This window comes from Spongiactinospora sp. 9N601 (assembly GCF_044326295.1).
Taxonomy (GTDB): domain Bacteria; phylum Actinomycetota; class Actinomycetes; order Streptosporangiales; family Streptosporangiaceae; genus Spongiactinospora; species Spongiactinospora gelatinilytica.
In genome coordinates, this window is the sequence record NZ_JBIRBB010000018.1 from 113795 (window position 1) to 171465 (window position 57671).

Here is a 57671-nt window from a genome sequence, read left to right on the forward strand (position 1 = left end):
GGTCACGTAATGCCTGGTCCCGTTCGCCACGGGAGCTGCTGGCGGTGACGGCCACGGACGGGAGCCCGGCTCGGGTGAAGCGGTCGGCCATGAAGCGGGCGTGGTCGATGCTCACGCAGAAGCCGAGGGCGCGCATCCGCCCGACGTCGCCGATCTTGCGTTGCAGCGTCTCCAGGACGACGGCGGCGCGGCGGTCGTTGCCGGTGTAGACGTTCGAGAGCTGGTCGACGTCATATCCCTGTCCCCGGCGCCAGCCGATCTGGCGCAGGTCGGTGCCGTCGTGCACGCCGAAATACTGGAACGGCGCCAGCAGCCCCCGCTCCAACGCCTCCCACAGACGCAACTCAGCGGCGATCCGGCCGCCGAACCAGTGCTTGATGTCCTGGCCGTCAGTGCGTTCCGGCGTCGCGGTCAGGCCCAGGAGCACCTTGGGCCGCACTCCGCTAAGCAGTTTCCGGTAGGTGGTGGCCTCAGCGTGGTGGAACTCGTCCACGATCACCATGTCATAGCGGTCCGGTTCAGGGAGCGGGTTGGCGTCCAAGGTCTGGATCGAGGCGAACACGTGCCGCCACTGCTCGGGCCGCGCACCGTCCACGTACAGCTCGCCGAACGTCTCGTCCCGCAGCACCTGCCGGAAGGTGAGCAGGCTCTGCCGCAGAATCTCCTTGCGATGGGCGACGAACAGCACCGACTCAACCTGCCCGGCCATCCGCAGCCGCCGGTAGTCGAGCGCGGCGACCACGGTCTTGCCGGTGCCGGTGGCCATGACGACCAGATTGTGCCACCGGCCGTGAATCTCCCGCTCGGCGTCGAGCTCGTCCAGGATCTCGCGCTGGTAGGAGTACGGGCGCACGTCCACGTGCGCGAAGTCGAGCACCACGCCCTTGCCGCCCGACCGCTCGGCGGACAGGGCGCGGTCGAGCCGCTCGGCGTCGTGCGCCGGATCGTAGGGCTCGAACGACGGATCGCCCCAGTAGTCGTCGAACGTGGCGGCAAAGGTGTCGATTAGGTGCGGCTGCTCGGCCTGGGCGAGCCGGACGTTCCACTCCAGGCCGTGGCTGAGCGCGGTGCGCGACAGGTTGGACGAGCCCACGTAGGCGGTGGACAGGCCGTTGCTCCGGTGGAAGAGCCACGCCTTGGCATGCAGCCTGGTCGTACGGGTGTCATAGGAGACGCGGATCTCGGCACCCATCGCCGCCAGCCGGTCCAGCGCCAGGCGGTCGGTGGCGCCGATGTAGGTGGTGGTCACCACCCTCAGCCGGCCGCCATGCTGGAGGAACTCCTCGATCGCCTCGGCCAGAACCCGTACCCCGTTCCACTTCACGAACGCGCACAGCAGATCGACGTGCTCGGCGGAGGCCAACTCCCGCTTCAGCTCATGCCCGATCTCCGGCTGCCCGCGCCCGTTGACCAGCAGCGCACTGCCGGTGAGGGGGATCGCCGGTCGGGGCGGAAAGCGTACCGGACCACCCGCCTCCCGGCCCTTGGCGATAGCCAGCAGTTCTTCTGCGGCCTCCACCATGTCGTCGGCGGAGGTGGCCTCGGGCACCAGGTCGCTGAGGAGATCGGCGACCCGGTTGACGATCGCCACCTGCCGAGCCAGTCGCACCGCGTCGTTCTCGCCCCGTACGGCACGCAGCGCCTGACGGGTGAGCGCGCCAAGGTGCCGGGCCAGGGTCTCATGGGAGTCGGCGAGGTCCAGGGAACGCCGGTCGATCAGGTCACGATCGGGCACCGCACGCAGCAAGCCATCCAGCTCACGAGTGACCAGATGCTGATATACGCCCGGCTGGAGATCGCTCACCCGGCGACTATAGGGCGCGGCCGGCCCGCGCGAAATACGAATACCGTGACCGAAAAGATCGTCCTACACTGGCCGATCGTGGACTGGATCGAGCGGGTCGCCGAGATCCGGCGCTGGAGCAGAGGTGGCGAGCGCGCACCGCACAAGCCGCTCCTTCTCCTCTACGCCCTGGGCAACTTCCAGCGGCACGGCAACGCTCCTATCCCGTTCAGCGCCGCCGAGGCGGGGTTGAAGGCACTGCTCAAGGAGTACGGCCCACCGCGAGTCACCAGCCCCGGCTACCCGTTTCACCACCTGACCAACGACGGCCTGTGGCTGGTCGACACCCGCCACGGCCCTGGCAGCCCGGGCCCGGAGCTGGGCCGCCTGCGCGAGAGCCAGGCCGCCGGCCGGCTGCATCCCGACCTGGCCCGCGCGCTGGCGGAGGAGCCGGGCCTGCTGGGGCGGATGGCCCGATATCTCCTGGACGCCAATTTCGCGCCCTCCCTGCACACCGAGCTGTGCCTGCTGGCCGGCCTGGACCTGGAGACCCTCGAAACCACCGCGACGGCCAAGAGGCCGCCTGCCGCGCGCCGTGACCCGGGTTTCCGCGACCGGGTGCTCATGGCGTACGAGTACTGCTGCGCGTTCTGCTCCTACGACGGCTGGCTGGACGGCGCGGTGGTGGGCCTGGACGCCGCGCACGTGCGCTGGTGGGCCTTCGACGGGCCCGACGACGTGGCGAACGGCCTGTGCCTGTGCGCCATTCACCACAAACTGTTCGACAAGGGCGTCCTCGGGCTGACCGCAGAGCGCGCCATCACCGTCTCGGCCAGGTTCGTCGGCCGCTCGCAGTCCGCCCTGGACATGGTGCTCTGCCTGGCGGGCCGGCCCGCCAGGCCTCCCCAGCCCGGCCTGGACGCGGTCGAACGGGACCACATCGACTGGCACGCCCACCAGGTGTTCCGCACGCCCGCTCGTGGCTGAGGCAACCAGGCTGAGAACCTTGTGCGCACTGCTGGGCTGAGTACCTCCAGATCCACCAGTCAGTAGCTGGCACGGCCGACGACCGAAACAGTCGGAAGGGCGGCGTAGTGTCACCGGCACATGCCGGCCCTGGCAGGCGGCACACGGGATGTGAAGCAAGGCGAACTCCTGCGGGAGGAAAGCGCAACAGCCACGCGCACCTGGTGGATGGGCAAAGTCAACTCCGGCGCTACTTCTTGTCAGCTTGACAAAAATATGGGATCGAGTTCGTGATCAACGACCGATGGGTGATTCACGCTTACACGTGCTGCTCGTCGAGCGCGGCATCGAGCCGTACGAGGGGCGCCGAGGCACTGCCGGGAGGCTTTCTGCAGCACTCACGAGAAGGCCTCCTCGCTGGGGCTCACCGGGAACTGGCGGAGGAGACCGACCTGAACGTCGAAACGCTCCACCTGGAGCAATTGGGTGTGTACGACGACCCTGGGCGTGACCCGCGCGGCCGGGTGGTGAGCGTCGCCTTCCTGGCCAGCGCTCCCCGGCTGCCCGAGCCGACTGCCGGGACCGCTGCCGCCGACGCCGGGTGGCAGCCTCGGGTGCTCTCCGGTGAGCTGGACCTCGCGCTCGTGTACGAGGCGGTGTGGGGGATGCCGCTCGATCCCCGGAACTTCTACCGAAAGATCAAGAAAACCGACGGATTCATCGTCCCTGCCGGTTCGGTGCGCAAGGCTCCGACCGGACGACCGGCCCGGCTGTTCCGGGCCGGCCCTCACAAGGTCCTGTACTCCCCGATGATCCGTCCTGCCGACTCGTCGAATGGAAAGGAGCCGGCGCGGTGAGCGAGCCTGTGCGACGAGCTCACGGAGGTCTACGGCGAGAACCGAGCCGGAGTCGAAAAGATCGCATGGCTCATCCGGTACCGGGCGAGCAAGGCCGCCACGCGCCGCAGGAAAGGCACGCTGTGGAGCTACCGCCGGGAACTCGCCGCTCCCCTCGGGACGAAGGTGCGGGCGATAATCGGACTTCTCACCCTCGCAGGTGCAGGCGGCTGGGCCGCGGTCGGCATCGTGCCGGTCGAGCCGCTGCCCCCGATCGGCGCGATTCTCGTCCTGCTGATCTCCGGGTGGTTCTGCGCCCGTACCTGCCTGTACATCGGCAGCGGTTCAACTACCGCTTCTAAGCGGTCGCGTCCATAAGCATCAAGCAGTCGGACGACGGCGGGCGCGATTTCCAGCTCGCGCCCGTCAACGGCAATGAGATCAGTGTCGAGGTGAACTCGGGGGTGGAAGAACTACAACAGGGAGAACGTCCCGGAGCGGTGTCCGAAGTGTCGCTGGATGCCGCAGGACTGCCGCACACCCTCCATGTCCTGGAAGCGATCGCCGCCGAAGGAAAGAAATGGGTCGATCAGCGGGAGCTACGCACGGGGAACCTTTCGGCGGCTTTGAACGACCCCGAATAGGCGCACTCAGGCACTCGTGCGCGCGGCTTCCGCCGACAGTGACCTGGTACCTATGAGACCTGGAACTTTGCCGGTCTCGCGGCTACCCTGCAACATAGTGTGTGATCAGTTGCGAAGCGTCACTGGAAGAGCCGGAGGTCCAGTGGAACAGCGTGACGCGCAAAGCCTCGCCGACATTCTGTCGGTCGCACCATGGATGGAACTGGAAAAGTACGTCGATCACCTGCGGGATAGGGTGGATGCGGCCGTTCTGGCCTCGCACGGGCGGCGGGAGCAGCTCCGTGCCGAGATATTGGCGGAGAATCCGCATTTAAGCGCCCAAATACGCCGTCCGTCGCTCGAGACGACGCGATGGGCCAAGCATCTCCTACGTACTGGGATCGTCGCCGCCTCCGATGGGACGCTTGCCGCCGTACCCCTTCTGAGCGGTACGAAGATCCAGGTAGGGGTGGTGATCGTCACCAATACCGGCGAATCCGTCGGCCTCGTGACGAGGGTCTTCGAGCACGAGTTGACCACCACCGGCGACACGGCCAGGGAGTTCTTCGACAATCTCCGCAAGGTGCACGGCGCCTCGAACCTGGCCAGCCGCGCGCTCATGCTCTTCGGTGAACGCAAGCTCCTGCTCGCGCAGGAGGCCGACTGGCGGATGATCCACGGAGAGCTGATTCCCTTCGAACTCCGAACGGGCGTGGGGCACCCGCGAGAGAACCTGCCGCCCGTCTTCGATCTCGTCCGCCGATACATCAAGGACCAGCGGTTCATCGCGGTCAGCGAAAGCCCCGAGGATCTGGACGTGCTCAACGCGGGCGTCGTCCTGGAGCCCGGGGAGTTCATCGAGTTGCGTACGCTGGCCGACGACCTCACCGGTTTCCTGGACGGCGATGAGAAGGCGGGGACGACCAGGGCGGGGTTCAACAACCTGGATCGGGCGAGGTTCCGGGGCTTCATCGCGGAGGTGGGGCCGGAGGTCACCATTCTGCTCATCAAGGCCGGGCATCGTCCGTTTCTCCTGGAGTGCCACCGGGAGCGGGTCGAGGAGGCGGCGGCGCTCTTTCTCGCTGACGCGCTCTGGACGCGAGGTCTGCCGGACACCGGCGCGCCCGTGACCGCGCGCGGCTTTCCCTTCCACATCGACCTTGCCGACAACGTGGCCCGCACGATGTTCAAAGGCGGGGAGTTCCGGACGTTCATCGAAACGCGTTTGATGGAACTCGGGGTGGAGCACGGACTCACCGATCTGGACCCGCGGAGGACACGAGGATGAGCTCGGACACCGAGGTCGAAGCCGAGACCGAGGAACCCCTGGAAGCACCTGAAGATCAGCACGACGCGCCTTCCCCCGCAGAACAGGAGATCTCTGCCGAAGATGTCGAGGCCGCCGCAGCGAGCCTCGCCCGATCGCTTGTCACGCTCGGTTTCGTCGCCTTCGACGGGCCGGGGACGGACAACACCAGCAGCGGCGTCATGGTGTCCGAGCAACTGCGCCGGCATTTCCGCCGCGACGCGTATGTGGGCGTCAACGACACCGAACAAGGCATCGTCTTTCTGGGACGCGTTGTCGAAGGCCCCTTCCACAGCCCGCACGAGATCGGCCCCGATTCGGCCATCAGCCGCACCACACTGCTTCATCCGGACCGCACCCAGTTCCGGCCCACCTACTACGCCGCCGGCACGATCGAGATACTCGGTGAGGTCACTCCTTCGGAGAACGTGCTCCCCACCTCGACCCGCCCCCGGCCGTACTCCCAGGTGTTCATCTATCCCAGCGACCGGCTACGCCGGATGCTCGGCATCGAAGGTGATATGCAACTGGGCTCGTTGCTCGGCTACGACGACGTGAGAGTCGAGGCGGACTCGGCGAACAAGGGTTTCCTGCCGCGTAACGCCGGCATCTTCGGCACCGTGGGATCAGGTAAGTCCAACACCACTCAGGTGCTGATGGAAGAGGCCATTCGCGCCGGCTGGGCGGTCGTCGCCATTGACGTCGAGGGCGAGTACGTACGGATGGACAAGGGGAACGACGAGCCGCACCTCGCGCGCCTGCTGGAGGAACGCTTCGACGAACGGCGTCCGCGCGGCATACCGGACTTCCGGGTGTACGTGCCGAACGCCGGCATGACGGACGCACCCGATCCGCTGCCGTTCAAGGTGCCGATCGCTGATGTGCCCGAGGAAATCGTCGCCGACGTGCTCGAATTCAGCGAAGCCCAAGTGCGGATGTGGGGTGCCATCACGGGCCAGGCTCGGCGTAACGCGGAGAAGGCTTCCCGGCCGAGCAGGATGGGCGCCCTCGCCGCTCCCACGCCGCCGTCTCCCGCCCGCCCGTACGACCTCAGCGACCTGATCGACGGCTTGCAGGAGGACCCGACCACGGGCGCCATGCCCCTGCTCTCGCCGAAGATCCCTTCGACGGAGAAGGCCACCGCGTCCACGCTGAGGAACAAGCTGTACAAGCTCGGCAGGTCCGAGATGCTCGACTGGCGGCCCACGAGGAACACGCCGTATTTGGACGTGGACGAGCTACTTGTGGGGCGGCGCCTGAGCGTCTTCGATGTGAGCGAGACCAACGACAGCGCCCGTAACATCGCCATCTCCTTCCTGCTACAGGCCCTGTTCGACCGGGTGATCGCGGTCGCTCGCGGCGAACCCATCGGAAAAGGACGGCCGGCCGCGGCCACCGGTACTGGTGGTGATCGAGGAGGTGCACACGTTCGTCTCGCGGGCCAGTGCGGGCCGGATGCGGGCCGTGCTGGACCAGCTGCAGGTCATCAGCCGTCGTGGCCGCAAGCGCTGGATGGGCTTGGTACTGGTATCGCAGCAGCCTGGGCATGTGCCGGAGGAGCTGTTCGAACTGGCGAACACGCGGTTCATCCATCAGCTCAAGTCTGCTGGCAACCTTGCTCCGGTACGTGCCACCACGGGCGGCGTGCACGAGGCGCTGTGGTCGACGGTTCCCGCGCTGGGGCAGGGGCAATGTCTGCTGACGGGCTCCGTGTTCCGTAATCCGGTCTTCGTGCAGATACGTCCGGCGCGTTCCCGGCGTATGCACACGGCGTGACGAACCCGGCCCTCGACCGCGCCGAGTTTGATGGAGGCCGATTATCTGGCTGGGGTGACATTTGCCCGGCTTCGTGTGATCTCTTAAATGTTCAGTCCTGGTCGTTCTGCAAGAGAGCCGCCATCAGCTGTCATGGTGGGCCAAGATCTCCACACTGGAAATCGGGCATCCCGGCGCGCTGGCCTTGGATCGGAGACTGGTCCGGATCCGGCAGCGTCGCAGGGAAGCCGAGTTCATCGCGTTCCGGCGTGCTGACCCCTGGCCCACCGGAGACCGGGAGGCGGCGGGAGTCACTGACCAGCCAGTCGGGGGATCTTGGTGAAGCGGCCGGTGTGGTAGGTGCCGGCTGCCGCTCCCGAACGTGACCGGCACGGCGAACCCGCCGCGACGGTGCATCGCGGGCACGGGCGACGCTCGATATCAACGGCGTTACGGGTGTGTTCCTCGGCGATAGCAGATAGATGAGCTGATTCGGCGCCGCGCTGGAGTCGCGCAAGCTGGATGAGTTCGCCGATCTGCTCTCAACAGGGCCCTACGCGCAGATCGGACCACAACCGGGCGGGGATGCGCGCTGAGAACGCGGTGGCATTGCGCCGCACCTCCTGCGCCGAGCGCATACCGACCACGATGCCCGCGACCGCGGGGTGGCGCAGCGGGAAGGCCATGGCGGCCTGGGGGACGGTCACGCCGTGCGCCTCGCAGACATCCGCGATGCGGTTGACCCGTTCCAGGAGCTCCGGGGCGGCGGGCGCGTAGTCGAACCGCGCCCCCTCGGCGGGCCGGTCGGTTGCCAGCAGACCGGAGTTGAAGACGGAGGCGGCCAGGACCGAGACTCCGCGTTCGACGCAGGCGGGCAGCAGTTCGTCCAGGGCGGTGTGGTCCAGCAGCGTGTAGCGGCCCGACAGCATGACCACGTCCGCGTCGGTCTCCCGCACCAGGCGGGTCAGCTTGCCGGGGTGGTACATCCCCGCGCCGATGGCGCCGACCACGCCCTGGGAGCGCAGCTCGGCCAGTGCCGGGTAGCCGTCGCGCAGGGCAGTCTCGAAGTGCTCCTCGGCATCGTGCAGATACAGCACGTCGATCCGGTCGACGCCCATGCGGGTCAGCGAGTCCTCGACGCTGCGCAGGATGCCGTCGCGGGAGAAGTCCCAAACCCGGCGGTGCGTGGCCGGTACGGCGAAGCCCTCGTCCATCCGGCCGTTCGGATCCTGCGGGACCAGCAGCCGGCCGACCTTCGTCGACAGCGTGAACTCTGCCCGCGGCTTGCTGCGCAGCAGCTCGCCGATGCGGCGCTCAGAGTGCCCGATGCCGTAGTGCGGCGAGGTATCGAAGTAGCGGATTCCCGAGTCCCAGGCGGCTGCCAGTGCCTGCGCCGCGGTGTCGTCGTCCAGCGGTTCGAACAGGCCGCCCAGTGGCCCGCCCCCGAAGCCCAGTTCGGTGACCTCCACCGTGCTGCGGCCGAGGCGATGAGTGCGCATGTGACTTGTCTCCCTCGTGTTCGGTTCCGGCTTCCGGCCGGACATTGTGATGTTCATGCCGTTGCGCGACGGTCGCCGCAGTCGGCTCCAGATGCGGCGAAGCCGCGGCACGTCCAACCGCCCCTCGCCTTCTCGGAAACACTGCTCCAGCCAGGGCGTGGTGGGTGAGATCGTCACCGTGTCCTGCGCCGCTGAAGCGCCGGCTCTCCAGTGGAGTCCGCGGAGTCCGCCAGGCGACGGCCTTGGTCTCCAAAGCGCCCGTCAGAAGGCGGGGAAGGCCCAGCCCGAGGGGTGGAAGGGCTCGCGCTCGCCGCGGAAGGCGAGCGAGGCGGCGGTGACCGCCCCGGGGCGCAGTTCCTCGACGCGGCCCGCCTGCGCCAGGGCCGCCAGGGTGGTGCCGCCCAGATAGGCCGCACCCAGCTCGGCGGAGGTCAGCCGCAGGCCCGGCCGGGCCTGGGTGCGTTCGCAGGTGACGGAGTCGCCGTCGGCCCACAGGCGGTAGCGCCCCGCGTTCCATGGGCAGAACGTGTCCTGAACCTCCAGGACCAGGTCCAGCGGGGTCGAGTAGCGGCGTGCCGCCAGCGCGCGGTCGACGTCCACCAGGCGGACCCAGAGGTTGTCGATCACGGTGGTGCGGGCCGCGCGCGGGTCGGTCAGCAGGTGCTTCAGCGGTTCGTCGACGGCGCCGTCATAGGTGAGGCCGGCGTGAGCGTCGAGGTCGATGAGGTAACGCCACAGGGCGGCGTACGACTGCCTGGTGGTGGCCGCGACCTCGATGACCTGCACCAGCCGCGGCTTGGAGCGGTAGAAGACGTAGCCGCTGACCTCGCCGCCGGGCTCGGTGTGGACGGCGAAGCGCAGGGCCGTCCCACCGTCGCGCGCGAGTTCGCCGTCGGCCAGCCGGGCCTCCCAGAACTTCTCCGTACGGTCCACCCAGCCGACCCCGGTACGGCGGGCCGTGTCGTAGACCTTCTCTAACAGCGGCCGGGCCCGCCGGCGGTCGAGCAGGCGGATCGTCCCGTCGCCGAGGTCGGTGCCGGGCCTCAGGGCCAGGAGCTTCTTGTCCGCCTGGATCTCGGCCACGTGGCTGGCGACGCCGTACCCGAAGCGGCCATAGATCGTGGCCTCGGCGGCGTTGAGCGCGGCGATCGGCTCGCCGCCTGATTCGTGCAGGTCGGTGAGCTGCTTGCGCATCATCGCGGTGAGGATGCCGCGGCGCCGGTGGGTGGGCAGGACCGCGACGAGCGTGATGCCGGCGACGGGCGTCACCGCGCCGGGGACCGTCATGACGCGGCCGTAGATCGACGCACCGCCGACGATCTCCTCGCCGTCGTAGGCGGCGATCGTGCGTCCGGGCTCCAAGGAGACGGCGGCGTTCCGCAGGCCGCCCTCGTACCAGTCCTGGCCGTAGGTCGTGGTGATCATGTGAGCCCACGCGTCCAGCTCGTCGGCGCGGATCGTCCGCAGGGGGTAGGTCGCTTTCATGCTTCGAGCATGGCGGGGTAAACAGGCGCCGCACATCGGGTGATCTGTGTATTTATATGCTGGCGTCGTGGTGGCGGAGCGCGTGGTCAGCCCGGTGTTCGTCGGCCGGGGCGAGGAGTTGTCGGCGCTGGTGGCGGCCCTGGACACGGCTGTCGGGCAGGGGCCGGCGGTGGTGCTGGTGGCCGGGGAGGCCGGGATCGGCAAGTCGCGGCTGCTCGCCGAGTTCGCGCGACCGCTGGGCCGGGGCGTGCGGGTGGTCGAGGGCGCCTGCGCGGAGCTGGGCAGCGACGGCCTGCCGTACGCGCCGTTCGTGACGGTGCTGCGTCGGCTGATCCGGGTCGAAGGGGTGCTGCCGGGACCCTACCGCCGGCTGGCCCGCTGGTTCCCCGAGCTCGGCGAGGCGGGCGACGCGGAAGGCGGCAAGCATCTGCTGTACGAGGAGGTCCTGACGCTGGTCGAGCGGGTGGCCGCGAACCAGCCGCTCGTCGTCTCGATCGAGGACCTGCACTGGGCCGACGCCGCCACCCGCGAGCTGCTCGGCTTCCTGGCCAGGAACCTGACCCAGCCCGGCGTGCTCCTGGTGATCACCTACCGGCCGCCGGAAACCGGCGACGGACTGCTCGGGCCGCTGCTGTCCGAGCTGGCCCGCCGCCCGCGCACCACCACGCTGCGGCTGCATCGCCTGGACCGGCAGGGCGTGGGCCGGCAGCTGGCCGCGATCCTCGGCACCGAGCCGGACGCGGCCACCGTACGCCGCGTACACGAACGCAGCGACGGCACCCCGCTGTTCGTCGAGGCGCTCGCCCGCGCCGGTGAACGGACCCCGGACAGCCTGCGCGACCTGCTGCTGCACGGCCCGCGGTCGCTTCCAGGCCCGGCGCGCGAGCTGCTGCGCATCGCTTCGGCAGCGGGCGGCCGGGTCGGCCACCGGCTGCTGGCGCAGGTGGCCGGGCAGGACGGGACCGGGCTGGATGTCCTGCTGCGCGAACTCGTCGACCGCAGCCTGCTCGTCACCGCAGGGGACGGCTACGACTTCCGCCATGCCCTGATCCGGCAGGCGGTGTACGAGGACCTGCTGCCCGGCGAGCGGGCACGCCTGCACGCGCAATACGCCGAGGCCCTGCGCGATTCCGGCGCCCACGCGGAACTGGCCGCGCACGCCCACGCCGCCGGTGATCGCGGGCTGGCCCTGTCCGCCGCTTACCTGGCCGCGGGCCAGGCGCGCAGGTCCTACGCCTACGAGGAGCAGGTCCGCATGCTCGACCAGGTCCTCGAACTCTGGGACCCGCAGGCGCGGCTGGGCGCCGACAGGATCGACGTACTTACCAGCGCGGCCGAGGCGTGCATGCTCAGCGGCGACTACGCTCGCGGGGTCGAGTACGCCAGCGCCGGGCTGGCCGCCGTGGACGAGCGGCGCGAGCCCGAGCGGGCCGCCCGGCTGCTGGAACATCGAGGCAGGCTGCGGCACCGGCTGGAGGCGACCGGCGTCTCCGACTGGGAACGAGCCCTGGAACTGGTGCCCGCCACCCCCGGCGGCGTGCATCGAGGGCGGCTGCTCGGCGTGCTGGCCATGGGCCTGCTGCCGGAGGTGGACCGGGCTCGCGAGCCGTTCGAGGAGGCGCTCGCCATCGGTCGGCGTACCGGCGATGCCACGGTCACGGTCCGTGGGCTGCTGGGCGTCGGGTCCATGACGGGCGACCTCGGGATGCTGGCGCAGGCCCGCACGCTGGCCGAGCGGCTCGACGGCTACGACCTGCTCATGACCGTCCCGATGTACGAGGCGACGCTGCACACCAAGGCCGGTGACCACGACCGCGGCATCGAGGCGGCCCGCGACGGCATCCGCCAGGCCCGCCGGTACGGGCTGGGCCGCAGCCGGGGCGCCGAGCTCGCGCGCTTCGCCGGACACAGCCTGATCCTGGCCGGGCGGTGGGACGAGGCCGCCGCCGTGCTGGAGGAGAGCCTCCAGGAGGACCCGCCACCGCTGCCGCGGCAGGCCCTGTGCGTGCTCGCCGGCTACTTGTCGCTCCTGCGCGGACACTTGGCCAGGGCGGCCGGCGCCGCGGCGGCCGTGGAGCACACCGGCAACGGGGGCCTGTTCTCCCGCTATCAGTTGCTCTGCCTGCTCGCCGTCGCCCAGGGCGACCACGAGAGCGCAGACCTGCTCCTGGACCGGGCGCTGGCCGACCCGGCGCTCACCCGGATCTACAGCAGCGACGCCCGGCCGGTCCTGGTCGCCGGCGCATTGGCGCAGCGGGCCCGGCTCGCGCACGGCGACGGCAGGGAGGTACGGCAGCGGGTCGCGAAACGACAGGCCGAGCTCTCCGCGGCCGATGCGGCGCTCGGCGTGGACGGGCCGCTCGACCGAGCTTGGCAGATCATGCTGCGCGCGCTGATCGAGGACGACGGCTGGGACCACGCCGCGGGTGCCTGGCGGGAGCTGCGGCAGCCGTACGAGCTGGCGCTGAGTCTGTTCCACGGCGCGCGAGCCGCGCTGGCGGCGGGCGACCGGCCCGGATCAACGGCGCGCCTCAGGGAAGCCGCGCGGCTGGCCGAAGACCTGGGCGCCGCGCCGCTCACCCGTGAGATCGCCCTGCTCGGGCGGCCCCGACCGGCCCAGGACGGGCTCACGGAGCGCGAGCGGGACGTGCTCAGGTTGATCGCCGAGGGCCTGAGCAACCGGCAGATCGCCGCCCGGCTGCACATCTCACCAAGTACGGCGGGGGTGCATGTTTCCCACATCCTGACGAAACTGGGCGCGGCGACCCGCACCGAGGCGGCGGCCATCGCGTTCCGTGAGGGGCTGGCGGGGAGAGAGCCCCGTACGAGCGCCATGTCCCCTCACCTGTGGTAGAGCCGTGTGCGGGTGAACGCCGACGCATTGTCCGCGATCTGGCGCGCGAGGGGGCGGAGGGTGGCCCGGTAGGCGCGTGCAGGCGCGACGGGGTGCGGGCACGGGTGGCGCGGCTGGCCAAGGCCGCTAGGGTCCGCTCGCTGATCAGATCGCGTTCCATCTCTTGTCCGCCATGGTCTGACCGCCGGGCCGGTGGGTCCCGGCGCAGATGCCGGACAGGATCTACAGCCGCTGCTCTCGAACGACATCGACCAGTCCGTCCAGACCGCCAAGACTCCCGCAGCCCGAGTCATGGTCGCGCTCGCCGGAGTCGACGCCGCCCGCGCGGCCGAGATGCTCGCATTACGCCTGGACGATGATGCTCGCCTTACGCCTGGACGATGTCGACCTCGGCAACCGCCGCATCATCATCGCCGGACATGCCCGCCCGCTCGACGACCTCAGCCATCGGCTGCTCCTCCACGTCACGGGAGGTCGGCGCCGGGCCTTGAGTGCCCCCAACCCGGACTCGTGGTGAGGCATGCCCTTACGTTCTCAAGATCGACTTATGGCCGGTATTACTCGTATCTCGGCTGGACCCGATCAAGGACGTCGTCAAGGACCGGATCGGCTACCGTGCCGGATATGGCCTGCGACATCTGCGGTTCCTTGTCGGGTGCGGGCGCTGATCTTGGGGTGGTCTGCGCCGGGCGCGGGCCACCCCCGGTGTTCACGGGCCGTTCTGGGCCGAACGCCGCTTCCGCCCGAACGGCACCGGGAAGCCCGAGGGGAAGAAATTCGGATGACACGCCGGGCCGAGACCTGATTGCTGCCACCAAGTGCCAAGTAGCTCTCTGTCCATCCGCTGAAATGTCGAGGTCGAGCCGATGAACCAAGGCACCCATCCCGAAGAGCTGCCGGCCGAGGTCCTGGACGACGTGGCCGGCGTGGTCGGGGCAGAGGTCACTCTTCTCAGTCGCCTCCCCGGAGGCGTCAATGGGGGTGCCATGCGCGTCCAGTTGGCCGGAAGGGCACATGCAGTGCTCAAAGCAGTGCCCCGGGCCCACCCTGACCACCTGGATGAGACGTTGCGGGCCCAGAGAGTGGTCGAGCACATGCGTAGGCGCGGCTATCCCACCCCGGCCTGGCTCGGAGTGGGGGCCACAGCCACTCATGTATGGCATCTGATGGACTTCGTTGACGCGGCTCCCGCGCCAGAGCTGACCCCGTCCCTCGTTGAGCAGCTAATGGAGATCATCGAACTCCAGGCCGGCCAAGCCTCCGAGCCCTACGACCACTGGTCGTACGCCTGGCGGGTCGCCACCGGTCAGGATTCGGCTGTCTCCGGGCTGGATTTCAACGAGACGCCGGAGCAGTCGCGTCTCCGCCAGTCCGTGGCCAGGCTCTCGGGGTATTCCTCCGTGGTGTCGGCCTTGGTCGAGCGCCTGCGGCTCGTGTGTGCCGACGTCCCACCACCACGAGAGGCACCTGACATGGTCCATGCCGACCTCTCAACCCCCAGCAATATTCTGGTCCATGACGGAGCGGTGGTGGCGGTCGTGGATATCGGGAACGCAGGCAGCGGCACGCGGGCGACTGATCTCACCACCCTCGTGTGGTACACCTTCCGGGATCCGCTGCTGGACGGTGTCCGAAGGCGACTGTGGACGAGAATCCTCGACCTGGTCGGCTGGGAGGGGGCGGCGGTGCTCGCAGCGGCACAGACCCTCCTCATCCTCGAGGTCCCCATCCGTCACGGGCGCCACGATGTCGTTCCAGGGGTGGTCAAGCGCGGCCATCGCGCCCTCGAAGAACTGAACGCGCTTCGCTGACCCTACGAAGGCGTTCGCGGAAACTGGCCCCACCGTTCCGGCCTTCGCCCTGGTTCGTGTCGTCCGGTGCTGCCCGTGTGAGAACCTCGGCCCTCGTGCTCGGCGTGGCTCGCCCGACATTGCTGCAAGGCTTCGGGCCCTGGGCAAGGTACGGCGTCCACACAGTACGCCGAGGTTGTTCTCGCAGATCAACCGTGACGGCTGCACGCGGGATGGAGAGGCTTGGCGCACGTTCCCGTGCTGCGCGCGCCATGATCATCGCCCCGGCTTCGATCTGCGCGTCGTGGGAGCCGCTGGAGAGGTGTCATGCAGTGCTGGACGATGACGGGCGCAGGCCGTCGAGGGTGACGGCGAGGTTGCGTCGCCATTGGTCGGGCCTGGCGGTCAGGCCGATGGTGCGGTCAGCGGGTATGGCGGTGGCCAGCAGGAACGGGATGTCGCGCCAGTCGAGATCGTCGCGGATCGCGCCGGCTGCCTGCACGTCTTCGATCAGGTGCCGGACCTCCTCGCGGAGTCGGTCGATATGGAGTGTGAGGTCGAGGGGATCGGCGTCCGTTCCGGACAGCGCGGCGTGCAGACCGCAACTGGACGCGCGGAGCTGCACGTAGGCCTCGGCGAAGCCGGCGAAGGCCGTCCACGGGTCGGGCTCCTGACGAGCGCGGGTGGCCAGTTCGGTCATCTCCGTCAGGGTGTCGATGAGGATGGCGGCCAGCAAGGCGTTGAGCGACGGGACGCGGCGGTATAGGGTGCCGAGCCCGACTCCGGCGCGGTTGGCGACGTCGCGGGCGGTGATGTCGAGTCCCTTCTCGTCGAGCGCCGCCCGAGCGGCAGCTACCAGGCGTTCGGCGTTGCGGCGCGCGTCGGCGCGCAGCCGGGTGCCGCCGTCAGCGAGCAGGGCCTCTACCGCGGTCATGCCACCAGACTAACGTAACCGGATCAAGATGTTCCAGTTATAGTAGGCAAGCGGAACAGGTTGATCCGGTTGTGAGGTGGCAGATGAATCAGCAGATCGGGGTCGGGATCCTAGGGGCCAATCCAGACCGAGGATGGGCGGCGCGAGCGCACGTCCCAGCCATCAATGCCTCGCCGCACTTCGCCCTCGCGGCGGTGGCGACGACCCGGGCCGAGAGCGCGCACGCCGCACGCGAACGCTTCGGCGCCGCGCATGCCTTCACCGATCCCGTGGCCCTGTCCCGGCATCCCGACGTGGACCTCGTCGTGGTGACCGTCAAGGTGCCGGCGCACGTCGAGCTGGTCACGGCCGCTCTGGAGGCGGGCAAGCACGTGTACTGCGAATGGCCGCTCACCCGCACCAGCGCCGAGGCCGCGGCGCTGGCCGAGGCGGCGGAGCGGGCCGGTGTCCTCGCCGTCGTCGGTCTGCAGGCGCGCTTCGCGCCGTCCGTGGCGCGGGCGCGCGAGATGATCGCCGACGGAGCGATCGGCACCGTCCTGTCGGCGAACGTCTTCAGTTCCCGCGCCAAAGGCGGCGCGCTCGACGTCCCGGCGTGGACGGCCTACACCTACGACGCGACCACCGGCGCCGGGCTCGTCGAGGTCCTCGGCGGGCACGCGCTCGACCTGGTGCAGCACGTGCTCGGTCCCATCGGTGACCTCAGCGCGCGCACCGCCGTACGGGTCCAGGAGCACCGCATCGCCGAAACCGGTGAGGCGATCGCGGTCACCGCGCCTGACCAGCTCTTGGCCATCGCCGAATTCGACGGCGGTGCCGTGGCGGCCGTGCACGTACTCGACGGCGAGACCGCCCGCCCGCATACCCGGCTGGAGATCTCCGGCACGGCCGGCAAGCTCATGTTGCTGTCGGCACCCGAGACCGAGCCGCAGATGGCGCAGCTGCAGATCAGCCCGCTCGACCTATGGCAATGGCAGCCGGGCGCGACCACGCCCGACCCCATCCTGCCGGACGCCGACGAAGCCTCCACGCTGCCGATCGAGGCGGCCAACGTCGCACGCCTGTACCGACGCCTGGCCGCCGACCTGCACGACCACACCCGGCACGCGCCGAGCTTCCGCGACGCCCAACGGCTGCACGCCTTGATCGAGCGCATGCGGGCGAACCCGAACGCGCCCAGTCCTCGTGATGAACATATGGCAGCAACGGCCTGAACGACCTGCTGCTGCTGCATTCATGACTGCCTCCTCGTAGCGAGGCTCTAACTACTACCGCAGGTGGCGCGAGGACGCACCGACAAAACCATCCACGACCTTTGTCCCTACGGGAGCGGTATGCGCGGTGCGGCGCACTGGTGGCCTTGCGCATGTGGTGGGTGTCGGGTACGACGAGTCCTGCATGCTGATCGGCAAACGGTGCCCGCGCGCCGTACGCGAGGTCATGGTGATGTCGTCCAGTGCCGGCTCCCTCCAGGTCTGCACGATCACGTCGGCGGTACGGCTGCTCGCTGGTCGCGACCCCAGTACGGTGCTGGCCGCTTCTATGCTCATGGTCGGTGCGGGCTATGCGGGATCGGTCCTGGTCTGGACCCTCGTCGAGATCGGCATCGCCGTCATGTTCGGTGCCACCTTCGCCGACCTCGCCCCGGCAGACCTGCGCGGCAGGTATATGGGCGTCGCCTCCGCCACATGGAGTGTCGGTGCCGTGTTCGGCCCGCTGCTCGGCAGCGTACTGCTCGACCACGCCGGACGAGAGACCCTGGGAGCGGCGTGCGCGATCACCGGGATCGCTCTCTTCGCCGGCCGGCAAGCGCTCGGCCCGGCGCTCCGCCAGCGGGCCGTAGCGCAAGCAGACGGTCAGTCATGACAACTGCCCGTCTCGCTCCCAACAATAGATCACCGATGTCCACGTTCCAACGCGACGCATTCACTGAGCGGCCCATCAGCAAGACGCCAAATACCGCCGGGTAACTCACGCCATCAACCTGGCAGGACACCGTCCGAGTGAACGGGGCTCGGCCTTCTCGGGGGTCGGAAAGTGTGGCGGAACGAAAACGTACGCTTCGGGGGCCTGGTCAGCGGTCGGACAGGATGTGGTCGAGTTGTTTGCCGATAAGGCGGAGGTGCCCACTCGCGTCGTCGGCGGTGGGGACGTAGATGGCCTTGAAGGCGAGTCCGTCGATCAGCGCGCACAGCCGCTCGACATGATCGTCGCGATCCCGTACCTGCGCGGCGTCCAGGATGCGCCGGACGAGTTGCCTCGGGCCGCGGAGCAGTTGCTCGGCCAGCGGCCGCAACTGCGGATCCCAGCGTGACTGGCAGACGAACGCGAACGCGATCGTGCTCTCGTCGCGCCGGCGGGCGTCCAGCGGGAGCAGCTCGGCGAGCATGTCCTCGACGATGGGCCGCTTGTCCGGCTCGGACCGCAGGCGGGGGAGGTGCGCCTCGATCCGTGCGGAGATGCGGTCGACGATGGTCTGGGCGGCGGAGGTGAGCAGGTCTTCGTGATTGGCGAAGTAATGCCGCACCGAGCCGACGTTCAGGCCGGCCTCGTCGGCCACCTTGCGCAACGACGCGCTCGGCACTCCCTCCCGCAGGATCAGCCGGAAGACCGCCTCGACGATGTGGTGGCGGCGCAGGTCGGCATCGACGATCTTCGGCATCCACCCATTGTATCTCACCTGTGATACATTCTATTTATCGCGAGTGAGATAAATCGATGAAGGAGTGGATACTGGATGAGACGACGATGGGTGGCGGTCGTGACCACGCTGGTCGTGACCACGCTGGTCGTGACCGGGAGCCTGCTCGGTACGGTGCCTGGGTGGGCGGCTGCCGCGCCCGTGCCGGACCTGCGGGCCGATGTCGACAGGGACGGCCGGATCGACCTCGTCGGGCCGGGCGATGAGGAAGGGGAGGAGAGGTGGACGCAGGCACGGGGCGCGGTCTTCCTCCCCAATCTCGACGACAGCGAGCGCCGGTGCACAGTCGATTCCGCCGAGCTGGACGAGCCCGGGCTGTGGGTCGATCAGCGGCTGGCCGCCTGTAACGACGCTGCGGATTCCCGGGTGAACGGGCAGGCGGACACCCATGATCTGGCCCGGATGCGTACGCTCCCGATGCCTGAGCTCAGCGGGTCCGCCCTCGGCCAGGTGCGCCTCAACGCCCCGGCGGCGGCCAAGGTGCGGATATTCGTCAGGCACGAGGGCGGGTACCGTCCGGTGCTGCCTGAAGGGCGCGGATGGCTGACGGCGGCCGAGTTGCGAGGCGGTGTCGAGTTCGCGCTGGAAGGACGCGACATCGTCCGCGACCCGGCGCTCTGGGACGGCCTGGCCATGGTGACGCTCACCGTGACAGACCATGGCCGGACCGGCGAGGATCGGGTCCAGTTGCGGGAGGCCCCGCTGCTGCTGCAGAACGATCTGCAACCGGCCGTCCGGGTGATCGCGGGCAGGCCGGGGAAGGGCCCCGGCTGGCCGACCGATGGGAGCCTGCCTCCCCTGCCGCCAGGCTTTCCTGGCGAGTGGTCACGCTTCGCCGGGTCGCTGCGCAAGGCCGCACGCACGGCTTCGCCGGAATTCATCGCCGGTACGGCCGGATACTGGAAGGACGTGTGGTGGCAGGACATCTTCGAGCCGATGACCGCGAGCATGCCGGGTCCGCGCGGCACACGGACCATGCGGGTGCTGGTCCGTTCCGCCAACCTGCTTGACCTGCCCGGCAAGGACGGCAAGACCCATCGGACACTTCGCCCGTCCGGCCGGTTGCTCTTTCGCCACCTCCGTGGCCCGGGCGTCGCGGTGGTGCAGGGATTCACCGACGTGAGCCGCGACCCGCTGACCGACCTGCGCAACGCGACCGGAAACATCGAATCGCTCCCGCCCTACGACGGCTATCCCAACGGCCGGATGGTCTACGGCTCCGGCGCGACCATGCGGCCGGACCCGGCGTTCATCCGCCTGCTGATCGGCCAGGGCCATCAGCCGCCGGTCGTCATCGACACCTCGTGGCTACTTGTCGGACACGCCGACGAGACCATGCACGTCATCCGGGCCGACAATGATCGAGGCTGGACGCTGATGGTGGCTGATCCGCGGCTGGCCGTACATCTGATGAAGCAGGCACAGGCACGCGGCGCCGGAGGCGCGCGCCTGCTGGGGGGCACCCGTTCGGGCGATCAGCCGACCATCGACCAGTACCTGGCCAACGATCGGGCGCTGGCCGCCAACGACGCGGCAGCCGGGCACATCGACCAGCAGATCGCGGTCATGCTCGCCGCAACCGGCCTGCGCGCCGCCGATCTGATCCGGGTGCCGGTTCTGTTCGCCAGGAACGATCATCTGCCGCTGCTTCGCGCCTTCACCCCTGCAATCCCCAACGGTCTCTCCCTGACCGAGCGGGACTTCGCCGCACCCGACCCACACGGGCCCGTCGTGGACGGCCGGGACCTGTTCCGGCGGGCGACCGAGCAGGCCCTGGCCTCCCGCCGGGTGCGAGTGAGCTGGGTGGAGGACTACTCCTGGGCGCACGCCGGAGGTGGCGAGGTGCACTGCACCACCAATGCTCTGCGGGCCATCGAACCCTGACGGTCCGTTCACGCAGACGTGGCGCCCGTACGAGCCCGCGCCGCCGTACCTTGCCGACGAGCCGATCGGCTGGGCACCGCGATGCCGAAGATGCCGAAGATGCCGAAGATGCCGAAGATGCCGAAGATGCCGAAGATGCCGAAGGCTCCGACCTGGTCGCCGGGCGCGCGCTGCTCTCGGTCGCCGTCGTCATCCGCTCCGAACTCGTCGGCCAGGAACCACAGCCAAGTCGCCCAGCCAACGGCTCGACGACAGTAGGGAGTCCGATCTTGCAAACCAGGAAGGGAGAAGCAGATGAACCTGCCGAACGTAGTTTTGCATCTGCCGGGGAGACCGCGGCATCCGCCATGAGCGGACGACGCGGCAGACGCGACGAGCCCCGTGATCGGATGGATCACGGGGCTCGATGTTTCCTCGTTCGTTCTCACGCCTGAAGCCGCGCGACCGGAACCGAGTGCGGACGGCATGGCGCCGGGACGCCGTCCATAGCACCGACCCCAAGCCCCGAGCTTCCCCGGTACCGATTTCTACCTTCCTGATCGAGTGGAGGGCGGGGCCCCCGATCCGGCGTTCACTCGGATGCCGATTCCCGCCGTCGCGGTCGTGATCCATGTCTAACGGGGGCGGAATTGTTCGGCAGGCCCTCCCGCCAGGGCGAACAAAAAGACTCAGCACACCTCGCGGTACGGCTCGCCGGGCAGATACTCCGCCTATTCGGCGCGGGCGAGGGATCGGCCGGCGGTCGCGCAACACAGGTGGCAGCAGTGGAATCCGCTGAGACCCCGGCGGCATGACGGAAGCCGCCGGGGTCGATCAGTTGGGTACCACTGCTGCCGTCGCTGGTCTCAGACGCCGCGATGCCGAAGTGATGTACCGGCGGGGCCGCGTCATCGATTTCGAGATCAGACGTCGTCCATGGTGCCGCGCCCATGGCAGGTGGTGACCGGATCCCCACCGCCCGTGCACCTCAGCCGGAACCAGTAGTAGCCCGTAAGAGGCGTGGTGTAGCGGCTCTGCGCATAGTCGTGGTTCGTCTGGACGAGATTCGTCCAGACGGCGTCCTTGCAGCCGGTGTTCGTTGTGCAGAACAGCCAGTCACCGTTGATGGTATTTCTGCTGTCGCCATAAGGAACCAGTGTCAGCGCGACGACCTCGCCCGCGGCGTAGTAGCGCGCTTCCGACGTGACGCTGTACTGCCCTCTTTCGATGATCCGGTTTGCGGGCACGTTCGCGGCAGCGGGTAAGGCGGTGAACATGACCAGGCCGATGATCATGCAGATGCCGGCCGTGATTCGTTTCAAGGCTTCCTCCTGTTTCGATTTCCGTGAGATCGGCGTGTCGTCCACTATCTGATTGAGGGCGTCAATGGCTGTCCAAAACTGCCTGCGCGGGGTAGGTGCCGGGGTCTGCGGGGCCGGCGGTCGCCAGAGCGGCGGCGGGCGGTGTCGCAGCCAGGGCCGGCCCGGTGGCGGCGGCCAGGGCGAGTGAGATGCGTGCCAGACGCATCAGTACCTGCCTTTCGTGAGGAGCCAGGGCGGCCTTGACGGCCGTCTTTCGCCCAGCGATGGACATGTGAGCCTTCCCCTTTGATCGGATGTGGCGGCGGGGCGTCGGGCCGGCGTTTGCCCGGATGCCGATCCCCGCCGTCGTGGTCGTGATCCATGTCTAACGGGGGCGGAATTGTTCGGCAGGCCCTCCCACCAGGGCAAACAAAAAGACTCAGCACACCTCGCGGTACGGCTCGCCGGGCAGATACTCCGCCCATTCCGTGCGGGTGAGGGATCGGCCGGCGATCGTACAGACCGCGGCGGCGGGGTCGCTCGGCAGGCTCATGTCCCATAGGCGGACGCTCCCGCCGGCGGTGCCGATGGCGACGGTCTTGCCGTCCGGGGCGAAGGTCAGCGCGGTCCCTGGAACGGCTGTCCCGCTCGCCATCGGCGCGCCGATCGGCCGGCCGGATTCAACATCCCACAGCCGGAGCTGCCCATCGCGGCCCGCGGTTAGCAGCGTCTTACCATCGGGGGTGAACGCCAGCCCCCACAGGGCGCCTCGGTGAGCGATCAGCGGCGCGCCGGTGGTCAGGCCAGAGGCCACGTCCCACAACTGGACGGCTCCGTCCGCTCTGGCGCCCGCCACGATCGTGCCGTCGGGACTGAACGCCAGTCTCCCGACACCGAATTCGCTTTCATTGAGCGGCGCGCCGATCGGGCGGCGGGTGACCATGTCCCACATCTGCATGACACCGGAGCCATCCACCGCGACCACAGTCCTGCCGTCCGGACTGAACGCGACCATGTAGATATCGGGCGAGACGAGCTCATGCAGATAGCCGACAGGGCGCCCGGTGACCGTGTCCCACCGCAAGATGACACCAAAATTGTCCGCGGCGACCACGCTCTTGCCGTCAGCACTGAATGCGATGTCCTTGATGTCCGCCAAAGACTGCCCGAAGCCCTGACGCAACGGAAGACCGATGGGGCGGAGGGTGGCCACATCCCAGAGCCGTACGGTCGCGTCGTCTCCGGCGCCGGCGATGGCCCGCCCGTCCGGGCTGAACACGATCGTCCGGACGGGGCCGGTATGGCCGGTGAGCTCTCCGAGGAAGCGGCGGGTGACCGGGTCCCATAGCCTGATCCGCCTCCCCGTGGCCGCCGCCAGCGTCCGTCCGTCCGAGCTGAACTCGATGCTGCCGAAATGACCGGTGTCGCCGCTGCTGTTGGCGCGACCGAAGGTCTGGGCGGGCGTGGGTAGATCGGCGATCGGGTGGCGGGTGGTGAGGTCCCACAGCCGGATGGCCGTGTCGTGGCCTCCGGTGACCAGCGTCTTGCCGTCCGGGCTGAAGGCCATCGCGCCGACTCTGCCTGCGTGTCCGGTTAGTGGGGCGCCGAGGGGGCGGAGGGTGGACGTGTCCCAGAGCTGGATCTGATGGTGAACCGGGCGTTCGGTGGGAACGAAGGAGGGCAGATCATCAGAGCTGCCGAAGGGCCCGGCGCCGCTGGTGGCCAGGGTCTTGCCGTCGGGGCTGAACGCCACCCAGGGGTCGGTGTTCTTGATCGGAGCGCCTATCCGCTGTCCGGTGGCGGTATTCCACAGGTTCACGGTCGCGCCGGCGGTGGCCAGGATGGTGCCATCCGGGCTGAACGTCACCTGTAGCCGGTAGCGGTCGCGGCCGAAACCGGTGTTAGGGATCGCGTCGCCGATGCGCCGCCCGTCGGCCGCCCGCCAGAGCCGGAACGCGTTCGTGTCCTCCGTGACCACGGTTGCGCCGTCGGGTGCGAACGTCGCCTCACCCACCGCCTGCCCGAACGGCCGGCCGCGTGCCCCTCCGGTTCTGGTGTCCCAGAGTCTGACCTTGTCGTCTGCGACGGCGGCCAGGGTGTCCCCGCGCCGGGTGAACACCAGCTGATCGATGTGGAGCCGGCGGCCGAAGTCGATGGGCTTGCCCGCGGGGCGGCCGGTGACGGTGTTCCACAGCCGGATTCCGCGCCCGTCGGTGGTGGCCACTACCGGCTGTGTGGGGTGGAAGGCCAGCTCGGTCACGCCGGGGCCGCCGGGCATGGGGCGGAGATGTCCGGTCGTGGTGTCCCACAGCCGTACGACGACGTCGTACGGGTTGGTGATGTCGTATTCCCAGGTGGCCATGGTGGTGCCGTCCCCGCTGAGCTCCCGCCGTGAATCCTTCACAGGCATGGTCGTGAGCAGCCGCCCGTCGGCGGCGCGCCACACGCGCACGACGTCGGCGTCTGCGCTGACGAGCCGCGCGCCGTCGGCGCTGAAGGCCACCATGTCGATCTCGCTGTCATGGCCGGTCAGCGCCATGCGCGGGAATCTCGCCGCGTGGTTCAGCATGCCCCGCCTTGCCTCGGCTGTTCGGTTGAGCCGCCAGGCGGCCACCGAGAGCAGGCCGGCGAGTGCCGGATCTGTGCTCGCCTGTCGCTCGGCGCGCATGGTGACCAGCCGCGACAGTTCTCTCTTCCTGCGCTGCTCGGCGTTGTGCTGCTCGGCGCGGGCCTGCTGCTCGGCCCTGGTCGCGGTCACCGTGCCGCCGGCCGCGACCGCCGTCAAGACGGCCAGCGCGATCGCCACGGCGCGTACCAGCCTGCGGCGCCGGGTCGCCGATCGGCGGGAGGCGTCCAGGAAGTCGTACTCCAGCGGAGTCAGATCCTCCCGGGTGGCCAGCAGCGGCGCGGCGGCGGCCAGGCGTGTCCCGCGATACAGGGCCCCCGGATCGCGGTCCAGATCAGACCAGGCGTGCGCGGCCTGGGTGAGCTGCCGCTGGATCCGCAGCCGGTCGCGTTCCTGTTCGATCCAGGTGGCCAGCCGCGGCCACGCGCTGAGCAGCGCCTCATGCGCGATCTCGACGGTGCCGGCGTCCAGGGTGAGCAGCCGGGCCCGGGCCAGCAGGTCGATCACCAGGCCGGTGTCGGGGGCGCCGGTGGGGTCCAGTTCGCCGCGGCGGGCGGGGCGGCGGGTGTCCGCGGTCCGATCACCCGGGCTGACCAGCCGCAGCAGCACCCGTTTGGCCTGGGCGGCCTGGGCGGGGGAAAGGCTCGTGTACACCTGCTCGGCGGTCGCCGCGATGGCTCCATTGATGCCGCCCGCCTGCAGATAGCCCTCCAGGGTGAGCATCTTGCCGCGGCGCCGCTTCCAGGTCTCCAGCAGCGCGTGCGACATCAGCGGCAACCCGCCCGGCTCGGTCCCGGCATCATCGATGACCCTGGCGGTCAGCGCCCGTTCCACCGTCAACCCGCGGGCGGCTGCGGGTTTGACGATCGCCGCGCGAAGCTCGTCACGGTCCATCGGCCCGACCAGCAGCGAGGCGTCTCGCAACGCCCCGGCCAGCCGCCGGTGCGCGGCGCAGTGCCCATAGAAATCGGCGCGCAGCGCGAGCACCACCCGCAACCCGGCACCCGGCTCCCGCGCGACCAGCAGCAGATCGATGAACGCGGCCCGCTCGGCCGGATCCGGGCAGAGGGTGAACACCTCCTCGAACTGGTCCACCAGCACCAGCGCCCGGTCATCGGCGGCGAGCCGGTCGGCGTGCGCTCGGAGCGGGTGCTCGCCGGGCGTCAGCACGCGTACGGCATCCAGCGGCTCGCCCAGCCCTCCCGCGCGCACCGCCGGGACCAGACCGGCGCGCAGCAGAGAGGACTTGCCGGATCCCGAGGAGCCGACCACCACCGCGAACCGCCGATCGCGTACCACGCCGAGCAGGTCACCGATCAGCCGGTCGCGGCCGAAGAACCGGTCACCGTCCGCCGTGCCGTAGGCCCGCAGGCCGACATACGGGGCGTCGGTATCGGTGCCGTTGACGGCAAAGCGTTGTTCTTCTTCGGCCGCGGCCTGCTGCCAGCGTTCGGCCCATTCCCGTTCGTCTCCGCCGCACGCCCGCACATAGGCCAAAGTCACCTCCAGCGAGGCCAGCCGCTCCCCGGCGGCGGCCTGGGAGAGCGTGGTCACCGAATAGCCCGCTCGCCCGGCCATCGCGCGGTAGGTGATGCCGCCGGCCTCTTGGCGCAGCTTGCGCAACTCGAACGCGAACCGCTGCACCGGCCCGGCGCCAGGGTCCAGGGGCGTTTCACGCCGGCCCATCTGCTGCCCCTTTCCCGATCGCATATGCCATTTTACGGTCCGTGGCCAGGCGAGCACCGGCCATGAAATGTCCAGGCGAAATCACGGAAACCCTCCCCGCTGGATGAACGAATAGACCCCCGTACTCATCCAGGAGACGACTCGGTGCCGATCGGCGCGACCCGAATTACGAAATTGCCACGTGCAGCTTGGAACATTTGACGAGGTACCTGGTTGACCAGGAACGGGAACGCGAGTGGCGTTGCCGCCGATCGGCGGGCAAGGAGCCGGGGCGACGAGGGCGGGTGCATCGCGGTCCGCCGGGCAATAGGGCGCGGCGAACGACCTTGCGATATCACCGGATCTGGTGCCCGGCACCTGGTGTCCTGGTGCTCGTGTGCACGGGACGGCGGGTCGCGGCGCAGCAGGTCGATCAAACCCACAGCGATTCGTCGGCCATCAGGACACGGTGGCTCGGTAACACGGCACTGGTGAGCATTGGCCGGTGCGAAGGGGCACACTACGAAACCGTCCAGGGTCACCGCGTGGGGCGAAATGGTGCCATGAGGAGTGGCACCTATTTTGGTGCTGTCCTATATCGCGCTCTTTTTCAGGTGGACGCCATCGCGAGAAACGCCCCGCCATAAGGGGGCGAACGGTTCGCGTGACGGCCGGAAACCTGCACCGCGCTGCCGCCTTGGGCGCACGTACGAACTCATAGAGGCTCTGGTGAAGGCGACAGTCGACCTGTCCTCGGACCAACAAGGCGTGAGCGAGTCGGTGACGGTGCGGTTCGCGGCGCTGTTCCAGCTCGCGTTCGACGAGGGCCTGCTGCGGATGGCGCATGCAGGGCAACGCCCCGCCTGACCCGGTCGCCGGGCAAGAAGAAGGGGCCCGGCAGAACCTGCCGAGCCCCCAGGCTCCATGCTCGGGTGCCCCGAGCCTGCGAGCCCTCAAGGTCACGGGGCCGGCGTGACCTCGATGGTCGCGTTCGGGCATCCCTCCGCCACGCGGGAGAGCGCCGCCTGCTCCTCGGCATCGGCGGCAAGGCCCCAGCGCAGCTTGACCGCCGTCCACTCGGTGACGTAGCGGCACAAGGCCGGGGCATGCGGCGGTATCCAGGTGGCCGGGTCCTGGTCGGCCTTTTGCCTGTTGGAGCGTGCGGTGACGGCGGCCAGGGCCCGCGGGTCGCCCAGATCGTCGGCGTACGCCTCGCGCCGGGCCGGGCGGGAGCGGTGGTCGCCGACGCTTGGGGGAGGGGCGCGGCCGTACCCGCCCCCCTCGCCGTCCCGCGCGGGCCGCCGATGCCGGCAACGCAGCGCCCAGGCCAACGTCCCGGTGGCGAGCCCGGTGAGAGGACGTCCGCCAGGGCCGGGAAGGTCGGCGCTGAGTGAAGATCAAGCGGGGGCCGGGTTAGCGTGGCGGGCCGGTCCACCGCTGCCCCTCGGGGAGATCCAGGCCGAACAGGTCGAGCACCCGCGCCACCACATGGGTCACCAGGTCGTCGATGGTCTTCGGCCGGTTGTAGAACGCCAGCATGGGAGGGGCCAAGATCGCGCCCATTCTTGTCATCTCCAGCATGTTGGACAGGTGGATCTCCGACAGGGGCAGCTCGCGGGGGACCAGGACCAGGCGGCGGCGTTCCTTGAGCGTGACGTCGGCGGCTCGTGGGATGAGGCCCTCGCCGTACCCGGAGCGGATGGCCGCCAGCGTCTTCATGCTGCACGGTGCGATGATCATGCCGTCCGTCCTGAAGGAGCCACTGGAGACAGGCGCGGACAGATCGCCGGGCGCGTGTACGTGGTCGGCCAGCGCGTGGACCTCCGCCACGGACAGGTCGCATTCCATCTTCAGTGTGGCCCGGCCCCACTTGCTCAGCACCAGGTGCGTCTCCACCCCCAGCCCCCGCAGCGCCTCCAGGAGCCGGACGCCGATCACCACGCCGGTGGCCCCGGTGATGCCGACCACGAGCCTCATGACGGGAAGCTCCGCCTGGTGGCCGCCCGCCCGAGGTAGGGGGTGGTGGCGTCCACATAGGTACGCCCCTCGCCGCCGCCGCGCGACCAGTCCGGCCGCTGGGAGGGGTCCATGCCCAGGGGGGTGAAGCCGGGCAGCGTGATCGCGTCCACGCCGAGGTTGCAACGCGTGGTCAGCGCCCACAGCACGTCCTCCGGGCAGGAGGGGTCCACGTCGTCGTCGGTGAACACGACGAGCTTGGTGAACGGGTGCGCGCGGAAGATCCGCTCGGCCAGGTCGCCCAGGCGGTGGTCGTCGGCCTGGCCGCGCTTGCGCACCGTGACCACCAGCGTCAGCATCCCGCCGCCCGCCGGGCCGTAGTGCAGTCCGGCGATGATCGGATCCGGCACGGACAGCGCGACCGACAGGGCTCCGGCCAGGCCGAGGATGATCGACTGCTCCCTGCCGGGCCCGATGACGGCCTGGAAGATCGGCCGCCGGCGGGCCGCCATGCCGGTGACGGTGATGACGGGCAGGCCGGGACGGGCCGAGCCGTCGTAGCCGAGGAACTCCGGCAGCGACACCCCCAGCCCGCCGCCCGGCGGAGACTTGCTCCGCTGTGGCGTTCCCGGCTCGCCGGCGAGGGCTTCGTCGGCGCGTTCCTCCGTCAGCGCTCCCTCCAGGACGATCTCCGCCTGCGCGGGCGCCCGCCCCGCGATCGCGAGCGGTTCGCCCGCCAGCGCTCCTGCCATGGCCGCTTTGGTGACGCCGGGCGGCAGGAACCGGCTGCCCAGCGCCGAGGCGACCATGACGGCGGGCGGCACGCCCAGGGCGATCGTGACGGGCAGCCGTCCGGCGCTTTCGTGCAGGGCGCGCAGGAGACGGCCCGGCACCATCCAGACGGCCAGCCGGTCGGGGCCGAGGATGAGCATGCGGTGCACCGACATCGCCTCGGCGGCGTGGATCACCCCTGTGGTGAGGTACGGGCCCGCGTCGCGCGGGGTGGCGACGAGGGCCGGGAGTTCGGTCAGGTCCACGCCGGGCAGCGGCTCGTGCCGGGCGGGGGCCTGGACGGGCGTATGGGCGCGGGCGACCAGGTCCCGGGCCGTTTCGGCGGTGATGTGCCGGGGCAGGCCGGGCAGCCAGCCCCGGACCCGGTTCTCGTCGCCGTACAGGCCCAGGAGGACCGGCAGCCGCGAGCCGGTCACGTTCCGGTACAGGACCGCCTCCTCGGGAACCGCCCGGGAGGAGGCGGGCACGCCGGCGTGGTGCGCCGCATAGTGCGCGGCCACCTCCGTGGGCTTCAGCGGCTTGTCGTGGACGTGGTACCGGAGCGTGGCCAGGGCCGCACGCATCGAGATCACGACCGCTCCCTCCTTGCGCCGGCGTCGTACCCCTGGGCGGTGGTCTCGCGGCGCAGGTCGGTGAGCCAGCCGTCCAGGTTGGCCGAGCGCAGGAGCGCGGTGCCCACCAGGAGGCCGCGATAGCCCGCCGCCAGCAGGTCGGCCGCCTCCCCCGGCGTGGCGATGCCGCTCGCACTGACCGGGCACAGCGTGCCCGTGTCCAGTGCCGCGGGCAGCAGCGCCAGGCTCCGGGCGAGATCGGGCGTACCGGCCTCGCGCCTGTCGATGTCCTTGTTGTTGACGGCCACCACGCACCGCTCTCCGTGCACCACCATGGCGGCCTCGGCCGCGTCGGCGATCTCGACGAACGGGGTGAGCCCGTGCGTCAGCGCGGCCTCCGTCAGCGCGGCCAGTGTCTCGGCGGTGAGCACGCGGGCGGTGAGCAGCACGGCCGCGGCGCCCAGTTCCCTGGCCCTGGTCACGGCGGCGCGGCCGGCGATGAGGTCCTTCTGCAGCACGGGCAGGCCAGTACGTGCGGTGACCTCGGCGAGCATGCCGGGGTGGCCGCCGAACCAGCGGCCGGTGACCACCGACAGGCAGGCGGCGCCCGCGCGCTCGTAGCGGTCCGCGAGTTCGGCGGGGGTGCGGCCGGCCAGGAGGTCCCGCCCGGCGGAATCCCTGGGTTTGATCTCCATGATGACCGGCGTGGGGGCGGCCAGGAGCGCCTCGGCGAATCTCATGCCGGCTCCTTCGCCGTCCACCGGCGCAGCGCGGCCACCCGCACCGGATCCAGGTGCCCGCGCTCGTCGCGCGCCCCGTGATCCACGTCCACCCCCGCCATCAGCGAATGCCGGGGAAAGCCCACCGGGCGCGGGTCCACGGGGTCCCCCGCCGGCGACGGCGCAGGATCGTCAGCGGTGAGGCCGCCGGCCAGCAGGAAAGGCACGGTCAGCGCGTCGCCCAGCTCGGCGACCGCCGCCGGGTCCAGGCGCCGCCCGGTGCTGCCGAGCCTGCCGTCGTCCGACACGGCGTCCAGCAGGAAGAAGTCCACGCCCGCGCGGGCGTACGCGGGCAGCAGCGGCCGTTCCTGGCACTCCCGCCCGCGTACGTGAAGCGCCTTGACGATCATGCGGCCCTCGCCGCTCAGCGCGCGAACCAGGGCGGGCGGCTGGTAGCCGTGCAGTTGCACCCACTCCACGCCGCTCACCGCCAGGACCTGCGCCAGCACGGCCGGGTCCGCCAGGAACGTGACCAGCACGGGGACGACGCCCTCCGCCCGCGCCCGTTCCGCCAGTCCGGCCAGCCGTTCGAGGGACAGCTCGGCCGGGCCGCCGGTGCCGTGCCACAGGCCCACCAGGTCCACCCCGAGCCGGGCCAGGAGCGCCACGTCACCGGCGGTACGCGCCCCGCAGACCTTCAGCATCATCTGCCGGGCACCGAGGGAAGCCGGTCCAGAGCGGCACGCACCCGCTCCGCGTCCATGCCGTCGTCGCGCAGGTCCCCGGCCAGGTACGCCTCGTACGCCGACAGGTCGAAGTGCCCGTGCCCGGACAGCCCGAACACGATCGTCTCCGCCACTCCCTCCCGCTTGCACCGCAGGGCCTCCCGCATGGCCACCTCGATCGCATGGGTGGACTCGGGCGCGGGGACGATGCCCTCGGCCCTGGCGAAGCGCAGCCCGGCGGCGAAGCAGGCGGTCTGCGGCACCGCCACCGCCTCGGCGAGCCCGCGTTCCAGCAGTGCGCTGACCAGCGGTGCCATGCCGTGGTAGCGCAGCCCGCCGGCGTGCATCGGCGGCGGGACGAAGGAGTGGCCCAGCGTGTGCATCCGCAGCAGCGGGGTGAGCTGCGCGGTGTCGCCGAAGTCGTAGGTGAGCCGGCCCGCGGTCATGGTCGGGCAGGAGGCCGGTTCCGCGGCGACGATGCGCGGGGCCCTGGCGCCCGTGGTCAGATGCTCGCGCAGGAACGGGAAGGCCAGCCCGCCCAGGTTGCTGCCGCCGCCCGCGCACGCGATCACCACGTCGGCCCGCTCGCCCGCCAGGTCGAGCTGGGCCATGGCCTCCTGGCCGATGACGGTCTGGTGGAGCAGGACGTGGTTGAGGACGCTGCCGCCCGCGTACATCGTCTCGGGGTCGCCTGCCGCCACCTCGACGGCCTCGGAGGTGGCGATGCCCAGGCTGCCGGGGCAGTCGGGGTCCTCGGCCAGGATCGCCGCCCCGGCCTTGGTCTCGGGGCTGGGGCTCGGCACGCACTGCGCGCCGTAGCTCTGCATGAGCAGCCTGCGATACGGCTTGTGGTGGTAGCTGACCTTGACCATGAAGACGCGCACGTCCAGCCCGAACAGCGCGCCCGCCAGCGCCAGCGCGGACCCCCACTGCCCGGCCCCGGTCTCGGTGACCAGGCGGCGGGTGCCCGCCTCGCGGTTGTAGTGGGCCTGCGCGATGGCCGTGTTCGGCTTGTGGCTGCCGGCCGGGCTGACGCCCTCGTACTTGTAGTAGATGCGGGCGGGGGTGTCCAGCTCGCGTTCGAGGCGGTGCGCGCGGATGAGCGGGGAGGGCCGCCAGCGGGCGTAGACGGCGCGTACCGGCTCGGGGATCTCGATCTCCCGTTCCCTGCTGAGCTCCTGCTCGGCGAGGGCACGCGGCATGATCGGGGTCAGGTCGGCGACGGTCAGGGGCTCACCGGTGCCCGGGTGCAACAGGGGCTGCAGGCCCGGGAGGTCGGCGGCGATGTTGTACCAGGAACGCGGCAGGTCCTCGGGGTCCAGCAGGTAGCAGGTCTGGTCGGTCACCATGATCTCCGGTTGTCAGTTCCCGACGGTGGTCGGGGCGGGGGCCGGTACGTCGGCGGTGAGCGAGCCCGGCACGAGGGTGGTCCCGTCGGCGAACACGCCCGGGTGGGCGGCGCGCAGGCCGTCGATCAGCATCCGGTAGGGCAGGTCGGAGTGGACGCCCCGGTTGCGCACGATCTCCATGTGGCGCCGGTTGTGCTGGTCGAAGGGGTGGTAGACGCTGTCGGACAGGCCGTCGAACTCCAGCGGCGTCATGCCGTACAGGCGGCACAGGAGCTTGTTGAACACCGGTGTCGCCTTCACCCAGCGGCCTTCCAGGTTCACCGAGGTCAGGCAGTGGTAGTGGAAGACGTCGCCGCCGATGAGCTTGATGAGCCGTTCGGAGGCGAGGTGGTTGCGCACGTCCACGAGGACCAGGCGGCTAGGGGTGCCGAGCGCGCGCAGCGCGGCCCCGTAGAGCACGGACTTGTGCACGCACATCCCCGATCCCGCGTGCAGGACCTGGCTGGCGCGCAGGCCCTCCTGCGACAGGTCGGCGCCGTAGATCTCGTACCGGATGCCGTCGCGTACCTGGTAGTACAGGCTCACGGCCCGCTCGCGCGGGGTCCGGCCGGTCGCCTGCTCGGCGAAGGAGCGCACGTCGGGATGGTCGTGGTCGAGGAAATAGGTGGCTTGCAGTGTGGTGCTCGTCAACGCTGTTCCCCTCTGTTGCGGTACGGGAGGCCGAGCAGGCTCGCCACCCGGTTGCGCTGGATGTCGGAGGTGCCGGAGTAGATGACCCCGCCCACGGCGTCCCGCAGGTCCTTCTCCAGCCCGAACTCGGCCATGTAGCCGTTGCCGCCGAAGATCTGTACGGCGGTGAGCGCGGAGGCGAGGTTGGCCTCCGACACCACCAGCTTGGTGATCGCGAGATCGGACGTGACGTCCTCGCCCGCCGCGAAGCGCAGCGCGGTGTCGTGCAGCCACTTGGCGGACGTCTCGACCCCGATCTTCATCTCGACGATCTTGTGGGCGACGGCCTGGAAGCCGCCGATGGGCCGCCCGAACTGCATCCTGGTCTTGGCGTAGTCCAGGCAGCGTTCCAGCCGGTGCCGCATCTCGCCCAGGTTGATGCTGAAGGAGCAGAGAATCTCCCACGTCATCACGTGGTCCATGATGAGCAGGCCCGCGCCCGGCCGGCCGATCAGCCGGTCGGCCGGCACCCGCACCCCGTCCAGCGCCAGTTCGGCCGTCGGCGAGGTCTTCAACCCCATCTTGGCCAGCGGGCGGCCTACGCTCAACCCCGGCGCGTCCCGCTCGACGAGGAACACGCTGACGCCGAGCGGGCCCGCGCCCGGACGGGTGCGCGCGTACACGGTGAACAGGTCGGCGACCGGGGCGTTGCTCACGAACGTCTTGGCGCCCGTCAGCACCCAATGGTCGCCGTCCCGTTCGGCGCGGGTGGTCATGGACATGGCGTCCGAGCCGTGGTCGGGCTCGCTGATCGCGTGCGCGCCGATCGTAGTGCCCGCGCAGATGCCCGGCAGGTAACGTTCCTTCAGCCGGTCCCCGCCGAAGCGCCACAGGGCGATCCCGCCACCGACCAGATGGGTGGCGGCGGAGAAGGCAAGGCCGCCGTCGCGGCAGCCGAACCCGAGGCCCTCCAGGATGTGCGCGGTGGCCGGGAGGTCCTGGTCGAGGCCGCCGTACTCGGCGGGGAACGGCAGCCCGAACAGGCCGGCCTCGGCCAGCAGCTTCCATTTCTCGTGGGAAAAGACGCCGCGCCTGTCCCGGTCGAGCGCCTCATCGTTGAGCGCCCCCAGCAGCGGCTTCAAGCCGTCGCGCAGCGCCTGCCAGTCCGGTTCCATCAGTACTGTGAGAATCCGGTGCCGTCGAGCTTGTGGGTCTCGTCGCCTGTCAGCGCGGGCGAGAAGACGCACACCAGACGCAGGTCCTCGTCCGGCGACGCGCACAGGTAGTGGGCCTCGTCCTGGTCCAATGCGTACATGGTGCCCGGCTCGATGGTGTGCGCGTTGCCGTCCACGTCGATGACCTCGCCGCGGCCCTCGATGCAGTAGCACGCCTCCAGGTGCTGGGGGTATTTCAGCGGTGAGCTGGTCCCCGCCCGCACGATGGTGTCGGTCAGGCTGTAGCCCATACCGTCGGTCGCCAGTAGGAAACGCCTGCTCAGACCGTTGCCCCACTCCACGGACTTCACCTCTTTGAGGTGCCTCACGATCATCTGGTGCTCTCCGGATCGGTTGCCGTTGCGGTTGAACGAAGGGTGGACAGGTAGTGGTCCAGCCGGGCGGCGACGTTCCCGCCGGAGGACCGCGCGGTCTCGGCGCGGGCCACGAAGGCGCTGCCGACGATCACCGCGTCGGCGCCCGCCCGGTGCAGCGCGACGACGTCGGCGCGCTCCCGTACGCCGAATCCGACGGCGACCGGCGGGCCCTCACGCGGCTCCGAGACGACGGGGGCGCCTGGCGGGCCGCCGCCCAGTTCCGCGATGACGGGGGCGAGCGCGGCGTAGTCCCGCGGCACACCGCTGCGGCCGTAGCCGGCGACCAGGTAAAGGTAGGCCGTGCCGTGTTCGACGGCCCACCGCCGGGTCCGCGCGTCGGAGGCCGGGTAACAGGTGGTGACGATCGGCAGGCCCGCGCGGGCCGCCGACTCGTGGAAGTCCCGCTTCAGCCGGGGCGGCAGGCCGTGCGGCAGCAGCGCGTCGGCACCGCTGTCGCGTACCGCGGCCAGGAAACCGGGCAGCGGCTCGGGGCGGATCGTGCAGGACCAGTCGGCCAGCAGCGCGATGCGCGTGCACCGCAGCCGGGGGCGGATCTCACGGACGAACGCCAGCGTCGCGGCGAGGTCGGTGCCGTGTTCCAGCGCGCGCCGGGCCGAGGCCCTGATCACCTCGCCGTCCGTGGGAGAGCCGGGGAACGGTACCGCCAGTTCCAGGCACTCCACGCCGCGTTCGTCGAGCATGGCGGCGACCTCGGTCAGCACGGGCCAGGGCAGGTCCCCGGCGTTGAGGAACACCGCCAGCCCGGGCTCACCGTCGGGACGCCCGGTGAAGAAGCCCCTCCGGTCGATCCGCGGGACGGTCATGATCGCAGTTCCTTCAGCAGTGCGGCGGCGCGGCCGGTGACGATCGCGCCCCGGGCGGCCTCAAGGGCGGTGGGCCAGCCGTCCGCCCTGCCCGCGGCCAGCACCAGGGCGGCGGCGTTGAGCGCGACCGTGTCGACGGCGGGGCGCGGGGCCGAGCCGTCGAGCAGGCCGACGAAGTGCGCGGTCAGGTCGGCGTCGTCGCCGACGGGAGTGAGGTCGGCGAGATCGCCCCCGCCCAGGACGGGTGGGTCCGGGAGCGGGAGGCCCAGGCGTCCGCCGGTGCCGGCGGACGGAGGTCGCGGGCGTTCGCCGCCGGTGTCGATCGTGTTGGTGGTGAAGGCGAGCAGTTCGTCCACCCCCGGCTCGTTGTGACACAGCCACACGCGTCCGTGCGTGCCGGGGTCGGCGGCGGCCCGCAGCACGGGCACCAGGGACCGGTCGGCCACCCCCACCAGCCGCGCGGCGACGGGCACGCTCGCCAGCAGCGGCCCGAGCAGGTTGAACACGCGCCCGATGCGCCGGATGTCCAGCGGCAGCAGCGCGGTGGCCAGCCGTCTCAGCGCCTCCGGATAGACGTACGGGCCCGCGAAGGCGATGCCGTGCCGTCCCAGCAGGTCCGCGGTCTCGGCGGGCGACCGGGTCAGCCGTACGCCGAGCCGTTCCAGCAGGTCGAAGGAGCCGTGCCTGCTGGTGTACGCCCGCGAGCCGGTCTTGATGACCCGTACCCCGGCGGCGGCGGCGACCAGGGCGGCGGCCGTGGAGATGTTGAAGGTGCGCGGTCCGCCGCCCGTGCCGACGATATTGACCGCGTCCGTCCCCGGCGGGGAGACCGGCTCGCCGGACAGGGAGGCGACCAGGGCGCGGGCCGTGCCGGGATCGAGCGGGCGGGCGGACAGCACCGCGACCACCCCGGCCAGTTCGCCCTGCCCGGCCTCGCGGCGGCGGACCCGGTCCCACAGCTCGCTCCACGGTCCGGGATCGTCCGCCGCCTGCCCCGATACCAGCGTGGCGAGGAGGTCGGACATGCCTACACCACCCGGGCGAGGGCCTCGTCCACCAAGGCGTCGATGGCCGTGACCGTGCGGAACCGGTCGGGGTCCAGTTCCAGGGCCTCGGAGTCGATGCCGTAGCGGGTCTCCAGCCAGGCGATGAGCTTCAGCAGGCCGAGGCTGTCGACGACGGCGCCGTCCAGCAGGTCGTGGTCGTCCGCCAGGTCGTTCGCGGGCAGGTCGGGCGCGAACTCCCTGACGATGAACTCCTTGATCTCCAAAGTACGGCTCATTGCTGTCTCGCCTTCTTCAGGTGATTGCGGTCGATCTTGCCGGTGGAGGTGCGAGGAAGCGCTTCCTCGACGATCGAGATCACAGTGGGCACCGCGCCGGGCGGCAGCAGGGCGGCGCAGTGGGCGCGCAGGTCCAGGCTGGTCAGCGGGCCGCTGCGGCGGATGAAGGCGTGCAACACGTGTCCCGCCGCCGGGTCGGGCAGCGCCACGACCGCCGCCTCGGCGACCTGGTCGTGCCGGCCGAGGACCCGCTCGACCTCGGCCGTGTTGACGCGCAGCCCCCGTACCTTGACGTGGTGGTCGGTGCGGCCCTCCAGGGTCAGCGTGCCGTCGGCGTGCCTGCGCACCAGGTCGCCGCTGCGGAAGAAGCCGTCGCCGGTGAAGCGGCCGGGCTCCACGCCGCCCAGGTAGCCGGGGCTCTGGAAGGGGGTGCTCACGTGCAGTTCACCGACGCCGGGACCGGTCAGGAGGCCGCTGTCGGGGCGGACCAGCCGGACCCGCACTCCCGGCAGCGGGCGGCCCAGCGGGAGCGGTCCCTCGGGCAGGTGGTCACGGTCGATCTCGTGCAGCAGACTGTCGTTGGTCTCGGTGCAGCCGTACAGGTTGTAGAGCCTGGCCTCGGGGAACAGCCGCGCCGCCGCGGCCAGGACCTGCGGTGGCGCGGTGTCGCCGGTGAAGACGGCGTGCCTGACGGCGGGCAGCGGCTCATCGCCCGCGGCCCGCGCGAGCAGGTGGAACATCATGGGCACCGCCTGGACGACCGCCACCTCGTGCTCGGCGATCAGGCGCGATAGGCGGCGTCCGTCCACCGCGTTCTCGGGCGGCACCAGCACCGCGCAGCCGCCCTGCCGCAGGGTCGTCCAGATGTCGAGCAGGCTCAGGTCGAAGTTGAGCGGGGCGTAGCTCAGCACCCTGGTCCCCGGCGCGATCTCGAACCGCCCGGCCGCCCACTCGGCGAAGGCGCCGGTCGCGCCCGCCGTGAGCGGCACGAGCTTGGGCACGCCGGTGGAGCCCGAGGTGGTCAGGATGAACGTCACGTCCCCGGGGTCGGCCTCGCCGCGGGGCTCGTGGCCGGCCGGCTTCGCGGGTTCTCCGGCGGTGAGCACGTGGCGGCAGCCGGCGCGTTCGTACAGCTCGGCCTTGATGGCGCCGGGCAGTTCGGCCGAGGGCACGCAGAAGCGCAGCCGCATCTCCATGCAGGCCAGCAGCAGGGCGATGGCCTGCGGGGACTTCGCGGCGGAGATGCCCACGGCGTCCTGCGGTCGCAGTCCGAGCCCGGCCAGGACGCCGGATTGCTCACGGGCGAGAGCGTCGAGTTCGGCGTACGTGATGGCCTCGCCCCGCCAGACGAGCGCGGGCGCGCCGGGGCGCCGGCGTACGTGATCACGAAAGTAGCAGAGAAATGGATGAAACCGCACAAATCCCCCAGAAGTAGAGGATGCTCACCGTCGACACAGTGCGATGGCATTGGATAGTTGAAATCCAAAATAGTGCTGGAGAGGAAAACGTCGTCAGATCGCTGCGGGCATCGTGGCCATTGAGCTCCCCCGGTTTTGATCCGTCTTATCAGCCCCGTGCGAGCCGGAAAAAGAATTTGACTTCCGCGCCCCCGCCTAGTCTTGCAATATGGAAGGGGCCACCGCCCGAGCCATTGGAGGATTAATTGGACCGTTTCGCCGACGAAGGTGAACTGGCCTCTGTTCTCGGAGATTGGACCGAGGGGCCCGGTCCGCTGTACCAGAAGCTGGTCGACGCCTTGCGGCGCGTGATCGCCGAGGGGGAGTTACTGCCCGGCTTCCTGCTGCCGTCGGAACGCCGGCTGGCCCGGGCCCTGGAGGTGAGCAGGGCCACCGTGGTGGCCGCGTACGACCTGCTACGGGACGAGGGGATGCTCAGCAGGAAGGTCGGCAGCGGCACCAGGGTCCACCCGAGCGTGCGCGCGCTGCAGCGGGCCCGCCCCGCCCAGGTGCCGCACGGCGGGGCCACGGCCCTGATGCGCCGCCTGGTCGACGGGCCCGGCAGGGTGATCTCGCTGACCACCGCCGACTCGGGCCTCGACATCGCCAACGACCTGGCCTGCGCCATGCTGGAGGTGATCGATGATCTGCCGGCGCTGCTGTCGGACTCCGGCTATCATCCACGCGGCCTATCGGCCCTGCGTGAGGCGCTGGCCCGCCACCACAGCGGACAGGGACCGCCCACCACGGCGGACGAGATCGTGGTGACCACGGGCGCCACCCAGTCGCTGGTGCTGATCGCCCAGATGTATGTGACCAGGGGCTCGATCGTGGTCGTGGAGTCGCCAAGCTGGCCCGGCTGCCTGGACGTGTTCCGCGCCGCCGGGGCGGAACTGGTCGCCGTCCCCATGGACGAGGACGGCGTACGCCCCGATCTGCTGGCCGACACCGTGGCCACGCTCGGGCCCGCCCTGATCTACCTGATGCCCAACTACCACAACCCCACCGGCGCCCTCATGCCCAAGACCAGGCGGCGCCAGGTCGCGCAGATCGCGGCCAGGTACGGCGTGCCGCTGGTGGAGGACTGCGCGACCGGCCTGAGCGGCGAGATGCCCGCTCCGATCGCCGCTTTCGCCCCGGAACGGGCGGAAGTGCTCACGCTCGGTTCGCTCGGCAAGACCGTCTGGAGCGGCTTACGCCTGGGCTGGACCCGCGCGCCCGCGGCCGTGGCCGGGGTGCTGGCCGGGTACAAGGCCCTGGCCGACATGGGCAGCTCGCTGCTGCCGCAGGCCGTGGCCACCAGCCTGATGCCACGGCTGACGGAACTGGCCGCCGAGCGTGCTGCCGCCCAGAGGATCAGACGGGAGGCACTGGAGGAGCTGCTGCGCGAGCAACTGCCCGACTGGCGCTGGCGCAGCCCGGCAGGCGGGTCCGCGCTCTGGATCGAACTGCCCGGCGTGAACGCCCAGATCTTCGCGCAGGTCGCCCTCCAGCACGGGGTCGAGGTCGTCCCCGGCGCGCTGGCCGATCCCAGTGGCAGGCACGACTCCTACATCAGGCTGCCGTGCACGTTCAGCGCCGAGGCCATGGTGGCAGTGGTCCGCAAGCTCGCCGGCGCCTGGGCGCGACTCTCCGAACGTAGCTCCAATTCCGCAGGTCTTTCCGCTGGAACGATGACAAGCGGATCTCGGCTTGACGGCCGGCCGGGGGTGGCGTAGCACCGAATCTCAATCCACTATCGACCCGATTGGCTCTGTGTATTGGCCTGCTTTTCAGCGAGCCTTTCTCTTGGCTAATACCTCGTAGCAGAATATCTGGGGGCCGTAGTGGGCACCGTCCACGCATTGTTCGAAGCTCAGGTCACGCGTACTCCCGAGGCCGACGCGGTGCGCCACGCGGGAGAGCGGCTGAGCTATCGGGGATTGAACGAGCGGGCCAACCGGCTGGCCCACCTGCTGATCGAGCGCGGCGTACGGCCGGGGCGCGTGGTCGCCCTGGCCATGCCGCGCTCGGCCGACCTGATCGTGGCCGCGCTGGCGGTGCTCAAGACCGGCGCGGCCTACCTGCCGGTGGATCCCGCCTACCCCGCGGAGCGCGTCGGCTTCATGCTCGCCGACGCCGAACCCGCCGAGGTGCTGCGCGAGATGCCGGACACGAGCGGCCGGCCCGTCACGAACCCGGACGTCACGACGGCGGCCCGCGAGGCCGCCTACGTCATCTACACCTCGGGCTCCACCGGCCGGCCCAAGGGCGTGGTCGTCGAGCACCACAGCGCCGTCGAGCTGATCCGGTGGGCCGTCGGCTGGTTCGGCCCCGAGCGGCTCTCCCACGTGCTGGCCGCCACCTCGCTCAGCTTCGACGTCTCCGTCTTCGAGACGTTCGCGCCGCTGGCCTGCGGCGGCGCCATCGAGGTGGTCCGCGACCTGATGGCGCTCGCCGACCTGCCGCAGGGCTGGCGGGGCAGCCTGATCAGCGCCGTGCCGAGCGCGCTGACCCGGCTCCTGACCCATGCGAACGTGAATATCCAGGCCGGCACCGTGGTCGTGGCGGGGGAGGCTCTGTCGGCCCGCCACGTCTCGGCGATCAGGACCGCCATGCCGGACTGCGAGCTGGCCAACCTGTACGGCCCCACCGAGGCCACGGTCTACGCCACCGCCTGGCGGGCGGGGCCGGCGTTCCACGGCACGCCGCCCATCGGGGCCGCCGTGTCCGGCGTGGCCGTGCGCGTACTCGACGACTCCCTGCGGCCCGCCCGCGAGGGCGAGCTGTACCTGGCCGGGCCGCAGGTCGCCCGCGGTTACCTCAACCGTCCCGGGCTGAGCGCCGAGCGGTTCGTCGCCGACCCGTACGGCGAGCCGGGCTCCCGCATGTACCGCACCGGCGACCTGGCCAGGTACCGGGCCGACGGCGCGCTCGAATACGCGGGACGCGCCGACGACCAGGTGAAGGTCCGCGGCGTACGGGTCGAGCCGGGCGAGATCGAGGCGGTGCTGACCGGCTACCCGGCCGTCGCCCAGGCCGTCGTGATGCTGCGCGAGGACCGCCTGGTCGGCTACGTGGTGCCCGCGGCCGGTGAACCGGCCGACGACCTGCGTGCCTACGCGGCCGAGAGGCTGCCGGCGGCGATGGTGCCCGACGTGCTGGTCACGCTCGATCGCATACCGCTGACGCCCAACGGCAAGGCCGACCGCAAGGCGCTGCCCGCGCCGGCACGGGCCTCCGGGGCGGGACGCCGGGCGGCCACTCCGGCGGAGGAACTGCTGTGCGGGCTCTTCGCCGAGGTGCTGGGCGTGGCGGAGGTCGGGGCCGACGACGACTTCTTCGCACTGGGCGGACACTCGCTGCCGGCCATGCGGCTGGTGTCACGGGCGCGCGCGGCGGCGGGCGCGGACCTGAGCGTTCGTGACGTCTTCGACCGCCGCACCGTCGCCGGACTGGCCGCCCTCCTGCCGCCGGGCGTGGGCGGCGGCGCGAGTGCGGGCGCGGGCGGCGGGCTCGACGGCGTGCCTGCCGTGCGTCCCGCTCAGGTCCCGCTCACCGCGGCCCAGCGCGGACTGTGGTTCCTCAACCGGCTGGAAGGCGGCCCGGCGCACCACATCCCGCTGGCGGTGCGGCTGCGCGGCCCGCTGGACATCGCCGCCCTGACCGCCGCCCTGCGGGACGTCGTCGCCAGGCACGAGGTGCTGCGGACGATCTACCCGGACCGGGACGGGGTGCCGTATCAGCGCGTCCTCGACATCGTCCCCGGCCTGCTCGAGGTGGGCGAAGGCGAGCCGGACCCGGTCGCGGAGGCGGCCAGGCCGTTCGACCTGACCTCCCGGCCGCCGCTGCGCGCCGCCCTGTACGCCACGGGACCGGCCGAGCACCTGCTCCTGCTGACCCTGCACCAGATCGCGGCCGACGGCTGGTCACTGGCGCCGCTCTCCCGCGACCTGTCGGCGGCCTACGCGGCGCGCGTCGCCGGCCGCGCCCCGCACTGGCGACCGCTGCCGATGCAGTACGCCGATCATGCGCTCAGGCAGGCCGCCGCCGGCGCCGAGACCGGGATGGAGCACTGGCGGGCGGTGCTGGCCGGGCTGCCCGAGCAGCTCGACCTGCCCGCCGATCACCCGCGCCCGCCCGTCGCCGCCCACCGTAGCGGCATCGTGTCCGTGGAGCTGGACGCCGCGTTGCGCGACCGGCTGAACGGGCTGGCCAGGAAGAGCGGCACCAGCCTGTTCATGGTCCTGCACGCCGCGCTCGCCACCTTGCTGACCGGGCTCGGCGCGGGCACCGACCTGCCGATCGGCACACTGGTCGCTGGACGCGACCGCCCGGAGGTCGAGGACCTGGTGGGCTGCTTCCTCAACCTGCTGGTCCTGCGTACCGACACCTCGGGCGACCCCGGCATGCGCGAGCTGCTCGACCGCGTACGCGAGACCGACCTGCGGGCGTTCGAGCACGCCGGGACGCCGTTCGTGACGCTGGTCGAGATGCTCAACCCGGCGCGATCCGCGGCCAGGCACCCGCTGTTCCAGGTCATGCTGGTCCTGCAGAACACCCCGAGGCCGGAGTTCCGCCTGCCGGGACTGGAGGCCGAGGTCGAGCAGGTCCACACTGGGATGTCCAGGTTCGACCTGGTCTGGGACCTGGCCGAGCACGAGGGCGGGATCGACGGGACGCTGGAGTACAACGCCGAGCTGTTCGACCACGGCACCGCGCGGCTGCTCGCGGACTGCTTCGGCCGGGTGCTCTCCGCCCTGGCCGAGCGGCCCGACGAGCCGATCAGCCGGGTGCCGCTGCTGGACGAGGCGGGGACCCGGCGGATCCTGGACGAATGGAACGACACCGTGGTGGCGGTGCCGCCGACCCCGGTGCGGCTCCTGTTCGAACGGCAGGCCGCGGCCACACCGGAGGCGGTCGCGGTGCTGGCCGAGGACGCCGAGCTGAGCTACGCCGAGCTGGACCGGCGGGCGGAGCTGCTGGCGCACAGGCTGGCGGCGTACGGCGCGGGGCCCGGGCGATACGTGGGCGTGGCGCTGCCGCGCCGCTCCGACCTGGTGGTGGCGCTGCTCGCGGTGCTGAAGACCGGGGCGGCGTTCCTGCCGATCGACGCCAACTACCCCGCAGAACGCATCTGCTACGTCGTGGAGGACGCCGCCCCCGCGCTGATGCTCACCACCGCCTCGCTACTGCCCGCCCTGCCACCGCTCACCGTGCCGACGCTGCTGGTGGAGGATCAGGCCGCCGAAGCCGCCGCCGGCCTCCCCGCCGTCCACAGCGCGGAGCATCCGGCCTATGTGATCTACACCTCGGGCTCCACCGGCCGTCCCAAGGGCGTGGTGGTGCCGAACCGGGCGCTGACCAACTTCCTGGCCGCCATGTCCGACCGGCTGCGGCTCACCCCGCGCGACCGCTGGCTGGCGGTCACGACGGTCGCCTTCGACATCGCCTACCTGGAGCTGCTGCTGCCGTTGATCAGCGGCGCGGCCGTGGTCCTGGCCACCGACGACACCGTCCGGGACCCGGCCGCGCTGGGCGAGCTGGCCGCCGCGCACCGGGCGACGGTCATGCAGGCCACGCCGTCGCTGTGGCAGGCGCAGCTCGACGCCGACCCCGACGCGGTGCGCGGGCTGCGGATGCTGGTGGGCGGCGAGGCGCTGCCGCCCACGCTGGCGGCCCGGATGCGCGAAGCCGGCGCGGAGGTGACCAACGTCTACGGCCCGACCGAGACCACGATCTGGTCCACCGCCGCCCCCGTCGAGTCCGACCGGCCCGGCATCGGCCGCCCGATCCACAACACCCGCGTGTACGTGCTGGATCCCGCGCTCCGGCCGGTCCCGCCCGGCGTCCCCGGCGAGCTGTACATCGCCGGCGACGGAGTCGTACGCGGCTACCACGCCAGGCCCGCGCTGACCGCCGAGCGTTTCGTGGCCGACCCGCACGGCGGGCCGGGCAGCCGCATGTACCGCACCGGCGACCTGGCCCGCTGGCGCTCCGACGGCACGCTCGACTTCCTCGGCCGCACCGATCACCAGGTCAAGCTGCGCGGCTTCCGCATCGAGCTGGGCGAGATCGAGACCGTGCTCGCCGCCCACCCCGCCGTCCGCCGCGCCGCCGTCGTGGTACGCGAGCGGCAACTGGTCGCGTACGTGGTCCGCGGCGGCGACGAGCCGGCCGATGAGCTGCGCGAACACGCGGCCAGGAAGCTCCCGCCGTACATGGTGCCGGTGATCGTCGTCCTGGACGCACTGCCGCTCACCCCGAACGGCAAGCTGGACAGGGCCGCCCTGCCCGCACCCCCGCGCCAGGCCGACGTGGCGGGCCGAGCGCCGGCGACCCCGGCCGAAGAGCTGCTGAGCGAGCTGTTCGCCAGCGTGCTGAAGCTGGACCGGGTGGGGGTGTCCGACAGCTTCTTCGCCCTCGGCGGCGACAGCATCCTGTCGATCCAGCTCGTCAGCCGGGCGCGCAAGGCCGGACTGCGGCTCAGGGCGCGCGAGGTGTTCGAGCACCAGACCGTCGAGCGCCTGGCCGCGCTGGTCGAGCCGGTCGCGCCCGCGGCCCCGGCCGAGCAGTGGCGGCTGCCCGAGCTGTCCGTGCCCGCCGGCGTGTGTCCCGCGCCCGCCGCCGTGTGGCCGCTCTCCCCCCTTCAGGAGGGGCTGCTGTTCCAGGCGGCCTTCGACGGCCGCGACGTCTACACCGTCCGTGTCGTGGTGGACCTGCACGGAGAGCTGAACGTCGCCGCCCTGCGCGCCGCCGGGCAGAGGCTGCTGGACCACCACCCCAACCTGCGGGCCGGCTTCTGGTCCGGAGGTGAGCGGCCGGTGCAGTTCGTGCCCGAGCGGGTCGAGTTGCCGTGGGAGGAGGTGGACGGCCCGGTCCCCGAGGAGGCCCCAGCCGGTCACCCGGCGTTCGACCTGGCCGCGCCGCCGTTGCTGCGCTGTGTGCTGCACCGCACGGGCGAGCGGTGGCACCAGCTCGTCCTCACCTGCCACCACCTGCTGCTCGACGGCTGGTCCACGCAGAATCTGCTGCGCGAGTGGCTGGACCTGTACGCGGGCCGCGAGCTGCCGCCGGCGCCGCCGTACCGTGACTACCTGGGCTGGCTGAGCGCGCAGGACCCGGAGGCCGCGCGCGAGCACTGGCGGCAGGCGCTGGACGGGCTGACCGAGCCCACACTGCTGACCCAGCGCCGCGACGACCTCGGTGAGCCGCACTACGTCACCGCCGAGCTGTCCAGGCAGGCCACCCGACGGCTCGCGGACCGGCTGCGCGGCCTGGGCGTGACGCTCAACAGCGCCGTCCAGAGCGCGTGGGCGCTGCTCCTGGGCCGGTTGACCGGTCAACGGGAGGTCGTGTTCGGCACCACCGTGTCCGACCGGCACGTCGAGCTGTCCGACGTCGGCGAGATGGTCGGCTTCCTGCTGGCCACACTCCCCATGCGGGTACCGCTCGACCCCGCCAGGTCGCTGGCCTGGCTGCTGGGCGACGTGCAGCGGCGGCAGCGCGACCTGCTGAGCCACACCCAGATCGGGCTGGCCGAGGTGCAGCGGCTGGCCGGGATGGCGGAGATGTTCGACACGCTGACCGTGTTCCAGAACTTCCCCGCGTCCGGCGACCTGGGCGCGCCGGGCCTGCGGGCCGAGGTGCAGGACGGCCAGGACCTGCCGCACTACCCCCTCGGCCTGGCCGCGGTGCCCGGCCCCAGCCTGCTGCTGCGGATCTGCTACCGCGAAGGGACCGTGGACCGCGAGCGCGCGGAGGCGATGGGCCGCTGGCTGGTACGGCTGCTCGAGACCGTCGCCGACGACCCGGAGCTGCCGTCGGGCCGGGCCGGGCTGCTCGACGACGCTGAGCTGCACCAGGTGCTGCGCGAGTGGAACGACACCGCGCTGCCCACGCCGTGGCGGTCGCTGCCGCGGCTGGTCAGCGAGCAGGCGGCGGCCACACCCCAGGCGATCGCGGTGCGCTGCGAGGACACCGAGCTGACCTACGCCGAGTTGGACCGGCGGGCCAACCGGCTGGCCAACCACCTCATCGGGCTCGGCGCCGGGCCGGAACGCCGGGTCGCGCTGGCCCTGCCGCGCTCGGCGGACATGGTCGTGGCCTGGCTCGCGGTGCTCAAGACGGGTGCGGCCTACGTCCCGCTGGACCCCGGTTACCCGCGCGAACGGCTGGCCATGATGCTCGCCGACGCCCGGCCGCTGCTGCTGGTGACCGCTCCGGGGGTGGACGTCCCGGACGCCGGGGTGCCCCGGGTGCCGGTGACGGCCGGCGGCCCCGACCACGATCCCGGCGTGCCGATCGAGCCCGGTCATCCCGCGTACGTGATCTACACCTCCGGCTCCACGGGCACGCCCAAGGGGGTCGAGGTCACCCACCGCGGCCTGCCCGGCGTGGCCGCCGCCCACGTCGAGCCGTTCGAGCTGGGCCCGGGCGACCGGTTCCTGCTGGTGGTCTCCCTCGGCTTCGACGTGTCCATGGCCGACATCGCGCTCACCCTCACCAGCGGCGCGACCCTGGTCGTCCCCGGTCCCGAGCGCGGGCTCGTCGGCCCCGACCTGGCCGAACTGCTGAACGGGCAGCAGATCACCCACACCGACCTGGTGGCCTCGATGCTGGCCTCCCTGCCGCCGGAGGCCGACCTGCCCGCGTTGCGCGCCCTGGTCGTCGGCGGCGAGGCGCTGTCCGGCGCGCTGACCGCCCGCTGGTCGCCGGGCCGCACGCTGATGCAGGTCTACGGCCCGACGGAGACGACCGTCGTGGCCACCATGAGCCCGCCGCTCACCGGCGCCGCCGCGCCGCCGATCGGGCGTGCGATCCGCAACGTGCGGGTGTACGTGCTGGACGACGGCCTCCTGCCGGTCCCGCCCGGCGTTCCCGGCGAGCTGTACGTGGCAGGCGACGGGCTCGCCCGCGGCTACCTGGACCGGCCCGCGCTGACCGCCGAGCGGTTCGTGGCCAACCCGTTCGACGGGCCGGGGTCGCGGATGTACCGCACCGGCGACCTGGTCCGCTGGGACGCCGGCGGCCTGCTCCACTTCGTGGGCCGGCGTGACCACCAGGTCAAGATCCGCGGCTTCCGCATCGAGCTGGGCGAGGTCGAGGCCGCCCTGGCCGCGCAGCCCGAGGTGGCGCGGGCGGCGGCGATCGTACGCGAGGACGCGCCGGGCGCGCGCCGCCTGGTCTGCTACACGGTGCTCCGCCCCGGCTGCGACGTGGACGCGGCGGAGCTGCGCGAGCGGGCCGCGCGCACGCTGCCGAAGCACATGGTGCCCCTGGTGATGGTCGTCGAGTCGCTGGCGACCACGCCCAGTGGGAAGCTGGACACGGCCGCGCTGCCCGTTCCGCCGCTGCCCCGCTCCGGCCGGGCGCCGCGCACGCCACGCGAGGAACTGCTGTGCGACCTGTTCGCCGGGGTGCTCGGCCTGCCGGGCATCGGCGCGGAGGCGGACTTCTTCGCCGCGGGCGGCGATTCGCTGCTGGCCGCCCGCCTGGCCAACCGGGTTCGCGCCGCGCTCGGAGCCGAAATGGGCGTACGCGCGGTCTTCGACCACCCGACGGTCGCCGAACTGGCCGCCGCGCTGGAGGACGCCCCCGCCGACGCCCCGCCGCAGCCCCGGCCGCAGCCCCGGCCGCGGCGCATCCCGCTCTCCCCCGCGCAGCGGCGGCTGTGGCTGCTCAACCGCATGGACCAGACCGACCCCGCCTACCACATGCCGCTCGCGGTCCTGCTGGAGGGCGACCTGGACACCCGGGCGCTGGGCGCCGCGCTGAACGACGTGGTGGCCAGGCACGAGGTGCTGCGCACGGTCTACCCGGAGGACGGCGGCGTGCCGTACCAGAAGATCCTTGAAGGGGTGGAGCTGGACCTGCAGGGGCCGCCGCTGAACACGCCCTTCGACCTGACCGAGGACTTGCCGATCCGCGCCAGGCTCACCGCGGCGGGTCCGGGGCGGCACGAGCTGCTGCTGGTCCTGCACCACATCGCGGCCGACGGCTGGTCGCTGGCCACGCTGTGGAAGGAGCTGTCGCACGCGTACGCGGAGCGGCTGCGCGGCCACGAGCCCGTCTGGACGCCGCTGCCGATCCAGTACGCCGACTACGCGCTGTGGCAGGAGCGCTTCCCGGGCCGCGCCGACTACTGGCGGCAGGCGCTGGCCGGCCTGCCCGAGGAGATCCCGCTGCCCGCCGACCGGCCGCGTCCCGCGGAGGGCACCGGGCGGGGCGGGATCGTGGAGTTCACCCTCGACGACGATCTGCGCGGACGCCTGCTCGACGTGGCACGCGAAGGCCAGGCGAGCCTGTTCATGGTGCTGCACGCGGCGCTGGCCGCGCTGCTGACCAGGCTCTGCGGGGGCACCGACGTGCCGATCGGCACCCCGGTCGCCGGGCGCGACCACGAGGCCGTCGAGGACCTGATCGGCTGCTTCCTCACCATGCTCGTCCTGCGCGTGGACACCTCGGGCGGGCCCTCGTTCCGGGAGCTGCTGACCCGGGTGCGGGCCGCGGACCTGGCCGCGCACGACCATCGCGACCTGCCGTTCGAGCGGCTGGTCGAGCTGCTCAACCCGGCCCGCTCCGCGGCCAGGCACCCGCTGTTCCAGGTGATGCTGGTGCTGCAGAACGTCCCCGAGGGCGAGCTGGAGCTGCCGGGCGTCACCGTGAGCACCGCGGAGGCCGAGACCGGCGCCGCCAAGATGGACCTCACCGTCCGCCTCACCGGGCGGCGCGGCGAGCTGGAGTACTCCGCCGATCTGTTCGACCGCGACACCGCGGAACGGCTGGCCGAGCGCCTGGTCGGCGTGCTGCGCCAAGTGGCCGCCGACCCCGGCGTCGGCCTGGACGACCTGGACGTGCTCACCGGCGCGGAGCGGCGCGAGCTGGCCGCATGGAACGACACCGCCGCCCCCGTCCCGCCGCTCACCGTGACCGCACTTCTGGAGGAGCAGGCCGCACGCACTCCCCACGCGCCGGCCCTGGCGTCGGGCGACACCACCTACACCTACGCCGAGCTGCACGAACGCGCCAACCGGCTGGCCCACCACCTGATCGGCCAGGGCGCTGGACCCGGGTCGCTGGTGGCGCTGGCGCTGCCCCGCTCGCCCGACCTGGTCGTGGCGCTGCTGGCCGTGCTCAAGAGCGGGGCCGCGTACCTGCCGATCGAGCCGGACCACCCGGCGGAGCGGATCTCGTACGTGCTGGCCGACGCCGCGCCCGCGCTGGTGCTGCGGGAACTCCCGGACACCGCGGGACAGCCGGCCACGCCGCCCGAGGCACCCCTGTCGCCGCGCCACCCGGCGTACGTGATCTACACCTCGGGCTCGACGGGCAGGCCCAAGGGCGTCGTGGTCGAGCACCGCTCGGTCGTGGACTACCTGGCGTGGACCGTCCGCGCCTACCCGTCCGCGCGCGGCGTGTCGTCGCTGCACTCGGCGATCTCGTTCGACCTGACGGTGACCGCGCTGTTCACCCCGCTGGCCGCCGGCGGCTGCGTCCGGTTGACCGGCCTGGACTACGACACCCCGCCGGGTGGCCCGATCACCCTGCTCAAGGCCACGCCCAGCCATCTGGCGCTGCTGAGCGCGCTCCCGCCCGAGCACTCCCCCACCGGGGAGCTGCTGCTGGGCGGGGAGGCGCTGCACGGCGAGACGCTGGCCGCTTGGCGGGAACGTCATCCTGGAGTGGTCGTGCGCAACGTCTACGGCCCGACCGAGGCCACCGTCAACTGCGCGGAACACCTCATCGAGCCGGGCGCCGACGTGCCCCCCGGGCCGGTGCCGATCGGCCGGCCCCAGCCCAACGCCCGCCTGTACGTGCTGGACGCCGGGCTGCGGCAGGTGCCGCCAGGGGTGACCGGGGAGCTGTACATCGCGGGTGGCGGGCTGGCGCGCGGCTACCTGAACCGTCCCGGGCTGACCGCCGAGCGGTTCGTCGCCGACCCGTACGGGCCGCCGGGCACGCGCATGTACCGCACCGGCGACCTGGCGAGGCGGCTGCCCGACGGCGAGCTGGTGTACGCAGGGCGGGCCGACGACCAGATCAAGCTGCGCGGGCACCGCATCGAGCCCGGCGAGGTCGAGGCCGCGCTGCTCGCCGCGCCCGGCGTACGGGAGGCGGCCGTGGCCGTGCGGGACGGGCTGCTCGCCGGCTACATCGTCGGCGGCGACCCGGAGCAGGCCCGCCGCGTGGCCGCCGAACGGCTGCCCGCGCCGCTGGTCCCCGTGGTGGTGCCCCTGGACGCGCTGCCGCTCACACCGCACGGCAAGCTGGACCGCCGCGCGCTGCCCCATCCCTCCCTGCCGGACGCCGACGCCTTCGCTCCGGACGCCGATGCCTTCGCTCCGGACGCCGATGCCTTCGCTCCGGACGGCGCCGGCCTTTCACCGGAGGGCGCGGTGTCCGAGGCCGAGCGGCGGCTGTGCGTGCTCTTCGGTGAGGTGCTCGAACGGCCCGGACCCGTCCCGCCGCACGCCGACTTCTTCGCGCTCGGCGGCCACTCGCTGCTGGCCGCCCGGCTGGTCAGCCGCGTCCGCGCCGAGCTCGGCGCCGACCTGGCCATCAGGGCGCTGTTCCAGAGCCCGACCCCGGCCGGGCTCGCCGCACGGCTCGGCGAGAACGCGGCCGGGGAGACGTTCGAGGTCCTGCTGCCCCTGCGGGAGACCGGCACGCTGCCACCGCTGTTCTGCCTCCACCCGGCCGCGGGCATCGGCTGGGCGTACGCCGGCCTGCTGCGCCACCTGCCCGACCGTCCCCTGTACGCCCTGCAGGCCCGCGGGCTGTCCGGGCGGCAGCCCGCCGACGTGACCGAGATGGCCGAGGACTATCTGCAGCGCATCCGGCACGTCCAGCCCTCCGGGCCGTACCACCTGCTCGGTTGGTCCTTCGGCGGCGTGGTCGCGCACGAGGTCGCCACCCGGCTGCAGGCGCGCGGCGAGAAGGTGGCGCTGCTCGCGCTCATGGACGCCTACCCGCCCGGTGAGCGCCGGGTGGACCGGGTGAACGCCTGGGACGAGGTGCTGCGCTCGCTCGGCCAGGACCCGGACGCGGACGACCACCCGCTGGCCGGGCTGACCGGCGAGCAGCGCGACCGGCTGGCCGCCGTGTTCGCCGCCAACGTCGATCTGCAGGCCAGGCACGCCCCCGGCCGGTACGACGGCGACCTGGTGTTCTTCACCGCCACCCTCGACAAGGACGACCACTCGCCCCGCCCCGACGACTGGCGCCCGTACGTGAGCGGACGCATCACCGACCATCCCATCCCGGCAACGCACGGCGGCCTGGCCGCGCCCGAGCCGCTGGCGACGATCGCCTCGATTCTGAAAGGAACCCGGACATGACCAACCCCTTCGACGACGCCGAAGGCCGCTTCCTGGTGCTGCGCAACGATGAGGGCCAGTACTCGCTGTGGCCGTCCTTCGCCGAGGTGCCCGACGGATGGCGGCAGGTGTACGGCGAGGCCGCCCGCCAGGACTGTCTCGACTACGTCAGCGAACACTGGACCGACATGCGCCCGCTCAGCCTCGTGAGCGCGACGGACGACTGATGACCGCGACGAGAGGCGGCAGCCCGGCCACCGTGGCCCCCGGCCGGTCGCGGAATCCCTGGTTGGTGCTGGTGGTGCTCTGCCTGGGCCAGTGCGTGGTCCTGCTGGACACCACCATCGTCAACGCGGCCATCCCGTCGATGGTGTCGGGACTGGGCGCGTCGGTGGACGAGATCCTGTGGATCGGCAGCTCGTACCTGCTGGCCTACGCCGTCCTACTGGTCACCTCCGGACGGCTGGGCGACCTGTACGGGCAGAAGCGGCTGTTCGTCACCGGCCTGCTGCTGTTCACCGCCGCCTCCGCGGCCTGCGGCGCCGCACAGTCGCCCGGCCAGCTCGTCGCCGCACGCGTGGTGCAGGGGGTGGGCGCGGCGCTGCTCACCCCCCAGTCGCTGGCGCTGATCTCGCGGATCTTCCCCGCCGACCGCCGGGGCCGCGCGCTGGGCGTGTGGGGCTCGATGGTCGGCCTGGCCGCGGCAGCCGGGCCGACGGCGGGCGGGCTGCTGATCTCCACGCTGGGCTGGCGCTGGGTGTTCTACATCAACCTGCCCATCGGCGCGGTCGTGGTCGTGCTGGCACTGCTGGTGCTGCCGACGCTGCCCGCCGCCGGCGGCCGGCGGCTCGACGTCATGGGCACGGTGCTGATCACCGCCGGTCTCGGCCTGCTGGTGTTCGGGCTGATCGAGGGCGAGCCGAACGGCTGGAGCCCGTTCATCCTGGCCTTGATCGGCGCGGGCGTGCTGCTGCTCGCCGTGTTCCTCGCGGTCGAGCGCGACCGGCAGGACCGGGAGCCGCTGCTGCCGTTCGCCATGTTGCGCGAGCGCAACTTCACGGTCACCTCGCTGGTGGTGTGGACGCTGCCGTGCTCGCTCGGCGCGATGCTGTTCCTGACGATGATCTATCTGCAGACCGTGCTCGGCATCTCCGCCCTCCACGCCGGACTGCTGGTGGCCGTGGCCCCGCTGGTGTCGGTGTTCGTCTCACCGCTGTCCGGCAGGCTCATCGACGCCTTCCACGGCAAGTACGTGATGATCGGCGGGTTCGCGCTGTTCGCCCTCGGCATCGGCGTCCTCGCCCTCTCCGCCACGCCGGACGCCACCGCGCTGGACCTGCTGCCCGGCCTGGCCGTGTTCGGCGTGGGCATGGGCATCGCCTCCGCGCCGCCCGGCGCCGTCGCGCTGCGCGGCATCGGCGAGGCGCACGCGGGGGCGGCCTCGGGCCTGTTCAACATGAGCCGTGTGTGCGGCAACGCGCTCGGCGGCGCGACCGTCGGCGCCCTGCTGCAGGCCAGGCTGGCCGCCTGGGACGGCTCGCTGACCCCGTCGGGCGAGGCGGGGCGCGCCGCGCTCGCGCACGCGGTACGGGAGACCTACCTCTTTCCGATCGGGGTGCTGCTGCTGGCCGTGGCGGTCAGCTTCGCCGTGCGCCGCTCACCTCGCACATGAGCATGCGCATGACGGTGGCCGGGGAGGGATGCCGGCCCCTCATGGCCCCGCATCGGGCGCCCAGGCCTTGGCCTCGGCTGCCACCCCTTCGCCCGACAGAAGGCCATCGACGAGGGCCTTGAGCGTCTTGGCGTCGTCCGGGCCGAGCCGGTCCAGCAGGTGACGTCGCGTCGATCACGTGCCTGCCTGCCGGGCACAGCGTGACCTCCACCCCGTTCGGAACCTTGTCGCGGGCCACGTAGCCGCGGTCGGCCATCCGGGTCAGCAGGTGCGACAGCCGCATCCGATCCCACCCGATCCCACCCGAGGGCGGCGGCGAGGGCGTTCTGCCGCAAACTCCGCCGGACTCGTGCAGGCACACCAAGACGCCCAGTTCCGGCTCAGAGACACCGGACGCCGCGGTGGTCTCGGCGACGACGGCGGCACGGACCATCTCATGGGCGCGTTTCCATCGCAGCCACAGCTCAGTCGCCTCACCCGGCCCAAGTGTTGACCTGTCAACGCTCTACTTTCTAGTGTTCGTCCCGACCGCATAGCTCAATAGCTCAATATGCAAGGACTTCACCGATGCTCGATCTTGTCGCCGTAGCGCTGGGTGTCGCGCGTGAATCCCGACATCACCGCAGCGTGCCACGAGCCGCCGACGCTTTCGCCCTGCGCGACCGATGCTGTGCCTTGCCCTGGCGCCACCTTGCCGTTCCTGGAGCACCGCGCCGTGATGCTTGAGCGCCTCACGCGCCGGATCGCGCCTGGGGGTAGGCGAGGCCGAGGTGTGCGGCCGGCGGGTTGTTGAGGTAGTCGACCCAGGTGCAGAGCACCGATGGAAGATGGTGACGATGGAATCGACGGCGAAGGCGGGATGGGGACCGGCGAGGACGTTGATCACGGGTGGCGGGGCGGCGTCTTGCGGGTCGAAGACGACGGTTGAGCCGATCGCCCGGCTGGGCAGCCGGGCTAGTACATCGGTGATCAGGTCGCCCTTCGGGTCGATCACCAACGCGCCTGTGCCCGCCTCGGCGTCGGCGAGGACCATGCCGAGGGCTCGCCCCGCCGCCCGGGCCGCCCGGCGCACCTCGGCCACGTCACCGATCTCGCCGACTTGTTGATCAGTCAGCACCAACTGGCCGTAGTACCCACGGCAGGCCGGCCGCAGCGACGCTTCCATCAAAGCCTTGAGGCGATCGACCTTCTTGCCGAACCGACGCTCGCCGAGCTCGTCATGCCCGGCCACCGCGACCGCCTCCCGAGACCGACTCCTGATCCAGCCGAAGAGATGCCGCTTTTCAGAGTAGAACGACAAGCACCACAAAGGCGGCCGTTCGCCGACCTCGAAGACGACGGGTGCCGCAGGCGTTGCACGAAGGGTGCCCGAAACTGATACAGCAGCGCCCTGACCTGCATGAACAACGAGCAGTGCATACGGCCCGGCCGAGAAGCGTGATCACCACGGTTCCGCACGACCGCTGATCTGCCGGTTGTCCGATCTCGCTTCTCGCGGCAGGTATTTCCGATGGTGACAGGGACCAGGCGGCTCGTGTGATCGGGCCACACCATCGTTGCACCCACCCCACCACCACACTCACGCCCCTCACGGAAGCGACCCGGACAACGCTCCACAGCGCCATCTGCCGTTGAGCGTCTGGCTCGCCGCCACCGACACCGAACCGGAACCCGCATGCCGCAATGGCTGCTGCCGGCCGGCCAGCACACTCCTCGCCCGGCATCTGATCACCACCTGCACACGGCTCGGCGGCCTGGTCATCGACATCGACACGGCCGACCATGCCATTGTCTCCAGCGCCTTGACCACCGGCTGCCGGGCCGTGGCCACCTTCACCGACCCCGCCCGGGCACACCGCTGCTGGCAGGTGCTGAAGCGCTTGCATCCCCGCCACGACCTGGATGTCGCCGACCTGCGCCTCACCCCAACAGACAACACCCACCGGATGGTCACCGCTCTGCTCGGCACCGCCGATCTCGTCATCGCCAAACACCATCGCCGCCAAAGCGAGCAGGTGGAGCTGTCCCACCTAGCGGCTCTGGTGAAGCCGGGGCCTGGTGCTGACCTCTCCTCCCTACGGCCTGGCCACCCATGGCCATGTCCGTTCCAGCCGTGACAGCGGACAGCCCGGGGTCCGCAAATGGAACCACCACTACACCGACCGGGCCGACCGGGCCAACCTGGCGTACCAGCGGCTCCCGGCCCTGCTGGACGGCTTCTCCCGCATCCTCGCGGGCAGTATCCGGAGCCTGCGCCCCGGCGGCCTTGTCGCGGTCACCGCCCGCCCCTACCGCCACCACGGCGAACTCATCGAAGGCAGATCATCACCCTCGACCGCTGGGCGGGACTGACGTTCGCCGACCGTATCGTCTGCCTGCTGTGCGGCCTCGGCGATGGCACGCTGTTGAACCGGGCCTCGTTCTTCCAACTCCACGAGGCGCGCCGGAGATGGGCGCAGGGGCGGCCGATCCACGCCATCGCACATGAAGATCTTCTCATCGTCCGCACGCCACGCCTGCGTGCCCGCTCACGGCCACCGCCCGGAGGGGCACCCTCCGGCGATCTACGTCCCGAGGACCGGCTGATGGACGGGGTCAGTGACTTCTTCGCCCGCCGGATCTTCGGCTCGGCCCGCACGTTCTACCTCGACCCTGCCCTCGCCGACGGCGAGAACAGAGCGATGGATGAGCATTAGGCGAAGGCCGAGGCGTTGCGTCGTGCCATCGCCGACATCGATTCCCGCCGTGCCCGGCTGGTGCGGACGTTGCAGATCACCGACAACCCTATCGGTGATCTTGTTCAGGACATCCACGCCCGCGCCGCCCGCCTCGCCGAGGAGCGCGCGGCGAAACACCGCGAGCTGGGCGGACCTTCAGCAAGTTCAGCGAGTTCGCAGCGTTCCGAAGCTGCTTGATGTGATCCCGGTCGGAACGGCTGAGCTGGCGTTGCTGCCCGAAGTCGTCCTTCGCCGCCTCTTCGACGCGTTCCGGCTGGAGATCCACTTCGACAAGCCGACGAGCCCCGCCACCTGCAAGGTCACCATCACCGGTGACACGCTCCAGGCGACACGACAGGTCACCGCAACTGCTTTGCAGCGGGTTGAAGAAGGGGCGGCAGAGGAGCTGCCCATCTGTGCTGTGCCCCCGGCAAGATGCAGCGCAGATGGGCAGGAAAGTCTAAATATTGGTGCACATCAGGAACTCGTGATAACCGAGGGCTTCCATCTGAGGAATACTCGCTGACCTACTCGTCTACGTTCGCGTAGCACCCGCTTTAGGAGAGTGGGGGTTCCTCTGCCGGTTTCAACTACTTGATCTGCGAAAACATCCTACGCGGCGCGTGAAGCTTTCAAGATCATCCCGCGTATATCCCCGGCCTTGCCTACGATCGCGTGAGCTATCACGTCATCCGGTGGCAAGTGGGACCGGCGTGTGCCGAGATCGAGCGCCTGGAAGACCGCGGTCCTCGCCGAAGACCTTCCTGAGTTGTACTCCTGTAACACCGGCCTCTGCCCTGTACCCACCGGCCTCTGCCGCGACCAGGACGCTGTCACCGCCGGCCTCACTCTGCCCTACAACCGGACTGATAGGCCGTCGTTAATGGCACCGACGCTGCCCTGGCATCCCTCACGACACCAGGCGCCCGGCCAGATCAGCCATGACCTGCAACGCTCACTCGGTGCCGGTGATGCTTTCGCGAGTAGTACACCTTGCGACGCAAGGCCGCTTTTTTGGTGCTCGGACTAGCGGCGGCGTGTGGCTTTATCCCGGGTATGTCCCCGCCTCGATTGCGGCGCTGTTCGACCGTGGGGAGGAGGAAGGCCTTTCATCGATGGATTTGACAAGATCCAGGTAAATGTGATAAAGGCCGCATAGGGCTATAAGTGTGGAACGAGTCAGGGGCGTCGCCCTCAGTGCTTGACGAGCCCCGACAATCAGAATCCAGATCCATGCAGCAACCAGCTTCGCCCGAGGCGGCGACTTCTTTCCTGATTTGATGTCACAATGAGTAATTGTCCCGATGAATAACGACTACTGTGCGAAGCGAAAGGTGGCTTCGATGGGGCGTCGACTGAACCTGACGTCCACGGAAGACAGCGGATCGATGGGGCATCCGGAGTCTTCCCATCTCGGCAGGAATCGCACCACAGGAGCGAGCACCACCGCCTTCGGACAGAGCGCATCGAATAGGTCCCGACCTTTGGGGATTTAAGGGTGACCGTTACAGTCGCCCGGAAGCTTGCGTTCAGATATTGTGAGATGATCCCCTTGGTAGGGCTTCGGTGCTCATGTCCCATTCAGCATCGTTTTTGGGTGTAGGCATGATACGTACCAAGGTGTAGGCTTCGCAGCACCATCCGCAGGCTAAGGGTGTCGGCTCTCGCAGGTAGCGTGAGGGGTGTGCGCGTTTTGGCAAGTCAGTGATTAACTCGCGCTCGGGAGGAGTATTTGGGAATACCCAGCGTGCCAAAGTATCCCAAAACAGGCAGAGAGCGGCGCCCCCCTAGTTGTCAGCCCGGAAGTCGTCGCCCTCTTTGCGAAGTCGCCGACCCTCCAGGTCGGCTCGTCGAGCTATATCATAGTAGGACAAGTTTGTCAACCAGCGAATCCTCTCAGCTCTCCACCTGGTCGCTGAGAGCTGCACATGCCGCTGCCTCTACGGCGAAGGTTCTCGAACTGCTGGCTTCCACCAGTATCACTGCTTGGCGCAACGGCGACACGCGTACTGGTGGCATCGGCATGTCGGGCACACCACAAAGCGGCGTCAAACCTGTCTGCATCCTGGCCAAGCAGCCTCCCAG

The 57671-nt window shown here is 70.7% G+C and carries 41 protein-coding genes (1 of these 41 cut by a window edge); 19 read left to right on the forward strand and 22 right to left on the reverse strand.

Features of this window, described 5'->3' with window-relative positions; translation table 11 throughout:
- Positions 1-1804, reverse strand: the 5' portion of a protein-coding gene (locus ACH34R_RS34950) for a DUF3427 domain-containing protein (RefSeq protein WP_397565833.1). The gene continues 1262 nt to the left of window position 1, outside the view; 1804 of the gene's 3066 nt are visible here — the first part of the coding sequence; the start codon lies at positions 1802-1804; its stop codon lies off the left edge, out of view.
- 78 nt (positions 1805-1882) lie between these two features.
- Between ACH34R_RS34950 and ACH34R_RS34955 the strand changes: the two genes are divergently transcribed.
- The 5 genes from ACH34R_RS34955 to ACH34R_RS34975 all read left to right on the forward strand — a co-directional run bounded on the left by ACH34R_RS34955 (position 1883) and on the right by ACH34R_RS34975 (position 7235).
- On the forward strand, positions 1883-2770 hold the full coding sequence (locus ACH34R_RS34955; protein WP_397565834.1) for a phosphorothioated DNA-binding restriction endonuclease: 888 nt from the start codon (positions 1883-1885) through the stop codon (positions 2768-2770).
- Between the two features lie 269 nt (positions 2771-3039).
- On the forward strand, positions 3040-3606 hold the full coding sequence (locus ACH34R_RS34960) for an NrtR DNA-binding winged helix domain-containing protein (RefSeq protein ID WP_397565835.1): 567 nt from the start codon (positions 3040-3042) through the stop codon (positions 3604-3606).
- A gap of 443 nt (positions 3607-4049) precedes the next feature.
- On the forward strand, positions 4050-4229 hold the full coding sequence (locus ACH34R_RS34965) for a hypothetical protein (protein ID WP_397565836.1): 180 nt from the start codon (positions 4050-4052) through the stop codon (positions 4227-4229).
- A gap of 142 nt (positions 4230-4371) precedes the next feature.
- A complete protein-coding gene (locus tag ACH34R_RS34970; RefSeq protein ID WP_397565837.1) occupies positions 4372-5496 on the forward strand; it encodes a hypothetical protein in 1125 nt (374 codons plus the stop codon).
- On the forward strand, positions 5493-7235 hold the full coding sequence (locus tag ACH34R_RS34975) for an ATP-binding protein (RefSeq protein ID WP_397565838.1): 1743 nt from the start codon (positions 5493-5495) through the stop codon (positions 7233-7235). Before ACH34R_RS34970 ends, ACH34R_RS34975 begins: the two co-directional genes overlap by 4 nt.
- A gap of 576 nt (positions 7236-7811) precedes the next feature.
- On the opposite strand, the gene ACH34R_RS34980 is transcribed toward ACH34R_RS34975, so the two are convergent.
- Together ACH34R_RS34980 and ACH34R_RS34985 are read right to left on the reverse strand one after the other, a co-directional pair.
- On the reverse strand, positions 7812-8768 hold the full coding sequence (locus ACH34R_RS34980) for an aldo/keto reductase (protein ID WP_397565839.1): 957 nt from the start codon (positions 8766-8768) through the stop codon (positions 7812-7814).
- Positions 8769-9029: 261 nt separating this feature from the next.
- Positions 9030-10253, reverse strand: a complete 1224-nt coding sequence (locus ACH34R_RS34985) for a GNAT family N-acetyltransferase (protein ID WP_397565840.1) — start codon at positions 10251-10253, stop codon at positions 9030-9032.
- Positions 10254-10320: 67 nt separating this feature from the next.
- On the opposite strand from ACH34R_RS34985, the gene ACH34R_RS34990 reads away from it, so the two are divergent.
- Complete coding sequence (locus tag ACH34R_RS34990) at positions 10321-13107, forward strand: ATP-binding protein (protein ID WP_397565841.1); 2787 nt, start codon at positions 10321-10323, stop codon at positions 13105-13107.
- An 866-nt stretch (positions 13108-13973) separates the two neighbouring features.
- Positions 13974-14918, forward strand: coding sequence for a phosphotransferase family protein (locus ACH34R_RS34995; protein ID WP_397565842.1), 945 nt, complete (start codon positions 13974-13976; stop codon positions 14916-14918).
- Between the two features lie 304 nt (positions 14919-15222).
- Here ACH34R_RS34995 and ACH34R_RS35000 read toward each other — a convergent pair whose 3' ends face one another.
- Positions 15223-15831 (reverse strand): TetR/AcrR family transcriptional regulator, encoded by a 609-nt coding sequence (locus ACH34R_RS35000; RefSeq protein WP_397565843.1) that lies wholly within the window; start codon positions 15829-15831, stop codon positions 15223-15225.
- Between the two features lie 83 nt (positions 15832-15914).
- Between ACH34R_RS35000 and ACH34R_RS35005 the strand changes: the two genes are divergently transcribed.
- Complete coding sequence (locus ACH34R_RS35005) at positions 15915-17042, forward strand: Gfo/Idh/MocA family protein (protein ID WP_397565844.1); 1128 nt, start codon at positions 15915-15917, stop codon at positions 17040-17042.
- Between the two features lie 184 nt (positions 17043-17226).
- Entirely contained in the window at positions 17227-17694 is a 468-nt protein-coding gene (locus ACH34R_RS35010; RefSeq protein WP_397565845.1) for a hypothetical protein, read from the forward strand.
- 208 nt (positions 17695-17902) lie between these two features.
- On the opposite strand, the gene ACH34R_RS35015 is transcribed toward ACH34R_RS35010, so the two are convergent.
- The gene (locus ACH34R_RS35015) at positions 17903-18490 is read right to left on the reverse strand and encodes a TetR/AcrR family transcriptional regulator (RefSeq protein ID WP_397565846.1); all 588 of its coding nucleotides are present in this window, start codon (positions 18488-18490) and stop codon (positions 17903-17905) included.
- Positions 18491-18565: 75 nt separating this feature from the next.
- On the opposite strand from ACH34R_RS35015, the gene ACH34R_RS35020 reads away from it, so the two are divergent.
- On the forward strand, positions 18566-20413 hold the full coding sequence (locus tag ACH34R_RS35020) for a protein-arginine deiminase family protein (RefSeq protein ID WP_397565847.1): 1848 nt from the start codon (positions 18566-18568) through the stop codon (positions 20411-20413).
- Positions 20414-20421: 8 nt separating this feature from the next.
- Here the strand turns inward: ACH34R_RS35020 and ACH34R_RS35025 are convergent, their stop codons facing one another.
- From ACH34R_RS35025 to ACH34R_RS35035, 3 genes are all read right to left on the reverse strand, one after another.
- Entirely contained in the window at positions 20422-20811 is a 390-nt protein-coding gene (locus tag ACH34R_RS35025; protein WP_397565848.1) for a hypothetical protein, read from the reverse strand.
- Between the two features lie 504 nt (positions 20812-21315).
- Positions 21316-21759, reverse strand: coding sequence for a hypothetical protein (locus tag ACH34R_RS35030; protein ID WP_397565849.1), 444 nt, complete (start codon positions 21757-21759; stop codon positions 21316-21318).
- A gap of 373 nt (positions 21760-22132) precedes the next feature.
- The gene (locus ACH34R_RS35035) at positions 22133-26005 is read right to left on the reverse strand and encodes a hypothetical protein (protein WP_397565850.1); all 3873 of its coding nucleotides are present in this window, start codon (positions 26003-26005) and stop codon (positions 22133-22135) included.
- Positions 26006-26713: 708 nt separating this feature from the next.
- On the opposite strand from ACH34R_RS35035, the gene ACH34R_RS35040 reads away from it, so the two are divergent.
- On the forward strand, positions 26714-26851 hold the full coding sequence (locus ACH34R_RS35040) for a hypothetical protein (protein ID WP_397565851.1): 138 nt from the start codon (positions 26714-26716) through the stop codon (positions 26849-26851).
- Positions 26852-26943: 92 nt separating this feature from the next.
- Here the strand turns inward: ACH34R_RS35040 and ACH34R_RS35045 are convergent, their stop codons facing one another.
- The 13 genes from ACH34R_RS35045 to ACH34R_RS35105 all read right to left on the reverse strand — a co-directional run bounded on the left by ACH34R_RS35045 (position 26944) and on the right by ACH34R_RS35105 (position 37860).
- Positions 26944-27315: a hypothetical protein gene (locus tag ACH34R_RS35045; protein ID WP_397565852.1), complete on the reverse strand. Its 372-nt coding sequence runs from the start codon at positions 27313-27315 to the stop codon at positions 26944-26946.
- An 82-nt stretch (positions 27316-27397) separates the two neighbouring features.
- Positions 27398-27961, reverse strand: a complete 564-nt coding sequence (locus ACH34R_RS35050; RefSeq protein ID WP_397565853.1) for a UbiX family flavin prenyltransferase — start codon at positions 27959-27961, stop codon at positions 27398-27400.
- Complete coding sequence (locus tag ACH34R_RS35055; RefSeq protein ID WP_397565892.1) at positions 27958-29295, reverse strand: UbiD family decarboxylase domain-containing protein; 1338 nt, start codon at positions 29293-29295, stop codon at positions 27958-27960. The genes ACH34R_RS35050 and ACH34R_RS35055 overlap by 4 nt, the downstream gene beginning before the upstream one ends.
- A gap of 5 nt (positions 29296-29300) precedes the next feature.
- Positions 29301-30023 carry an indole-3-glycerol-phosphate synthase gene (locus ACH34R_RS35060; protein ID WP_397565854.1) on the reverse strand — a complete coding sequence of 241 codons (723 nt, stop codon included), beginning with the start codon at positions 30021-30023 and terminating at the stop codon, positions 29301-29303.
- Positions 30020-30709: an N-(5'-phosphoribosyl)anthranilate isomerase gene (locus ACH34R_RS35065; RefSeq protein ID WP_397565855.1), complete on the reverse strand. Its 690-nt coding sequence runs from the start codon at positions 30707-30709 to the stop codon at positions 30020-30022. Before ACH34R_RS35065 ends, ACH34R_RS35060 begins: the two co-directional genes overlap by 4 nt.
- Positions 30706-32076, reverse strand: a complete 1371-nt coding sequence (locus ACH34R_RS35070; protein WP_397565856.1) for a TrpB-like pyridoxal phosphate-dependent enzyme — start codon at positions 32074-32076, stop codon at positions 30706-30708. The genes ACH34R_RS35065 and ACH34R_RS35070 overlap by 4 nt, the downstream gene beginning before the upstream one ends.
- Positions 32077-32088: 12 nt before the next feature.
- Positions 32089-32766, reverse strand: a complete 678-nt coding sequence (locus ACH34R_RS35075) for a transglutaminase family protein (protein ID WP_397565857.1) — start codon at positions 32764-32766, stop codon at positions 32089-32091.
- The gene (locus tag ACH34R_RS35080) at positions 32763-33920 is read right to left on the reverse strand and encodes an acyl-CoA dehydrogenase family protein (RefSeq protein ID WP_397565858.1); all 1158 of its coding nucleotides are present in this window, start codon (positions 33918-33920) and stop codon (positions 32763-32765) included. The genes ACH34R_RS35075 and ACH34R_RS35080 overlap by 4 nt, the downstream gene beginning before the upstream one ends.
- Positions 33920-34294, reverse strand: a complete 375-nt coding sequence (locus ACH34R_RS35085; protein WP_397565859.1) for an ectoine synthase — start codon at positions 34292-34294, stop codon at positions 33920-33922. The genes ACH34R_RS35080 and ACH34R_RS35085 overlap by 1 nt, the downstream gene beginning before the upstream one ends.
- Entirely contained in the window at positions 34291-35160 is an 870-nt protein-coding gene (gene trpA / locus ACH34R_RS35090; RefSeq protein ID WP_397565860.1) for a tryptophan synthase subunit alpha, read from the reverse strand. The genes ACH34R_RS35085 and trpA overlap by 4 nt, the downstream gene beginning before the upstream one ends.
- Positions 35157-36185 (reverse strand): anthranilate phosphoribosyltransferase, encoded by a 1029-nt coding sequence (locus ACH34R_RS35095; RefSeq protein WP_397565861.1) that lies wholly within the window; start codon positions 36183-36185, stop codon positions 35157-35159. The genes trpA and ACH34R_RS35095 overlap by 4 nt, the downstream gene beginning before the upstream one ends.
- A gap of 2 nt (positions 36186-36187) precedes the next feature.
- Positions 36188-36442, reverse strand: coding sequence for a phosphopantetheine-binding protein (locus ACH34R_RS35100; RefSeq protein WP_397565862.1), 255 nt, complete (start codon positions 36440-36442; stop codon positions 36188-36190).
- On the reverse strand, positions 36439-37860 hold the full coding sequence (locus ACH34R_RS35105; protein ID WP_397565863.1) for an AMP-binding protein: 1422 nt from the start codon (positions 37858-37860) through the stop codon (positions 36439-36441). The genes ACH34R_RS35100 and ACH34R_RS35105 overlap by 4 nt, the downstream gene beginning before the upstream one ends.
- A gap of 245 nt (positions 37861-38105) precedes the next feature.
- On the opposite strand from ACH34R_RS35105, the gene ACH34R_RS35110 reads away from it, so the two are divergent.
- From ACH34R_RS35110 to ACH34R_RS35125, 4 genes are all read left to right on the forward strand, one after another.
- A complete protein-coding gene (locus ACH34R_RS35110) occupies positions 38106-39617 on the forward strand; it encodes a PLP-dependent aminotransferase family protein (RefSeq protein WP_397565864.1) in 1512 nt (503 codons plus the stop codon).
- Positions 39618-39743: 126 nt separating this feature from the next.
- Complete coding sequence (locus ACH34R_RS35115) at positions 39744-51218, forward strand: amino acid adenylation domain-containing protein (protein ID WP_397565865.1); 11475 nt, start codon at positions 39744-39746, stop codon at positions 51216-51218.
- Entirely contained in the window at positions 51215-51424 is a 210-nt protein-coding gene (locus tag ACH34R_RS35120; RefSeq protein ID WP_397565866.1) for an MbtH family protein, read from the forward strand. Before ACH34R_RS35115 ends, ACH34R_RS35120 begins: the two co-directional genes overlap by 4 nt.
- Positions 51424-52869, forward strand: coding sequence for a DHA2 family efflux MFS transporter permease subunit (locus tag ACH34R_RS35125; protein ID WP_397565867.1), 1446 nt, complete (start codon positions 51424-51426; stop codon positions 52867-52869). Before ACH34R_RS35120 ends, ACH34R_RS35125 begins: the two co-directional genes overlap by 1 nt.
- A gap of 505 nt (positions 52870-53374) precedes the next feature.
- Here the strand turns inward: ACH34R_RS35125 and ACH34R_RS35130 are convergent.
- A complete protein-coding gene (locus ACH34R_RS35130) occupies positions 53375-54100 on the reverse strand; it encodes a hypothetical protein (RefSeq protein ID WP_397565868.1) in 726 nt (241 codons plus the stop codon).
- 400 nt (positions 54101-54500) lie between these two features.
- On the opposite strand from ACH34R_RS35130, the gene ACH34R_RS35135 reads away from it, so the two are divergent.
- The 4 genes from ACH34R_RS35135 (at position 54501) to ACH34R_RS35150 (ending at position 56112) form a co-directional block, all read left to right on the forward strand.
- Positions 54501-54986: a hypothetical protein gene (locus ACH34R_RS35135; protein WP_397565869.1), complete on the forward strand. Its 486-nt coding sequence runs from the start codon at positions 54501-54503 to the stop codon at positions 54984-54986.
- Positions 54928-55221, forward strand: a complete 294-nt coding sequence (locus ACH34R_RS35140; protein ID WP_397565870.1) for a hypothetical protein — start codon at positions 54928-54930, stop codon at positions 55219-55221. The genes ACH34R_RS35135 and ACH34R_RS35140 overlap by 59 nt, the downstream gene beginning before the upstream one ends.
- Before the next feature lie 359 nt (positions 55222-55580).
- Positions 55581-55784 carry a hypothetical protein gene (locus ACH34R_RS35145; protein ID WP_397565871.1) on the forward strand — a complete coding sequence of 68 codons (204 nt, stop codon included), beginning with the start codon at positions 55581-55583 and terminating at the stop codon, positions 55782-55784.
- A gap of 1 nt (position 55785) precedes the next feature.
- Positions 55786-56112, forward strand: coding sequence for a hypothetical protein (locus tag ACH34R_RS35150; RefSeq protein ID WP_397565872.1), 327 nt, complete (start codon positions 55786-55788; stop codon positions 56110-56112).
- Positions 56113-57671 lie beyond the last annotated feature (1559 nt).

Coding starts and splice junctions, on each gene's coding strand:
- ACH34R_RS34985 (WP_397565840.1), bottom strand. CDS start 10,253: ATGAAAGCGACCTACCCCCTGCGGACGATCCGCGCCGACGAGCTGGAC.
- ACH34R_RS35020 (WP_397565847.1), top strand. CDS start 18,566: ATGAGACGACGATGGGTGGCGGTCGTGACCACGCTGGTCGTGACCACG.
- ACH34R_RS34975 (WP_397565838.1), top strand. CDS start 5,493: ATGAGCTCGGACACCGAGGTCGAAGCCGAGACCGAGGAACCCCTGGAA.
- ACH34R_RS34980 (WP_397565839.1), bottom strand. CDS start 8,768: ATGCGCACTCATCGCCTCGGCCGCAGCACGGTGGAGGTCACCGAACTG.
- ACH34R_RS35005 (WP_397565844.1), top strand. CDS start 15,915: ATGAATCAGCAGATCGGGGTCGGGATCCTAGGGGCCAATCCAGACCGA.
- ACH34R_RS35035 (WP_397565850.1), bottom strand. CDS start 26,005: ATGGGCCGGCGTGAAACGCCCCTGGACCCTGGCGCCGGGCCGGTGCAG.
- ACH34R_RS35080 (WP_397565858.1), bottom strand. CDS start 33,920: ATGGAACCGGACTGGCAGGCGCTGCGCGACGGCTTGAAGCCGCTGCTG.
- ACH34R_RS35060 (WP_397565854.1), bottom strand. CDS start 30,023: ATGAGATTCGCCGAGGCGCTCCTGGCCGCCCCCACGCCGGTCATCATG.
- ACH34R_RS35065 (WP_397565855.1), bottom strand. CDS start 30,709: ATGATGCTGAAGGTCTGCGGGGCGCGTACCGCCGGTGACGTGGCGCTC.
- ACH34R_RS35100 (WP_397565862.1), bottom strand. CDS start 36,442: ATGAGCCGTACTTTGGAGATCAAGGAGTTCATCGTCAGGGAGTTCGCG.
- ACH34R_RS34995 (WP_397565842.1), top strand. CDS start 13,974: ATGAACCAAGGCACCCATCCCGAAGAGCTGCCGGCCGAGGTCCTGGAC.
- ACH34R_RS35050 (WP_397565853.1), bottom strand. CDS start 27,961: ATGAGGCTCGTGGTCGGCATCACCGGGGCCACCGGCGTGGTGATCGGC.
- ACH34R_RS35125 (WP_397565867.1), top strand. CDS start 51,424: ATGACCGCGACGAGAGGCGGCAGCCCGGCCACCGTGGCCCCCGGCCGG.
- ACH34R_RS35085 (WP_397565859.1), bottom strand. CDS start 34,294: ATGATCGTGAGGCACCTCAAAGAGGTGAAGTCCGTGGAGTGGGGCAAC.
- trpA (WP_397565860.1), bottom strand. CDS start 35,160: ATGACCGTCCCGCGGATCGACCGGAGGGGCTTCTTCACCGGGCGTCCC.
- ACH34R_RS35120 (WP_397565866.1), top strand. CDS start 51,215: ATGACCAACCCCTTCGACGACGCCGAAGGCCGCTTCCTGGTGCTGCGC.
- ACH34R_RS35095 (WP_397565861.1), bottom strand. CDS start 36,185: ATGTCCGACCTCCTCGCCACGCTGGTATCGGGGCAGGCGGCGGACGAT.
- ACH34R_RS35015 (WP_397565846.1), bottom strand. CDS start 18,490: ATGCCGAAGATCGTCGATGCCGACCTGCGCCGCCACCACATCGTCGAG.
- ACH34R_RS35055 (WP_397565892.1), bottom strand. CDS start 29,295: ATGCGTGCGGCCCTGGCCACGCTCCGGTACCACGTCCACGACAAGCCG.
- ACH34R_RS35000 (WP_397565843.1), bottom strand. CDS start 15,831: ATGACCGCGGTAGAGGCCCTGCTCGCTGACGGCGGCACCCGGCTGCGC.
- ACH34R_RS35070 (WP_397565856.1), bottom strand. CDS start 32,076: ATGGTGACCGACCAGACCTGCTACCTGCTGGACCCCGAGGACCTGCCG.
- ACH34R_RS35010 (WP_397565845.1), top strand. CDS start 17,227: ATGCTGATCGGCAAACGGTGCCCGCGCGCCGTACGCGAGGTCATGGTG.